Source organism: Pseudomonas sp. JE3303 (assembly GCF_056312565.1).
The window spans coordinates 168969-221170 of sequence record NZ_JBWGIF010000015.1 but is presented as its reverse complement, the minus strand read 5'-3'; the positions used below and the strand labels follow the sequence as shown (position 1 = coordinate 221170).

At 62.5% G+C, this 52202-nt stretch carries 50 protein-coding genes, 1 tRNA gene and 2 rRNA genes; 39 read left to right on the top strand and 14 right to left on the bottom strand.

All coding sequences use genetic code 11. The annotated features are described in order from the left end of the window. Both AC0ZZU_RS21445 and rrf read left to right on the top strand, forming a co-directional pair. Positions 1-96 (top strand): 23S ribosomal RNA (locus AC0ZZU_RS21445); the annotation flags it as partial. Between the two features lie 149 nt (positions 97-245). Further along, positions 246-361, top strand: a 5S ribosomal RNA gene (rrf, locus tag AC0ZZU_RS21440). 440 nt (positions 362-801) lie between these two features. On the opposite strand, the gene AC0ZZU_RS21435 is transcribed toward rrf, so the two are convergent. Further along, positions 802-886: transfer RNA gene (locus tag AC0ZZU_RS21435), tRNA-Leu, on the bottom strand. A 108-nt stretch (positions 887-994) separates the two neighbouring features. Here AC0ZZU_RS21435 and queA point away from each other — a divergent pair. From queA to AC0ZZU_RS21405, 6 genes are all read left to right on the top strand, one after another. Further along, a complete protein-coding gene (queA, locus tag AC0ZZU_RS21430; RefSeq protein WP_476343281.1) occupies positions 995-2044 on the top strand; it encodes a tRNA preQ1(34) S-adenosylmethionine ribosyltransferase-isomerase QueA in 1050 nt (349 codons plus the stop codon). A gap of 14 nt (positions 2045-2058) precedes the next feature. Continuing rightward, positions 2059-3174: a tRNA guanosine(34) transglycosylase Tgt gene (gene tgt, locus AC0ZZU_RS21425; RefSeq protein ID WP_476343290.1), complete on the top strand. Its 1116-nt coding sequence runs from the start codon at positions 2059-2061 to the stop codon at positions 3172-3174. A 55-nt stretch (positions 3175-3229) separates the two neighbouring features. Continuing rightward, positions 3230-3565: a preprotein translocase subunit YajC gene (yajC, locus tag AC0ZZU_RS21420; protein WP_158459626.1), complete on the top strand. Its 336-nt coding sequence runs from the start codon at positions 3230-3232 to the stop codon at positions 3563-3565. A gap of 63 nt (positions 3566-3628) precedes the next feature. Further along, entirely contained in the window at positions 3629-5494 is a 1866-nt protein-coding gene (gene secD, locus AC0ZZU_RS21415) for a protein translocase subunit SecD (RefSeq protein ID WP_476343280.1), read from the top strand. Positions 5495-5503: 9 nt separating this feature from the next. After that, the gene (gene secF / locus AC0ZZU_RS21410; protein ID WP_476343279.1) at positions 5504-6415 is read left to right on the top strand and encodes a protein translocase subunit SecF; all 912 of its coding nucleotides are present in this window, start codon (positions 5504-5506) and stop codon (positions 6413-6415) included. A gap of 122 nt (positions 6416-6537) precedes the next feature. Further along, positions 6538-7077, top strand: a complete 540-nt coding sequence (locus AC0ZZU_RS21405; protein ID WP_158459629.1) for a glycine zipper 2TM domain-containing protein — start codon at positions 6538-6540, stop codon at positions 7075-7077. A gap of 54 nt (positions 7078-7131) precedes the next feature. Here the strand turns inward: AC0ZZU_RS21405 and suhB are convergent, their stop codons facing one another. Further along, positions 7132-7950: a type III secretion system regulator SuhB gene (gene suhB / locus AC0ZZU_RS21400; RefSeq protein WP_476343278.1), complete on the bottom strand. Its 819-nt coding sequence runs from the start codon at positions 7948-7950 to the stop codon at positions 7132-7134. Between the two features lie 146 nt (positions 7951-8096). Here suhB and trmJ point away from each other — a divergent pair, with 146 nt between their 5' ends. The 21 genes from trmJ (at position 8097) to AC0ZZU_RS21295 (ending at position 26703) form a co-directional block, all read left to right on the top strand. Next, a complete protein-coding gene (gene trmJ, locus AC0ZZU_RS21395; protein WP_476343277.1) occupies positions 8097-8870 on the top strand; it encodes a tRNA (cytosine(32)/uridine(32)-2'-O)-methyltransferase TrmJ in 774 nt (257 codons plus the stop codon). Next, complete coding sequence (gene cysE / locus AC0ZZU_RS21390) at positions 8871-9656, top strand: serine O-acetyltransferase (protein WP_476343276.1); 786 nt, start codon at positions 8871-8873, stop codon at positions 9654-9656. A 167-nt stretch (positions 9657-9823) separates the two neighbouring features. Next, positions 9824-10315 (top strand): Fe-S cluster assembly transcriptional regulator IscR, encoded by a 492-nt coding sequence (gene iscR / locus AC0ZZU_RS21385; protein WP_476343275.1) that lies wholly within the window; start codon positions 9824-9826, stop codon positions 10313-10315. Positions 10316-10357: 42 nt separating this feature from the next. Further along, complete coding sequence (locus AC0ZZU_RS21380; RefSeq protein ID WP_476343274.1) at positions 10358-11572, top strand: IscS subfamily cysteine desulfurase; 1215 nt, start codon at positions 10358-10360, stop codon at positions 11570-11572. Between the two features lie 47 nt (positions 11573-11619). After that, complete coding sequence (gene iscU, locus AC0ZZU_RS21375) at positions 11620-12006, top strand: Fe-S cluster assembly scaffold IscU (protein WP_002552476.1); 387 nt, start codon at positions 11620-11622, stop codon at positions 12004-12006. 27 nt (positions 12007-12033) lie between these two features. Then, complete coding sequence (iscA, locus tag AC0ZZU_RS21370) at positions 12034-12357, top strand: iron-sulfur cluster assembly protein IscA (protein ID WP_324121815.1); 324 nt, start codon at positions 12034-12036, stop codon at positions 12355-12357. An 8-nt stretch (positions 12358-12365) separates the two neighbouring features. Continuing rightward, positions 12366-12887, top strand: coding sequence for a co-chaperone HscB (hscB, locus tag AC0ZZU_RS21365; RefSeq protein ID WP_158459636.1), 522 nt, complete (start codon positions 12366-12368; stop codon positions 12885-12887). A gap of 42 nt (positions 12888-12929) precedes the next feature. Continuing rightward, positions 12930-14792, top strand: a complete 1863-nt coding sequence (gene hscA, locus AC0ZZU_RS21360) for a Fe-S protein assembly chaperone HscA (protein WP_476343273.1) — start codon at positions 12930-12932, stop codon at positions 14790-14792. A 3-nt stretch (positions 14793-14795) separates the two neighbouring features. Then, positions 14796-15137, top strand: coding sequence for an ISC system 2Fe-2S type ferredoxin (fdx, locus tag AC0ZZU_RS21355; protein ID WP_476343272.1), 342 nt, complete (start codon positions 14796-14798; stop codon positions 15135-15137). Positions 15138-15151: 14 nt separating this feature from the next. Beyond that, a complete protein-coding gene (gene iscX, locus AC0ZZU_RS21350; protein WP_136916531.1) occupies positions 15152-15352 on the top strand; it encodes a Fe-S cluster assembly protein IscX in 201 nt (66 codons plus the stop codon). An 88-nt stretch (positions 15353-15440) separates the two neighbouring features. Beyond that, complete coding sequence (ndk, locus tag AC0ZZU_RS21345; protein ID WP_158459639.1) at positions 15441-15866, top strand: nucleoside-diphosphate kinase; 426 nt, start codon at positions 15441-15443, stop codon at positions 15864-15866. 28 nt (positions 15867-15894) lie between these two features. Beyond that, positions 15895-17040 carry a dual-specificity RNA methyltransferase RlmN gene (gene rlmN, locus AC0ZZU_RS21340; protein ID WP_476343271.1) on the top strand — a complete coding sequence of 382 codons (1146 nt, stop codon included), beginning with the start codon at positions 15895-15897 and terminating at the stop codon, positions 17038-17040. Between the two features lie 14 nt (positions 17041-17054). Beyond that, on the top strand, positions 17055-17816 hold the full coding sequence (pilW, locus tag AC0ZZU_RS21335; protein ID WP_476343270.1) for a type IV pilus biogenesis/stability protein PilW: 762 nt from the start codon (positions 17055-17057) through the stop codon (positions 17814-17816). Continuing rightward, complete coding sequence (locus tag AC0ZZU_RS21330) at positions 17813-18844, top strand: RodZ domain-containing protein (RefSeq protein ID WP_476343269.1); 1032 nt, start codon at positions 17813-17815, stop codon at positions 18842-18844. The genes pilW and AC0ZZU_RS21330 overlap by 4 nt, the downstream gene beginning before the upstream one ends. 3 nt (positions 18845-18847) lie before the next feature. Beyond that, positions 18848-19957, top strand: coding sequence for a flavodoxin-dependent (E)-4-hydroxy-3-methylbut-2-enyl-diphosphate synthase (gene ispG / locus AC0ZZU_RS21325; protein WP_476343268.1), 1110 nt, complete (start codon positions 18848-18850; stop codon positions 19955-19957). A 24-nt stretch (positions 19958-19981) separates the two neighbouring features. Next, the gene (gene hisS, locus AC0ZZU_RS21320; RefSeq protein WP_158459644.1) at positions 19982-21271 is read left to right on the top strand and encodes a histidine--tRNA ligase; all 1290 of its coding nucleotides are present in this window, start codon (positions 19982-19984) and stop codon (positions 21269-21271) included. Between the two features lie 31 nt (positions 21272-21302). Then, positions 21303-21941, top strand: a complete 639-nt coding sequence (locus AC0ZZU_RS21315) for a tetratricopeptide repeat protein (RefSeq protein ID WP_476343267.1) — start codon at positions 21303-21305, stop codon at positions 21939-21941. Position 21942: 1 nt separating this feature from the next. After that, positions 21943-23085, top strand: coding sequence for an outer membrane protein assembly factor BamB (bamB, locus tag AC0ZZU_RS21310; RefSeq protein WP_476343266.1), 1143 nt, complete (start codon positions 21943-21945; stop codon positions 23083-23085). Between the two features lie 114 nt (positions 23086-23199). Further along, positions 23200-24663 carry a ribosome biogenesis GTPase Der gene (gene der, locus AC0ZZU_RS21305; RefSeq protein WP_476343265.1) on the top strand — a complete coding sequence of 488 codons (1464 nt, stop codon included), beginning with the start codon at positions 23200-23202 and terminating at the stop codon, positions 24661-24663. Positions 24664-24775: 112 nt separating this feature from the next. Beyond that, complete coding sequence (locus tag AC0ZZU_RS21300; protein WP_476343264.1) at positions 24776-25924, top strand: pyridoxal phosphate-dependent aminotransferase; 1149 nt, start codon at positions 24776-24778, stop codon at positions 25922-25924. Next, positions 25912-26703, top strand: a complete 792-nt coding sequence (locus tag AC0ZZU_RS21295; RefSeq protein ID WP_476343263.1) for an amidohydrolase — start codon at positions 25912-25914, stop codon at positions 26701-26703. Before AC0ZZU_RS21300 ends, AC0ZZU_RS21295 begins: the two co-directional genes overlap by 13 nt. A gap of 38 nt (positions 26704-26741) precedes the next feature. On the opposite strand, the gene AC0ZZU_RS21290 is transcribed toward AC0ZZU_RS21295, so the two are convergent. Next, entirely contained in the window at positions 26742-29297 is a 2556-nt protein-coding gene (locus AC0ZZU_RS21290; protein ID WP_476343289.1) for a PepSY domain-containing protein, read from the bottom strand. 105 nt (positions 29298-29402) lie between these two features. Further along, on the bottom strand, positions 29403-31697 hold the full coding sequence (locus tag AC0ZZU_RS21285; protein ID WP_476343288.1) for a TonB-dependent receptor: 2295 nt from the start codon (positions 31695-31697) through the stop codon (positions 29403-29405). Between the two features lie 220 nt (positions 31698-31917). Between AC0ZZU_RS21285 and AC0ZZU_RS21280 the strand changes: the two genes are divergently transcribed. After that, the gene (locus AC0ZZU_RS21280) at positions 31918-32598 is read left to right on the top strand and encodes a Fe2+-dependent dioxygenase (RefSeq protein ID WP_476343262.1); all 681 of its coding nucleotides are present in this window, start codon (positions 31918-31920) and stop codon (positions 32596-32598) included. A gap of 1 nt (position 32599) precedes the next feature. Then, on the top strand, positions 32600-33346 hold the full coding sequence (locus tag AC0ZZU_RS21275; RefSeq protein ID WP_476343261.1) for a tetratricopeptide repeat protein: 747 nt from the start codon (positions 32600-32602) through the stop codon (positions 33344-33346). Positions 33347-33464: 118 nt separating this feature from the next. On the opposite strand, the gene AC0ZZU_RS21270 is transcribed toward AC0ZZU_RS21275, so the two are convergent. The 5 genes from AC0ZZU_RS21270 to AC0ZZU_RS21250 all read right to left on the bottom strand — a co-directional run bounded on the left by AC0ZZU_RS21270 (position 33465) and on the right by AC0ZZU_RS21250 (position 38538). After that, positions 33465-34628, bottom strand: coding sequence for a type III PLP-dependent enzyme (locus tag AC0ZZU_RS21270; protein ID WP_476343260.1), 1164 nt, complete (start codon positions 34626-34628; stop codon positions 33465-33467). Positions 34629-35097: 469 nt separating this feature from the next. Beyond that, positions 35098-36255: an osmoprotectant ABC transporter ATP-binding protein OsmV gene (locus tag AC0ZZU_RS21265; RefSeq protein ID WP_476343259.1), complete on the bottom strand. Its 1158-nt coding sequence runs from the start codon at positions 36253-36255 to the stop codon at positions 35098-35100. Next, entirely contained in the window at positions 36252-36905 is a 654-nt protein-coding gene (locus AC0ZZU_RS21260; protein ID WP_158459654.1) for an ABC transporter permease, read from the bottom strand. Before AC0ZZU_RS21260 ends, AC0ZZU_RS21265 begins: the two co-directional genes overlap by 4 nt. After that, entirely contained in the window at positions 36902-37810 is a 909-nt protein-coding gene (locus tag AC0ZZU_RS21255) for a glycine betaine ABC transporter substrate-binding protein (RefSeq protein WP_476343258.1), read from the bottom strand. Before AC0ZZU_RS21255 ends, AC0ZZU_RS21260 begins: the two co-directional genes overlap by 4 nt. A gap of 14 nt (positions 37811-37824) precedes the next feature. Continuing rightward, entirely contained in the window at positions 37825-38538 is a 714-nt protein-coding gene (locus AC0ZZU_RS21250) for an ABC transporter permease (RefSeq protein ID WP_476343257.1), read from the bottom strand. Positions 38539-39025: 487 nt separating this feature from the next. Here AC0ZZU_RS21250 and AC0ZZU_RS21245 point away from each other — a divergent pair, with 487 nt between their 5' ends. Together AC0ZZU_RS21245 and AC0ZZU_RS21240 are read left to right on the top strand one after the other, a co-directional pair. Further along, positions 39026-40609, top strand: a complete 1584-nt coding sequence (locus AC0ZZU_RS21245; protein WP_158459657.1) for a peptide chain release factor 3 — start codon at positions 39026-39028, stop codon at positions 40607-40609. 97 nt (positions 40610-40706) lie between these two features. Further along, positions 40707-41279 carry an acyl carrier protein phosphodiesterase gene (locus tag AC0ZZU_RS21240; protein ID WP_476343256.1) on the top strand — a complete coding sequence of 191 codons (573 nt, stop codon included), beginning with the start codon at positions 40707-40709 and terminating at the stop codon, positions 41277-41279. Between the two features lie 54 nt (positions 41280-41333). Here AC0ZZU_RS21240 and AC0ZZU_RS21235 read toward each other — a convergent pair whose 3' ends face one another. Both AC0ZZU_RS21235 and olsB read right to left on the bottom strand, forming a co-directional pair. Then, positions 41334-42122, bottom strand: coding sequence for a lysophospholipid acyltransferase family protein (locus AC0ZZU_RS21235; protein ID WP_476343255.1), 789 nt, complete (start codon positions 42120-42122; stop codon positions 41334-41336). Then, positions 42122-42877, bottom strand: coding sequence for an L-ornithine N(alpha)-acyltransferase (olsB, locus tag AC0ZZU_RS21230; RefSeq protein WP_476343254.1), 756 nt, complete (start codon positions 42875-42877; stop codon positions 42122-42124). The genes AC0ZZU_RS21235 and olsB overlap by 1 nt, the downstream gene beginning before the upstream one ends. A gap of 199 nt (positions 42878-43076) precedes the next feature. Here olsB and AC0ZZU_RS21225 point away from each other — a divergent pair, with 199 nt between their 5' ends. Together AC0ZZU_RS21225 and AC0ZZU_RS21220 are read left to right on the top strand one after the other, a co-directional pair. Continuing rightward, positions 43077-43658: a YceI family protein gene (locus AC0ZZU_RS21225; protein WP_476343253.1), complete on the top strand. Its 582-nt coding sequence runs from the start codon at positions 43077-43079 to the stop codon at positions 43656-43658. Position 43659: 1 nt separating this feature from the next. Continuing rightward, positions 43660-44817 (top strand): phospholipase D-like domain-containing protein, encoded by a 1158-nt coding sequence (locus AC0ZZU_RS21220; RefSeq protein ID WP_476343252.1) that lies wholly within the window; start codon positions 43660-43662, stop codon positions 44815-44817. A gap of 65 nt (positions 44818-44882) precedes the next feature. On the opposite strand, the gene AC0ZZU_RS21215 is transcribed toward AC0ZZU_RS21220, so the two are convergent. Further along, on the bottom strand, positions 44883-46406 hold the full coding sequence (locus AC0ZZU_RS21215; protein WP_476343251.1) for a fumarate hydratase: 1524 nt from the start codon (positions 46404-46406) through the stop codon (positions 44883-44885). Positions 46407-46667: 261 nt separating this feature from the next. Here AC0ZZU_RS21215 and AC0ZZU_RS21210 point away from each other — a divergent pair, with 261 nt between their 5' ends. Beyond that, on the top strand, positions 46668-47597 hold the full coding sequence (locus AC0ZZU_RS21210; RefSeq protein ID WP_476343250.1) for an iron-sulfur-binding ferredoxin reductase: 930 nt from the start codon (positions 46668-46670) through the stop codon (positions 47595-47597). Between the two features lie 54 nt (positions 47598-47651). Here the strand turns inward: AC0ZZU_RS21210 and pyk are convergent, their stop codons facing one another. After that, positions 47652-49103, bottom strand: a complete 1452-nt coding sequence (gene pyk, locus AC0ZZU_RS21205; RefSeq protein WP_476343249.1) for a pyruvate kinase — start codon at positions 49101-49103, stop codon at positions 47652-47654. 181 nt (positions 49104-49284) lie between these two features. Between pyk and AC0ZZU_RS21200 the strand changes: the two genes are divergently transcribed. The 3 genes from AC0ZZU_RS21200 to sbcB all read left to right on the top strand — a co-directional run bounded on the left by AC0ZZU_RS21200 (position 49285) and on the right by sbcB (position 51623). Beyond that, positions 49285-49671: a tetratricopeptide repeat protein gene (locus tag AC0ZZU_RS21200; RefSeq protein ID WP_476343248.1), complete on the top strand. Its 387-nt coding sequence runs from the start codon at positions 49285-49287 to the stop codon at positions 49669-49671. Between the two features lie 101 nt (positions 49672-49772). Next, positions 49773-50132: a PilZ domain-containing protein gene (locus tag AC0ZZU_RS21195; RefSeq protein ID WP_476343247.1), complete on the top strand. Its 360-nt coding sequence runs from the start codon at positions 49773-49775 to the stop codon at positions 50130-50132. Between the two features lie 60 nt (positions 50133-50192). Continuing rightward, entirely contained in the window at positions 50193-51623 is a 1431-nt protein-coding gene (sbcB, locus tag AC0ZZU_RS21190) for an exodeoxyribonuclease I (protein ID WP_476343246.1), read from the top strand. A gap of 74 nt (positions 51624-51697) precedes the next feature. Here the strand turns inward: sbcB and mvaT are convergent, their stop codons facing one another. Continuing rightward, positions 51698-52075 (bottom strand): histone-like nucleoid-structuring protein MvaT, encoded by a 378-nt coding sequence (gene mvaT, locus AC0ZZU_RS21185; protein ID WP_476343245.1) that lies wholly within the window; start codon positions 52073-52075, stop codon positions 51698-51700. Positions 52076-52202: the final 127 nt, after the last annotated feature.

Genomic DNA, 52202 nt, shown 5'->3' with positions numbered 1-52202 from the left:
AAGGGCCGTCGAAGACTACGACGTTGATAGGTGGGGTGTGTAAGCGCTGTGAGGCGTTGAGCTAACCCATACTAATTGCCCGTGAGGCTTGACCATATAACACCCAAGCAATTTGTGCCGAGCCGGTTATCCGGGCTGCCAGATTGCGGTGGTGAAGACGATACAACCGAAAGTTCGTACCATCACAAATATCGCATATCCGAATTCGCTGGGCTGTCCATCTGGACATTCTGGCTACAGAATTTCTTGACGACCATAGAGCATTGGAACCACCTGATCCCATCCCGAACTCAGCAGTGAAACGATGCATCGCCGATGGTAGTGTGGGGTTTCCCCATGTGAGAGTAGGTCATCGTCAAGATTCATTTCGCAAAACCCCTATCTGCGCGAGCAGGTAGGGGTTTTGTCTTTTCCGGGAGCTGATGTTTGCCGGCTTCTGGCGTTGAAACTCCAACGCGAAGTAGCGTGGCTAACGCTCAGTCAATGAGAAATGCTTGCTGTAGACCCATTGGAGGTACGGAGGCTGCTGACAGGTTGCGGCTACCGTCGGGAGAGGCCTGTATGGCCTATTTCAGCGCTTCGCGAACAGGGTCATCCATCCGGAGACAGCGTGGGATGTTTGCGCCGCAGTGGCCGCCTTGGGGGCCGTCCTCCATGCCGAACAGTGCCCGGAGGTGCGTATAGCGATCAAGGAAGATGGCCTGCGAGGAAGGGGATGAAACCCCAGAGACCAAAAAGCCCGCAGTTAGCGGGCTCTAGGGGTGTTGCGTAGACGCTGGTAGTCGTCTATGTAACTGCAGATGGTGCCCCGAGGGAGACTCGAACTCCCACTCCTTTCGAAAACGGATTTTGAATCCGCCGCGTCTACCAATTCCGCCATCAGGGCTTATGACGGCGGAGTATAAAGAGCCGCTTGAATGCGGTCAATCGGCTTTCATGGAGAATTTTCGCTCGTTGGGCTAAACTTTGCGGCCCTGTCGAACCGAACACCATCATGCGCGTCGCCGATTTCTCCTTTGAGCTCCCTGATTTCCTGATCGCTCGCCACCCGCTGGCGGAGCGCCATAGCAGCCGCTTGCTGACCCTTGATGGGCCCAGCGGGGCGCTGGCGCACAAGCAATTCACCGATCTGCTGGACTTTCTTCGCCCTGGCGACTTGATGGTGTTCAACAACACCCGGGTTATTCCAGCGCGTCTGTTCGGCCAGAAAGCCTCCGGCGGCAAGCTGGAGATCCTGGTCGAGCGGGTGCTGGACAGCCATAGGGTCTTGGCCCACGTGCGTTCGAGCAAGGCGCCCAAGCCGGGCACGCACTTGCTGATCGATGGCGGTGGCGAAGCCGAGATGGTAGCGCGGCACGACACGCTGTTCGAGCTGCGCTTCGCCGAAGAGGTGCTGGGCCTGCTGGACAGGGTCGGGCACATGCCGTTGCCGCCTTATATCGATCGCCCAGACGAAGGCGCGGATCGCGAGCGCTATCAGACGGTCTACGCCGAGCGTGCCGGCGCGGTGGCCGCGCCGACCGCGGGGCTGCATTTCGACGAGGAGCTGCTGGAGAAGATCGCAGCCAAGGGCGTCGAACGCGCCTTTGTCACGCTGCATGTGGGTGCGGGTACGTTCCAGCCGGTGCGCGTGGAGCGCATCGAAGATCACCACATGCATAAAGAGTGGCTTGAAGTGGGCCAGGATGTGGTCGATGCCGTGGCGGCTTGCCGTGCCAGAGGCGGGCGGGTGGTCGCGGTGGGCACCACCAGCGTGCGGTCGCTGGAGAGCGCGGCGCGTGATGGCGTGCTGAAGGCGTTCAGCGGGGATACCGATATCTTCATCTTCCCGGGCCGGCCGTTCCATGTGGTCGATGCCCTGGTCACCAACTTCCACCTGCCTGAGTCCACGCTGCTGATGCTGGTCTCGGCCTTCGCCGGTTATCCGCAGACCATGGCCGCCTATGCGGCGGCGGTTGAAAACGGGTACCGCTTCTTCAGTTACGGTGATGCCATGTTCATCACCCGCAATCCGGCGCCGCGTGGCCCCGAGGATCAAGCATGAGTCGCACCTGTCGTATGTCCTTCGAACTGCTGGCTACCGATGGCAAGGCCCGTCGTGGACGGTTGACCTTCCCGCGTGGCGTGGTCGAGACGCCGGCGTTCATGCCGGTCGGCACCTATGGCACGGTCAAGGGCATGCTGCCGCGCGACGTCGAGGCCATCGGTGCGCACATGATCCTGGGCAACACCTTCCACCTGTGGCTGCGTCCAGGCACAGAAGTGATCAAGGCCCACGGCGACCTGCACGATTTCATGCAGTGGAAAGGCCCGATCCTGACCGATTCGGGTGGCTTCCAGGTGTTCAGCCTGGGCGCCATGCGCAAGATCAAGGAGGAGGGCGTGACCTTCGCCTCGCCGGTCGATGGCTCCAAGGTATTCATGGGTCCGGAAGAATCGATGCAGGTCCAGCGTGACCTGGGCTCCGACGTGGTGATGATCTTCGACGAGTGCACGCCGTACCCGGCCGACGAAGACGTCGCGCGGATATCGATGGAGCTGTCGCTACGCTGGGCCCAGCGCTCGAAGAACGCCCACGGTGACAACACCGCGGCGCTGTTCGGCATCGTCCAGGGCGGCATGCACCAGGACCTGCGCATGCGCTCGCTCGAAGGCCTGGACAAGATCGGCTTCGATGGCCTGGCCATTGGCGGACTGTCTGTGGGCGAGCCCAAGCACGAAATGATCAAGGTGCTGGATTATCTGCCTGGCCAGATGCCAGCTGACAAACCTCGTTACCTTATGGGGGTAGGCAAACCCGAAGATCTCGTTGAGGGTGTGCGCCGCGGCGTCGACATGTTCGATTGCGTGATGCCTACGCGCAATGCGCGCAATGGTCATCTGTTCATCGATACCGGCGTGATCAAGATCCGCAACGCGTTCCATCGCCATGATGATTCGCCGCTGGATCCTACCTGCGACTGTTACACCTGCCAGAACTTCTCCCGCGCCTATCTCCATCACCTGGACAAGTGCGGCGAAATGTTGGGCGCCATGTTGAATACGATCCATAACTTGCGTCATTACCAGCTCTTGATGGCTGGTTTGCGCGAGGCTATTCAACAGGGTAAATTGGCCGCCTTTGTCGACGCCTTCTACGCCAAGCGCGGGCTGCCTGTGCCGCCCTTGGACTGATGCAATTTCGCCTACTGCAAGTCAAAACATTGCAACTTAGCAACTGGAGTGCCATATGAGCTTTCTGATTCCCGCCGCGTACGCGGACGCTGCTGCCCCTGCCGCCGGCCCTGCCGGTACCGGCTTCGAGTGGATCTTCCTGGTCGGCTTCCTGGTCATCTTCTACCTGATGATCTGGCGTCCACAGGCCAAGCGCGCCAAAGAGCAGAAAAACCTGCTCAGCAACCTGCAAAAAGGCGACGAAGTTGTCACCAATGGCGGCATCGCCGGCAAGATCGTCAAAGTTGCCGATGATTTCGTGGTCCTCGAAGTTTCCGACACCGTCGAACTGAAGTTCCAGAAGGGCGCCATTGCCGCGACCCTGCCCAAAGGTACGCTCAAGGCCATCTGAGTTACTGATTTCTACCCATCGTCGGGGCGCGCAAGGCGCCCCGCGTCTTGAACGGGCGGCGTGATGCTGAACAAATACCCTCTGTGGAAATACCTGCTGATCCTGGCTGTGCTGGCGATCGGTTTCATTTATTCCGCTCCCAACCTCTACCCTGATGATCCGGCGGTCCAGATCAGCGGTGCCAGCACGGCGCTGCAGGTCAACCAGGCCGATCTCGACCGCGTCAGCAAGGCGCTGACCGATGCCGGCATCCCCGTCAAGGCAGCCAGCCTGGGCGAGCAGGGCAAGGGCGCGCTGGTGCGCCTGGCCAAGCAGGAAGACCAACTGCCAGCCAAGGATGTGGCGCGTAAAGCCCTGGGTGATGATTACGTCGTGGCCCTGAACCTGGCGCCGACAACTCCCGAGTGGCTGCGTAACCTGGGCGCGAGCCCGATGAAGCTGGGCCTGGACCTGTCCGGTGGCGTGCACTTCCTCCTGGAAGTCGACATGGACAAGGCCATGAGCGCGCGCATGAAGGTGTACGAAGGGGAGGTCAAAACCCTGTTGCGCAAGGAGCGTGTCCGCTACCGCAGCCTGCCTCAGCAGGATGGCGGCATCATGCTGGGCTTCTCCGATGACGCGGCCCGCGAACAGGCACGTGCCCTGATCCGCAAGAATTTCAATGATTTCGACCTGACCACCAGTGAGCGCAACGAGCTGGCTGTCCTGCGTCTTGCGATCACTCCGGCCAAGGTCGCGGAAATCCGCGAGTACTCCATCAAGCAGAACCTGACCACCGTGCGTAACCGGGTCAACGAGCTGGGTGTGGCCGAGCCGCTGGTACAGCGTCAGGGCGCCAACCGGATCGTGGTCGAGCTGCCAGGCGTGCAGGACACCGCCGAAGCCAAGCGTATCCTCGGCAAGACCGCCAACCTTGAGTTCCGCTTCGGCGCCGAGCCAGGTGCGTCCAAGGCGACCACCGAGGTGTTCGAGTTCCGTGATGGTGGTCGCTCGGCTCCTGTCGAGCGTGGCCTGATCATCACCGGTGACCAGGTGACCGATGCCCAGGCAGGCTTCGACGAGCACGGCCGCCCGCAGGTGAATATCCGTCTCGATGGCCATGGCGGCGAGCTGATGAGCCGCGCCACGCGCAGCAACGTCGGCCGCAGCATGGCGGTGATCTTCATCGAGCAGAAGCCGGTTACTCGCTACGAGAAGAAGACGGTTGACGGTGTCGAGAAAGACGTCGCCATCCAGACCTTCAAGGAAGAGAAGCAGATCATCAGCCTGGCGACTATCCAGTCGCCGCTGGGCAGCCAGTTCCGGATCACCGGCCTCAACGGCCAGGGTGAGTCCTCCGAACTGGCCCTGCTGCTGCGCGCCGGTGGTCTGGCCGCGCCGATGTACTTCGCTGAAGAGCGCACCATTGGTCCTAGCCTGGGTGCCGACAACATCACGAAGGGTATCGATGCGTCGCTGTGGGGCATGCTGTTCGTCTCGCTGTTCATCATCGCCATCTACCGCGCCTTCGGCGTGATCGCCACTGTCGCCCTGGCGGGCAACATGGTGCTGCTGCTGGCGCTGATGTCGCTGCTGGGTGCGACGCTGACCCTGCCAGGCATTGCCGGTATCGTGCTGACCATGGGCATGGCGGTCGATGCCAACGTGCTGATCTTCTCGCGGATACGTGAGGAAATTGCCTCGGGCATGTCGGTGCAACGCGCCATCCACGAAGGCTTCAACCGTGCCTACACGGCGATCATCGATGCCAACCTGACCAGCCTGCTGGTCGGCGGTATTCTGTTCGCCATGGGTACCGGCCCGGTGAAGGGCTTCGCGGTTACCATGTCCCTCGGGATTTTCACCTCGATGTTCACCGCCGTCATGGTGACCCGCGCTATGGTCAACCTGACCTGTGGTGGGCGTGACATCAAGAAGCTGTGGGTTTAAGGGGCTGCCATGTTACGTACCATCAACTTCATGGGCGTGCGCAATATCGCGTTCGCCGTTACCGTGCTTCTTACCGTGCTGGCGCTGTTCAGCTGGTGGCAGAAGGGCCTGAACATGGGCCTGGATTTCACCGGCGGTACGCTGATCGAGCTCACCTACGAGCGTCCTGCAGACCTGCAGGCCGTGCGTACCGAGCTGACCCAGGCCGGCTTCCACGACGCGGTGGTGCAAAGCTTTGGCGCCACCACCGACCTGCTGGTGCGCATGCCGGGCGATGACCCTCTGCTGGGCAACCGTGTTGCCGAAGCCCTGCAGAAGGCCGGTGGTGACAACCAGGCCGTGGTCAAGCGTGTCGAGTTCGTCGGTCCGCAGGTAGGTGAAGAGCTGCGTGACCAGGGCGGCCTTGGCATGCTCCTGGCGCTGGGCGGCATCCTGATCTACCTGGCCTTCCGCTTCCAGTGGAAGTTCGCGGTCGGTGCGATCGTATCGCTGGTACACGACGTGGTGGTGACCATGGGTATCCTGTCGTTCTTCCAGATTACCTTCGACTTGACGGTGCTGGCGGCGGTACTTGCGATCATCGGTTACTCGCTCAACGACACCATCGTCGTGTTCGACCGGGTTCGCGAGAACTTCCGGGTGATGCGCAAGGCCTCCCTGATCGAGAACATCAACGTCTCGACCACTCAGACCCTGCTGCGCACCATCGCTACCTCGGTATCGACCTTGCTGGCCCTGGCTGCGCTGCTGTTCTTTGGCGGCGACAACCTGTTCGGCTTCTCGCTGGCGCTGTTCATCGGTGTCCTGGCGGGTACCTACTCGTCGATCTATATCGCCAACGTGGTACTTATCTGGCTGAACCTGAACAGTGAAGACCTGATCCCGCCGGTCAAGGCCGAGGGTGTGGACGAGCGTCCATAACGGTTTATCCTGCGCCACAGGGCGATAGAGAAGGGCGCGAGTATTGAACTCGCGCCCTTTTTTTTGCTCCAAGGCTGGGAGAAGCGCGGGCGCGGACCCGCAGACAAGATCAGGAGGTTCACGTGAACAAATCATTGCTGGTAGGTGCTGTGCTGGGTGCTGTCGGTGTGACTGCCGGAGGCGCTGTGGCAACCTACAGCTTGGTGAACAAGGGGCCGGACGTTGCCCAGGTCACCGACGTGCAGCCCATCAAACAGCAGGTCAAGACCCCGCGGGAAGTCTGCAAGGACGTCACCGTTACCCGCCAGGCACCGGTCAAGGACCAGCACCAGATCGCGGGTACCGTGGTGGGAGCGCTGGCTGGCGGCCTGCTGGGGAATCAGGTTGGCGGCGGCACCGGCAAGAAGATCGCTACGGTGGCGGGCGCGGTCGGTGGTGGTTATGCCGGCAACAAGGTGCAGGAAGGCATGCAGCAGCGTGATACCTACACCACCACGCAGACCCGCTGCAATACGGTCAATGACCTGAGCGAGAAGGTCGTTGGCTACAACGTTACCTATTCGATCGGTGACAAGGTCGGCAAGGTCAAGATGGACCGTGAGCCGGGCCAGACCATTCCGCTGGATGAAAACGGCAAGCTGGTGCTAAGCCAGGCCCAGTGATTCCCGCCCATGAAAAAAGCACCCTAGGGTGCTTTTTTTTCATGCGCGGCTCAATTAACGCTTGAGGCTTTCCGGCAGGTGCGGCTGGATGGCAGTCAACACGGCCTTGAAGCACTTGATGTTGCCCGCAACGATGTGGCCTTTATCGAGGAAATCGTGACCACCGGTGAAGTCGCTCACCAGGCCGCCCGCTTCCTGGATCAGCAGCACGCCTGCCGCCATGTCCCATTCCGACAGACCCGATTCCCAGAAGGCATCGAAACGGCCAGCGGCAACGTAGGCCAGGTCGAGGCTGGCGGCCCCGGCGCGGCGGATGCCGGCGGTCTGGCCAGTCAGGGCGCGGAACATGCCCAGGTAGTTGTCCAGCTCGGCCATCTGGCTGTCGCGGAACGGGAAGCCGGTACCCAGCAGGGCGCCTTCGAGGCTGGTACGCGAGCTGACGCGCAGGCGGCGGCCATTGAGCTGGGCGCCACGGCCACGGCTGGCGGTGAATTCTTCCTGGCGAACCGGGTCGAGGATCACGGCATGCTCGATGCGGCCGCGGTATTTGCAGGCGATGCTGACCGCGAAGTGCGGGATGCCACGCAGGAAGTTGGTGGTGCCGTCCAGTGGGTCGATGATCCACAGGTAGTCCTTGCCCTCTTCACCGGAGCCTGCATGCATGCCGGTTTCTTCACCCTGGATCGAGTGGTTCGGGTAGGCCTTGCGCAGCGCCTTGACGATGACCTCTTCGGCCGCGCGGTCGACCTCGGAGACGTAGTCCTTGGCCTCTTTTTCGTCCACCTTGATGCTATCCAGGCGTTCGATTGAGCGGAAAATCAGTTCACTGGCGCTGCGGGCGGCGCGCAGCGCGATATTCAGCATGGGCTGCATGGACGTTTCACCTGGGTCGTTAAAGAAAGCCGCACATTCTAGCAGAATTATCCGCGCGCAGAAGTGTGTCATTTGCTTTCGTGGTGTTACGCTGGTCGCTTCTGTAAGATTCAGTCCCCCATTTCTGTCTCTGCGAGCACTTCACCTTGCTGCAAAATATTCGTGTTGTTCTGGTCAATACCAGCCACCCCGGCAATATCGGCGGCGCTGCGCGTGCCATGAAAAACATGGGCTTGACGCGCCTGGTGCTGGTAGAACCGCAGGACTTTCCCTCGCACGAGGCCAGCGCCCGTGCCTCTGGCGCCGACGACATCCTGGCCGCTGCCAAGGTCGTCGGATCGCTCGAAGATGCGCTCGTTGGCTGCAACCTGGTGCTGGGCACCAGCGCCCGTGAGCGCAGCCTGCCCTGGCCGCTGATCGACCCGCGCGAGTGCGGCACCAAGGCCGTCGAGCACGCCACGCAAGGCGAGGAAATTGCCCTGGTTTTCGGCCGCGAACACGCAGGCCTGACCAACGATGAGTTGCAACGATGTCATTTCCACGTGCATATCCCGTCGAATCCTGACTTCAGCTCCCTGAACCTGGGTGCGGCGGTTCAGGTGCTCGCCTATGAAGTGCGCATGGCCTGGCTGGGCGCCGCTGGCGAGCAGGCGGAGGGTGACAAGCCCCAGGCCGCCTCCCCAGGCCTCAGCGAGCTGGTCACCATGGACGAGATGGAGCTGTTCTATGGCCATCTGGAAAAGACCCTCGTGGACATCGGCTTCCTCGATCCGGAGAAACCGCGTCAACTGATGCCGCGCCTGCGCCGGCTGTATGGGCGCAGTGGGGTCGATCGTTCGGAAATGAGCATTTTGCGCGGCATCCTCACCGAGACCCAGAAAGTGGTCCGGGGCGAGCCGCATAAGCGGAAGGACCAATAGATGTTCGAGCGTCTGCGTGAAGATATCCAGAGTGTGTTCCATCGTGATCCAGCGGCGCGCAATGCCTTCGAGGTCCTGACCTGCTATCCGGGCATGCATGCGATCTGGTTGCACCGTGCCGCCCGCGCCCTGTGGCTGCGCGATCTCAAGTGGCTGGCGCGCCTGGTGTCCAATTTCGGACGCTGGATGACCGGTATCGAGATTCATCCGGGAGCCAAGGTGGGTCGACGGTTTTTCATCGACCACGGCATGGGTATCGTGATTGGCGAAACCGCCGAGATCGGTGACGACGTGACCCTCTACCAGGGCGTGACGCTGGGCGGCACCAGCTGGAACAAGGGCAAGCGGCACCCAACGCTGGAGGACGGCGTGGTGGTGGGGGCGGGCGCCAAGGTGCTCGGTCCGTTCACGGTCGGGGCAGGGGCCAAGATCGGCTCCAATGCGGTAGTGACCAAGGCGGTGCCGGCCGGTGCTACCGCGGTCGGTATTCCCGGTCGCATCATCGTCAAGTCCGAGGACAACGAAGTCGAGGCCAAGCGCAAGGCCATGGCCGAGAAGATCGGCTTCGATGCCTATGGCGTCAGCGGTGACATGCCCGACCCGGTCGCCCGTGCCATTGGCCAGTTGCTTGACCATCTGCAGGCAGTGGACGGGCGCCTCGAGGACATGTGCGGCGAGCTGACCAAGCTGGGCAGCAGCTACTGCGCCAAGGACCTGCCGGCATTGCGCGAAGAGGACTTCGCCGAGGTCAAGGCAGCGGCCAAGAGTGACTCCCAGTCGCATTGACAGGCTGATGCCCACGCAGGGCGTGTGCTAACGCGCCCTTTCTTGCTATCATGCCGCCCGCCTCCGCATCGCAATTCCGACTAAAGCAGTAGGTCTTATAGTTGACTTAAATGCTCGGGAATTGCATACTTGCACACATTCTGTAACTCCCGTGGTAACGACTAGCCATGCGACTGACTACTAAAGGCCGATACGCCGTGACCGCAATGCTCGACCTGGCATTGCACGCGCAGCATGGGCCTGTGTCTTTGGCCGATATTTCCGAGCGCCAGGGCATATCCCTCTCATATCTGGAGCAGCTGTTCGCCAAGCTGCGCCGCGGCAGCCTGGTTTCCAGTGTTCGCGGCCCAGGCGGCGGTTATCAGCTGTCCCGTGGCATGGAGACCATCCAGGTTGCCCAGGTTATCGACGCGGTCAATGAATCGGTCGATGCCACCCGTTGCCAGGGCCTGGGAGACTGCCATGCCGGTGACACCTGCCTGACCCACCACCTGTGGTGCGACCTCAGCCAGCAGATCCATGAATTCCTCAGCGGCATCAGCCTGGCCGACCTTGTTACCCGTCGAGAGGTGCAAGAAGTTGCCCAGCGCCAGGACCTGCGACGTGTCGCGGGCCGCCCTGCCCATTTGGACAAGATTGAGACGTCCGCCGTCGAATGACCGTTACGACGAGCGGCGCGACCGCCTGATAGGAGATATTCAATGAAGTTGCCGATCTACCTCGATTACTCCGCGACCACTCCGGTCGACCCACGCGTCGCTCAGAAAATGTGCGAATGCCTAACGGTCGACGGAAACTTCGGTAACCCGGCCTCGCGCTCCCACGTCTTTGGCTGGAAAGCCGAAGAGGCGGTCGAGAACGCCCGTCGCCAGGTGGCCGAACTGATCGGCGCCGACCCGCGCGAGATCGTCTGGACCAGCGGTGCGACCGAGTCCGACAACCTCGCCATCAAGGGCGTCGCGCACTTCTATCACACCAAGGGCAAGCACATCATCACCTCCAAGATCGAGCACAAGGCGGTCCTGGACACCTGCCGCCAGCTCGAACGCGAGGGTTTCGAAATCACCTACCTCGAGCCCGGTGACGACGGTATCGTTACTCCGGCGATGGTCGAGGCGGCCCTGCGCGACGAAACCATTCTGGTATCGCTCATGCACGTCAACAACGAAGTCGGCTCCATCAACGACATCGGCGCGATCGGTGAACTGACCCGTTCGCGTGGCGTGCTGTTCCACGTTGATGCCGCCCAGTCCGCGGGCAAGGTCGAGATCGACCTGTCCAAGCTCAAGGTCGACCTGATGTCGTTCTCGGCGCACAAGGTCTACGGCCCTAAAGGTATCGGCGCGCTGTACGTCAGCCGCAAGCCTCGCGTACGCCTCGAAGCCGCCATGCACGGCGGCGGTCACGAGCGCGGCATGCGGTCGGGTACGTTGCCGACCCATCAGATCGTCGGCATGGGCGAAGCCTTTGCTGTCGCCAAGGAGCAGATGGCCAGCGAGAACGTGCGCATCAAGGCCCTGAGCGACCGTTTCTTCAAGCAGGTTTCCGAGCTCGAAGAGCTGTATGTCAATGGCAGCCAGGTTGCCCGCGTACCGCACAACCTGAACCTGAGCTTCAACTACGTCGAAGGCGAGTCGCTGCTCATGGCGCTCAAGGACATCGCGGTATCGTCCGGTTCGGCCTGCACCTCGGCCTCGCTTGAGCCTTCCTACGTGCTGCGCGCCCTGGGCCGCAACGACGAGTTGGCACACAGTTCGATCCGCTTCACCTTCGGCCGCTTCACCACCGAAGAAGAAGTCGACTATGCCGCGCAGAAAGTCTGCGAGGCCGTTTCCAAGCTGCGCGAGTTGTCGCCGCTGTGGGACATGTACAAAGACGGCGTCGATATCTCCAAGATCGAGTGGGCCGCCCACTAAGCCAGTCGCCGGAAAGAGCGGCTCTCTGATGAGGAAGGAATAGCACCATGGCATACAGTGAAAAGGTCATCGACCACTACGAAAACCCGCGCAACGTCGGCAAGATGAATGCCGAGGACCCGGATGTCGGGACCGGCATGGTCGGCGCGCCAGCCTGCGGCGACGTCATGCGCCTGCAGATCAAGGTCAACGAGCAGGGCGTCATCGAAGACGCCAAGTTCAAGACCTACGGCTGCGGTTCGGCCATTGCCTCCAGCTCCCTCGCCACCGAGTGGATGAAAGGCAAGACCCTGGACGAAGCCGAAACCATCAAGAACACCCAGCTGGCCGAGGAACTCGCCCTGCCTCCGGTGAAAATCCACTGCTCGGTACTCGCCGAGGACGCCATCAAGGCGGCCGTACGCGATTACAAGCAGAAGAAAGGTTTGCTCTAAGTCGCCTGTTGCAGGTAAGGAGTCTCGATGGCTATCAGCATGACAGAAGCCGCCGCCAACCATGTGCGGCGGTCCCTCGAAGGGCGCGGCAAAGGTCTTGGCATCCGCCTTGGCGTGCGTACCACCGGTTGCTCGGGCCTGGCCTATGTGCTGGAGTTCGTCGATGAGCCAGGTGCCGAGGACCAGGTCTTCGAAAGCCATGGCGAGCGGGTGATCATCGATCCCAAGAGCCTGGCCTACCTGGACGGCACCGAGCTCGACTTCGTCAAGGAAGGGTTGAACGAAGGCTTCAAGTTCAACAACCCCAACGTGCGCGGTGAGTGTGGCTGCGGCGAAAGCTTCAACGTCTGAGGCGCCGCGTGGGAACTCCTTGTCATTTCGCCCTGTTCGACCTGCAACCGGGCTTCAGCCTGGACCTCGATAAACTCGCCGTTCGCTATCGCGAGCTGGCCCGTGAGGTTCATCCGGACCGCTTCGCCGACGCCTCCGAGCGCGAGCAGCGCCTGGCGCTGGAACAGTCCGCTGCGCTCAACGAGGCCTACCAGACCCTGCGCAGCGCGCCTCGCCGCGCCCGCTACCTGTTGGCCATCAGTGGCCACGAAGTGCCCCAGGAAATCACGGTTCATGACCCTGACTTCCTGATGCAGCAGATGCAACTGCGCGAAGAGCTCGAAGACCTGCACGACAGTGCCGACCTGGACGGGGTGGGCGTTTTCAAGAAGCATCTCAAAGGTGCCCAGCAAGCGCTCAATGACGACTTCGCCGCCTGTTGGGACGACCCAGCGCAGCGCGAGCAGGCCGAACGCCTGATGCGCCGCATGCAGTTTCTCGACAAGCTTGCCCAGGAAGTGCGTCAGCTCGAAGAGCGCCTCGACGATTAACCCGGCGTTACCCGTGATGACGCCTAAGGTATTCAAATAAGCATGGCCCTACTGCAGATCGCCGAACCCGGTCAAAGTCCTCAGCCGCACCAGCGCCGCCTGGCGGTGGGGATTGACCTCGGTACCACCAATTCGCTGGTCGCTGCCATTCGCAGCGGTGTCAGCGAGCCCCTGCCTGACGCACAAGGCAACGTCATCCTGCCGTCCGCCGTGCGCTACCTCGATGAGCGCATCGAGGTTGGCCAGGCGGCGCGCGATGCCGCCGCGAGCGACCCGTTGAACTCCATTCTCTCGGTCAAGCGCCTGATGGGCCGAGGCCTGGCGGACGTCAAGCAACTGGGTGAGCAATTGCCTTACCGCTTTGTCGGTGGCGAGTCGCACATGCCGTTCATCGATACCGTGCAGGGCGCCAAGAGTCCGGTCGAAGTCTCTGCCGATATCCTCAAGGTGCTGCGCCAGCGTGCCGAGGAAACCCTCGGTGGTGAGCTGGTCGGGGCGGTGATCACCGTGCCGGCCTATTTCGACGACGCCCAGCGTCAGGCCACCAAGGACGCCGCGCGCCTGGCCGGCCTGAACGTGCTGCGCCTGCTCAACGAGCCGACCGCGGCTGCCGTGGCCTATGGCCTGGACCAGAATGCCGAAGGCCTGGTGGCCATCTATGACCTGGGTGGCGGGACCTTCGACATTTCCATCCTGCGGCTGACCGCAGGCGTCTTCGAAGTACTGGCCACCGGTGGCGACAGCGCCTTGGGCGGCGATGATTTCGACCATGCCATCGCTGGCTGGATCATCGAGCAGGCGGGGCTGTCCGCCGATCTCGATCCATCCACCCAGCGGCTGCTGCTCCAGACCTCGTGCGCAGCCAAGGAAGCCCTGACCGACGCCGATGTGGTCAGCGTGGCCCATGGCGCCTGGCAGGGCGAGCTGACCCGCGCCGCCTTCGAAGCGTTGATCGAGCCGCTGCTGTCCCGCAGCCTCAAGGCCTGCCGCCGCGCTGTGCGCGACAGCGGCGTAGAGATCGAAGAAGTTGCCGCCGTGGTCATGGTTGGCGGCTCGACCCGTGTGCCACGGGTGCGCGAAGCGGTTGGCAGCTTGTTCGGCCGCACGCCACTTACCGAAATCGACCCCGACCAGGTCGTCGCCATTGGCGCCGCGGTGCAGGCCGATACCCTGGCCGGCAACCGCCGCGATGGCGGCGAACTGCTGTTGCTCGACGTGATCCCGCTGTCGCTTGGCCTGGAAACCATGGGCGGGCTGATGGAAAAGGTGATTCCGCGCAACACCACCATCCCCGTCGCCCGTGCCCAGGAATTCACCACCTACAAAGATGGCCAGTCGGCCATGATGATCCATGTCCTGCAGGGCGAGCGCGAGCTGGTCAGCGACTGCCGGTCGCTTGCGCGCTTCGAGCTGCGCGGTATTCCGGCCATGGTTGCCGGTTCGGCCAAGATCCGCGTCACCTTCCAGGTCGATGCCGATGGCCTGCTCAGCGTAGCGGCCCGCGAAATCGGTTCGGGCGTGGAGTCGAGCATCCAGGTCAAGCCATCCTATGGCCTGACGGACGGCGAGATCACCCGCATGCTCAAGGATTCGTTCGAGCATGCGAACAACGACAAGCAGGCCCGGCAGCTGCGTGAGCATCAGGTCGATGCCGAGCGCCTGCTCGAAGCGGTGCAGGGTGCCCTCGAAGCGGATGGCGAGCGCTTGCTCGACGCCGACGAGCGCCTGGCCATCGAGCACCAGATGCAAGAACTGCGTGATTTGCTCACCGGCACCGATGGCCACGCCATCGAGCAGCAGACCAAGCGTCTGTCGCAGGTGACCGATGCCTTTGCTGCCCGACGCCTTGATTCGACGGTCAAAGCCGCACTGGCCGGGCGCAACCTGAATGAGATCGAGGAGTAACCGATGCCCCTGGTGATTTTCCTGCCCCACGAGAAATTCTGCCCGGATGGGCTGACCCTGGAGGTAGCGCCCGGTACCAATATCCTGGAGCTGGCCCACGAGCACCACATCGAGATGGAAAGCGCTTGCGGCGGCGTGTGCGCCTGCACCACCTGCCACTGTGTAGTGCGCAAGGGCTTTGACTCGCTCGATGAAGCCGACGAGCTCGAGGAAGACATGCTGGACAAGGCCTGGGGCCTTGAAGCGCAGTCGCGCCTCGCGTGCCAGGTGATCGTCGGTGACGACGACCTGACCATCGAGATTCCGAAGTATTCGCTCAACCACGCTGCCGAAGCGCCGCACTGACTCTGGAGCCTGGCATGAGCCTGAAATGGGTTGATGTACTTGAGATCGCCATCCAGCTTGCGGAAAGCAAGCCGGAAGTCGATCCTCGTTATGTAAATTTCGTCGATCTGCACCGCTGGGTGCTGGCCTTGCCAGAATTCAGCGACGATCCGTCACGCGGCGGTGAGAAGGTGCTAGAGGCCATCCAGGCGGCCTGGATCGAAGAAGCCGACTGAGCGTGTCCTGCAGGTTAGGCAATCCCCTGGAACCCGCGTATAATTCGCGGGTTTAATTTTTCGCAATACTCAATTTCTGGAGTTTTCCATGGCTGTTCAACGTACTTTCTCCATCATCAAGCCAGACGCCGTTGCCAAGAACGTGATCGGCAAGATCACCAGCCGCTTCGAAGAAGCTGGCCTGCGCATCGTTGCCTCGAAAATCAAGCAGCTGTCCAAGGCCGAAGCCGAAGGCTTCTACGCTGAGCACGCAGAGCGTGGTTTCTTCGGTGACCTGGTTGCCTTCATGACTTCCGGTCCGGTCGTTGTCCAGGTTCTGGAAGGCGAAAACGCCATCGCACTGAACCGCGAACTGATGGGCGCCACCAACCCTAAAGAAGCTGCCGCCGGCACCATCCGCGCCGACTTCGCCGAGTCGATCGACGCCAACGCCGTTCACGGTTCGGACTCCGAAGCCGCCGCTGCCCGCGAAATCGCTTACTTCTTCGCTGCTACCGAGGTAACCACTCGCTAAGCGAAAGCTTACGAGTGAAGGTGAATCCATGACGACATCGACTGGTAAAACTAACCTGCTGGGGCTGACCCAGCCGGATATGGAAAAATTCTTCGACTCGATCGGGGAGAAACGCTTCCGTGCCGGTCAAGTGATGAAATGGATTCACCACTTTGGCGTCGATGATTTCGACGCCATGACCAACGTCGGCAAGGCCCTGCGCGAAAAGCTCAAGGCGGTTGCCGAGGTTCGCGGTCCGGAAGTGGTCAGCGAGGACATTTCCAGCGATGGTACCCGTAAATGGGTGGTTCGCGTGGAGTCCGGCAGCTGCGTCGAGACCGTATACATTCCCCAGGGCAAGCGTGGCACCTTGTGTGTCTCGTCACAGGCCGGTTGCGCCCTGGACTGCAGTTTCTGCTCCACCGGCAAGCAAGGATTCAACAGCAACCTCACCGCCGCCGAAGTAATCGGCCAGGTGTGGATTGCCAACAAGTCGTTCGGCTCCGTGCCGGCCACCGCCGACCGCGCCATCACCAACGTGGTGATGATGGGCATGGGCGAGCCGCTGCTGAACTTCGACAATGTCATCGCCGCCATGCGCCTGATGATGGACGACCTCGGCTACGGTATCTCCAAGCGCCGCGTGACGCTGTCCACCTCCGGCGTCGTCCCGATGATCGACGAGCTGGCCAAGCACGTCGACGTCGCCCTGGCGCTGTCGCTGCACGCGCCCAATGACGCGCTGCGCAACCAACTGGTGCCGATCAACAAGAAGTACCCGCTCAAGGTGCTGCTCGAGTCGTGCATGCGCTACATGTCGACCCTGGGCGATAAACGTCACTTGACCATCGAGTACACCCTGCTCAAGGACATCAACGACCAGATGGTCCACGCGGAAGAAATGGCCGTGCTGCTCAAGGACGTGCCCTGCAAGATCAACCTGATCCCGTTCAACCCGTTCCCGCACTCGGGCTATGAGCGGCCGAGCAACAACGCTATCCGGCGCTTCCAGGACTACCTGCATCACGCCGGCTTCAACGTGACGGTGCGCACTACCCGGGGCGAGGACATCGACGCGGCCTGCGGCCAGCTGGTCGGACAGGTCATGGACCGCACTCGCCGCAGCGAGCGCTACATTGCCGTACGCCAGGTCAATGCCGACGGCGACGTGCAAGACAGCTCCGCGGGCAACTGACGGGAGCCCTGCCCATGACCCCGCGCGCCGCGCTGTCGATCCTGTCGCTTTCGCTGCTGGCCGGCTGCGTGTCCAGCGGCGGCTCCGATCCGTTGGCCAGCCGTCAGGGCCGCGAGGCGGCAGGGCAGGCGTACGTGCAGTTGGGCATGGGTTATTTGCAACAAGGTTTGACCGAGCAGGCCAAGGCGCCTCTGTTGCGCGCCCTGGCCCTCGACCCGCGTGACGCCGACGCGCATGGTGCGCTGGCCCTGGTGTTCCAGGTGCAGGATGAGCCACCGCTCGCCGAAGAGCATTACCGCAAGGCGCTTGCCGAGCGGCCCGGTGACACGCGGTTACGCAACAATTACGGCAGTTTCCTATATGCTCAGGGACAATACCGCGAGGCCAAACAGATGTTTCGCCAAGCCGCTGTCGATACCCTGTATCCTGAGCGCTCGCGAGTCTTCGAGAACCTCGGCCTCACCGCCTTGAAACTCGACCGCCGCGACCAGGCGCGAACGCACCTGGAAAAGGCCTTGAACCTCGACCCGCGGCAACCCCGCGCGTTGCTTGAAATGGCTGAGTTATCCTTCGAAGACAGGCATTATGTGCCGGCCCGGGAATTTCATGATCGCTTCAGCCAGCTGAGTGAGCAAAGCGCCCGTACCCTGTTGCTGGGCAGCCGCCTGGCAAGAGTCTTCGACCAAGGCGACACCCTGGCCGGGCTGGGCCTGCAATTACAACGACTTTATCCCGGTACGCCGGAATATCAGCAATACCTGTCGGAGCAACGATGAAAGCCGCGCACCCAGAAGTAGCAGCAGCGACTCGCCAGAATCCCGGTGAGGTCTTGCGCCAGGCCCGCGAAAGCCGGGACTGGTCGCAAGCCGAGGTGGCGCGCAAGCTCAACCTGACCGTGAGTTCCCTGGACAACCTGGAAACCGGTGCCTTCGACAAGCTGCCTGGGCACACCTTCGCCCGTGGCTACATCCGTGCCTACGCCAAGCTGATGGGCATGGACCAGGCGCCGCTGGTCCAGGCATTCGACCAGTACACCGGTACACACGCTCAGGGCAGCGAAGTGCATGCCCTGGGGCGGATCGAGGAGCCCGTGCGCCTGTCGCACAATATCCTGCGCGGGGTCAGCCTGCTGTTGCTGCTGATGGTCATCGGCGGCGGCTTCTTCTGGTGGCAAGACCAGGGCAGCATGCGTGGCAAGGACCTGTCGCGTATTGCCATGGAGCATGTGGAGGTCGAAAGCGCCGACGGCACCACGCAGATCCACCCCCTCGACGAGCCTGAGGACCAGGCCGTGAGCGCTGCACAGCAGCCACCAGGCGCGCCTTTGCCGCTCGATCAGGGCCAGCCTGAGGCGCCGTCGGTATCGGCCAGCGCTCCCGCCGCCGATGCCACGACATCCGCCGTGCCGCCAGTGACCAGCACCGCGCCTGCCCAGGTTCCGGCTCAGGCTGCAGCGCCAACCGCGCCTGCGGCCGCCACGCCGGCACCCGCCGCTCCGGCCGCAGCCGCTACCCAGGCCCCCGTGGCCGCTGCCGTCCAGCCAGGTGCTCCAGCGCAAGCGGGCGACGGCAAAGTGCATATCCAGTTTGTCGCCGATTGCTGGACCTCGGTCACCGATGGCAACGGCAAGGTGCTGTTCAGCGCCATCAAGCGCAAGGGCGACAGCCTGGACGTGACCGGCAAGCCGCCGTTCGCGGTGCGCCTGGGCTTCGCCCGGGGCGCACAGGTCAGCTACAACGGCCAGGCCGTCGACATTTCCCCGTTTACCAGCGGCCAGACCGCTCGCCTGAAGTTGGGACAGTAATTCATGCACGGTGAATCTCCGATCAAACGCCGCGAATCCCGCAAGATCTGGGTCGGCAATGTACCCGTCGGTGGGGATGCCCCCATCGCGGTACAGAGCATGACCAACACCGACACCAACGACGTTGCCGCGACCGTGGCGCAGATCAATCGTCTGGTCGATGCCGGTGTCGACATCGTTCGCGTCTCGGTGCCCGACATGGACGCCGCCGAGGCCTTCGGCCGTATCAAGCAACTGGTCAGCGTGCCGCTGGTTGCCGACATCCACTTCGACTACCGCATCGCCCTGCGCGTGGCCGAGCTTGGTGTCGACTGCCTGCGCATCAACCCTGGCAACATTGGCCGCGAGGACCGGGTCCGCGCGGTGGTCGACGCTGCCCGTGACCGTGGTATTCCGATCCGCATCGGCGTCAACGCCGGTTCCCTGGAAAAAGACCTCCAGAAAAAGTATGGAGAACCGACCCCAGCCGCGCTGGTCGAGTCGGCTCTGCGTCATGTCGAGCACCTTGATCGCCTGGACTTCCAGGATTTCAAGGTCAGTGTCAAGGCTTCCGATGTGTTCATGGCTGTCGAAGCCTACCGTCTGCTCGCCAGGCAGATCGTCCAGCCGCTTCACCTGGGTATCACCGAAGCCGGTGGCCTGCGTTCGGGAACGGTGAAATCCGCGGTCGGCCTCGGTATGCTGCTGGCCGATGGCATCGGCGATACCATCCGTATTTCGCTGGCCGCCGATCCGGTCGAGGAAGTCAAAGTCGGCTACGACATCCTCACGTCCCTGCGTCTGCGTTCGCGTGGCATCAACTTCATCGCCTGCCCGAGCTGCTCGCGGCAGAATTTCGATGTGGTCAAGACCATGAACGAGCTCGAAGGGCGTCTCGAAGACCTGCTGGTACCGATGGACGTGGCCGTGATCGGCTGCGTGGTCAATGGTCCGGGAGAAGCCAAGGAGGCCCATGTGGGCCTTACCGGTGGCACGCCGAACCTGATCTACATCGACGGCAAGCCTGCGCAGAAGCTGACCAATGACAACCTGGTCGAAGAGCTCGAAAGGCTGATTCGCCAGAAAGCGGCCGAGAAGGCCGAAGCCGACGCGGCACTGATCGCCCGTGGCTGACATACAGAATCGTAAGGATCTTCCGTGAGCAAACCGCTGCAAGCCATTCGTGGCATGAACGACATCCTGCCCGAGCAGACCCCGCTGTGGCGCTATTTCGAAAGCACCGTCGCCGGTTTGCTGGATACCTACGGCTATCGTCAGATCCGCATGCCGATCGTCGAGTTCACCGAGCTGTTCAAGCGCTCAATCGGTGAAGTCACCGATATCGTCGAAAAAGAGATGTACACCTTCAACGACCGCAACGGTGACTCGCTGACCCTGCGTCCCGAAGGCACCGCAGCGTGCGTGCGCGCAGTGCTGGAGCACGGCATCAGTGGCGGCGGCCAGGTGCAGAAGCTGTGGTACATCGGCCAGATGTTCCGCCACGAGCGCCCGCAGAAGGGTCGCTACCGCCAGTTCAACCAGATCGGCGTCGAAGTGTTCAACCTCGATGGGCCGGACATCGATGCCGAACTGATCGTGCTGACCTGGCGCCTGTGGGGCCTGCTGGGCCTGCGTGACGCAGTCAAGCTCGAGCTCAACAGCCTGGGCACCAGCGAAGCCCGTGCCCGTTACCGTGACGCGCTGGTCGAGTTTCTCTCGGCGCGCCTCGAGCAACTGGACGAAGACAGCCAGCGCCGTCTCAAGAGCAACCCCCTGCGCATCCTCGACAGCAAGGACGCCAATACCCAGGCCGTGCTGGTCGGCGCACCGAAGCTCGAAGACTACCTCGACGAAGAGTCGCGGCTGCACTTCGAAGGCCTCAAGGCTCGACTGAACGCCGCCGGTATCCCGTTCGTGATCAACACCAAGCTGGTGCGTGGCCTGGACTACTACAGCAAGACCGTATTCGAGTGGGTCACTGACAAGCTTGGCTCCCAGGGCACGGTCTGCGCCGGTGGCCGCTACGATGGCCTGGTCGAGCAGATGGGCGGCAAGCCGACCCCTGGCGTGGGCTTCGCCATGGGCATCGAGCGTCTGATCCTGCTGCTCGAAACCCTCGAGCTGGTGCCTGAGTCCATCAACCGCCAGATCGACGTCTACCTGTGCGCCGTTGGCGAGCAGACCGAGCTTGCCGGCTTGATCCTGGGCGAGCGCCTGCGTGATCGTCTGCCGGGGCTGCGCCTGCAGATCAACGCCGGGGGCGGCAGCTTCAAGAGCCAGTTCAAGAAGGCCGACAAGAGCGGCGCGCTGTTCGCGCTGATTCTCGGGGACGACGAACTGGCGCAACAAGTGGTAGGTTTCAAGCCCCTGCGTGGCCAGGGCGAACAACAGAACATTGCCTGGGATGCTCTTGCCGAGCATCTGCAAACCGCTCTCGCCCAGGCGTGAAGCGGCCGAATTGCTGAAAAGGAGTATTGGGGTGTCGAGTACCGATGAAGAGCTGGTCGCGGTCAAGGACTGGTGGGAACGCAATGGCAAGCCACTGCTGACCGGCGCTCTGCTGGCCGCCGTGGTGGTCCTGGGTTGGCAGGGCTGGCAGAAATACCAGAACAACCAGTCGCAGGGCGCTTCCAGCCTGTATCAGGCCCTGCTTGAAACCAGCCTGACGCCGAGCGGGCAGCCAGACGCAGGCAAGGTCGCCGAACTGTCCGGCAAGCTCAAGAGCGAATACGGTGGTACCGCCTATGCCCAGTACGCCAGCCTGTTCGTGGCCAAGGTCGCGGTCGACAGCGGCAAGCTGGACGACGCTGCCGCCGAGCTCAAGAGCGTGATGGACAAGCCGGCCGATACCACTCTGGACGAGATTTCTCGCCAGCGCCTGGCACGTGTGCTGGCCGCGCAGGACAAGGTCGACGAAGCCCTGAAACTGCTCGCTGGCGATACCGACAAGGCCTTCCTGGCCAGCCGCGAAGAGCTCAAAGGCGACCTGCTGGTGCAGCTGGGCCGTACTGACGAAGCTCTGGGCGCTTACGAAAAAGCCAAGGCCGCGCTGTCTGATGACGCTGCGGTCGGTGGCCTGCAGCTGAAGCTGGATGACCTGGCCAAAGGGGATGCCTGACGTGATCGGTTGGAAACATGCAGCAGTGCTGGCCCTGGCCATTTTGGCCGCGGGTTGCAGCAGCAACAGCAAGAAGGAACTTCCCCCGGCCGAGCTGACCAAGTTCACCGAAGAAGTGGTGCTCAAGAAGCTCTGGAGCCGTTCGATCGGTGATGGTCAGGGCGATACCTTCAACATGCTCGTCCCGGCGATCGAGAACGACCGCATCTACGCTGCCGATGTAACTGGCGTGGTGATGTCGCTGGACCGCAACACCGGTGACGTGGCCTGGAAGAAAGACCTTGAGCTGCCGGTATCCGGCGCCGTGGGCGTTGGTTACGGCATGGTGATGCTCGGTACCATCAAGGGGGATGTAATTGCCCTGGATGCGAGCACCGGTGAGGAGCGCTGGCGCTCGAAGGTGACCAGCGAAGTACTCGCGCCGCCTGCAACCAACGGTGATGTTGTCGTGGTGCAGACCCAGGACGATCGCGTGATCGGCCTGGATGCCGCCACTGGCGACCGCCGCTGGATCTACGAGAGCACCCCGGCCGTGCTGACCCTGCGTGGCACCGGTGCGCCGATTGTCACCAACCGCCTGGCGGTTGCGGGCCTGTCCACCGGCAAGGTGGTTGCCCTGGACACCCAGAACGGCGTGCCGGTCTGGGAGGCGCGTGTCGCCGTTCCGCAGGGCCGCTCGGAGCTCGAGCGTGTGGTCGACATCGATGGCGGCCTGCTGCTGTCCGGTGGCGTGCTGTATGTATCGAGCTATCAGGGCCGCGTCGCCGGCCTGGACCTGGAAAGCGGCCGTGTACTCTGGCAGCGTGACGCGTCCAGCTACACCGGTGTCGCCCAGGGTTTCGGCAACGTCTACGTGAGCCTGGCTTCAGGCACGGTAGAGAGCGTCGACGAGCGTTCGTCCAGCGCGTTGTGGAGCAACGATCAACTGGCCCGTCGCCAGCTGTCGGCGCCGGAAGTGTTCTCCAGCTACGTGGCGGTGGGTGACCTGGAAGGCTACCTGCACCTGCTGAGCCAGGTCGATGGCCGTTTCGTCGGCCGTGAGCGTATCGACAGCGATGGCCTGCGCGCCCGGCCCCTGGTGGTCGGCGACACCATCTATGTCTTTGGCAACAGCGGCAAGCTCGAGGCACTGACCGCCCGCTGAAGCTATGCTTGAGGCCTGCGGGCCTTGAGCAGCGGCACTTCGGTGCCGCCCAAACTCCGGCCGCTGCCCTGCAGCGGCTTTTGTATTTTTCGAATTCAAGCAGTGGAGAGCCGAATGGTTCCCGTAATCGCCCTGGTGGGCCGGCCGAACGTCGGTAAATCCACCATGTTCAACCGCCTGACCAAGACCCGCGATGCCATCGTCGGTGACTTGTCGGGCCTGACCCGTGACCGCCAGTATGGCGAAGCCAAATGGCAGGGCCGCAGCTACATCCTGATCGACACCGGCGGTATTACCGGTGACGAGGCGGGCATGGACGAGAAGATGGCCGAGCAGTCGTTGATGGCCATCGAGGAAGCCGACTACGTGCTGTTCCTGGTCGATGCCCGCGCCGGCATGACCGCCGCCGACCAGATGATCGCCGAGCACCTGCGCAAGCGGAACAAGCAGTCATTCCTGGTCGCCAACAAGATTGACCACATCGACCCCGACACCGCGCGCGCCGAGTTCTCGCCGATGGGCATGGGCAACGCGATTCCGGTCGCAGGCGCCCAGGGCCGTGGCATCAACACCTTGCTCGAGACCGTGCTGGGCGACGTGCCGCGCGACAAGGAAGAGGACGCGCTGGACGAAGACGTCGCCGAAGGCCAGGAAGCGGTGCGCATCCCTGGTCCGAGCGAGAAGGATGGCATCAAGATCGCCATCATCGGTCGTCCGAACGTGGGCAAGTCGACCCTGGTCAACCGCATGCTCGGCGAAGAGCGCGTGGTGGTGTACGACGAGCCGGGCACGACACGCGACAGTATCTATATCCCGTTCCAGCGCGATGACGAGAAGTACACCCTGATCGACACCGCTGGTGTGCGCAAACGCGGCAAGATCCACGAGGAAGTCGAGAAGTTCTCGGTGGTCAAGACGCTGCAGGCCATCAAGGACGCCAACGTGGTGATCTTTGTCATGGACGCCCGCGAAGGCGTGGTCGACCATGACCTGAACCTGCTCGGCTTTGCCCTCGAAGCCGGCCGCGCCATCGTCATCGCCCTGAACAAGTGGGATGGCATGCAGCCCGGCGAGCGCGACTACGTGAAGACCGAGCTGCAACGCCGGCTGTTCTTCGTCGACTTCGCCGACATCCACTTCATTTCCGCGCTGCACGGCACTGGCGTCGGCAACCTGTACAAGTCGGTACAGGCGTCGTTCATGTCAGCGGTCACCCGCTGGCCGACCAACCGTCTGACGCAGATTCTCGAAGATGCGGTCAGCGAACACCAGCCGCCGATGGTCAATGGCCGCCGCATCAAGCTGCGCTATGCACACCTTGGTGGTGCGAACCCGCCGATCATCGTGATCCACGGCAACCAGGTCGAGAAAGTACCGCGCTCTTACTCGCGCTACCTGGAAAACACCTACCGCCGCGTGCTCAAGCTGGTCGGTACGCCGATCCGTATCGAGTACAAAGGCAGCGACAACCCTTACGAGGGTAACAAGAACCAGCTCACCGACCGCCAGGTCAACAAGAAGCGCCGGTTGATGTCGCACCACAAGAAGGCCGAGAAGAAGCGCAAAGACAAGCGCTGATCCCGGAACCCTGCCTGAACAGATCCGGCCCGATCTGTTCAGGCAGGGTGTTTCAACCTGGTCTTTCAATCCGCTATGCTCGGGCATCGTCCCGAGTCGGAAAGAGGGCTCCATGATCACCAGCAAGTTGCCGAACGTCGGCACCACCATCTTCACGACCATGTCCCAGCTTGCCGCGCAAACCGGCGCGCTGAACCTCTCCCAGGGGTTTCCCGACTTCAATGGCCCACAGCCCCTGCTCGAGGCAGTAGCCAGGCATGTGCTCGCTGGGCATAACCAGTATTCGCCTTCGACCGGTCTGCCAGCTTTACGCCAGCAGGTTGCGGCGAAGATCGCCCGCAGTTACGGCGTAGCGGTGGATGCCGATAGCGAAGTCACGATCACTCCAGGCGCCACCGAGGCGATCTTCTGTGCGATCCAGGCAGTGATTCACCCCGGTGACGAGGTCATCGTCTTCGACCCCTGCTACGACAGCTATGAGCCGTCGGTCGAGCTGGCAGGTGGGCGTTGCGTGCATGTGCAACTGAGCGACGGCGATTTCAGCATCGACTGGCAGCGCCTTGCCGATGCCATCAGCCCACGCACGCGGATGATCGTCCTCAATTCACCGCACAACCCCAGCGGCGCCTTGATCACTCGCGACGACCTGGACAAGCTGGCGTTGCTGATCGCCGAGCGGGACATCCATGTTCTCAGCGACGAGGTCTACGAGCACCTGGTGTTCGACGGGGCAGAGCACGCCAGTGTGCTGGCCCATGAGGCGTTGTATTCCAAGGCCTTCGTGGTGAGCTCGTTCGGCAAGACCTATCACGTCACGGGCTGGAAGACGGGATACGTGGTCGCGCCTGCGGCCTTGAGCGCGGAGCTGCGCAAGGTCCACCAGTATGTGAATTTCTGCGGAGTGACCCCGCTGCAGTGCGCCCTGGCCGATTTCATGGCTGGCCACCCTGAGCATGTCGAGCAGCTTCCGGCCTTCTACCAGGCCAAGCGCGACCTGTTCTGCGACCTGCTGCAGGCATCGCGCTTGCGCTTCACCCGCACCGCCGGCACCTATTTCCAGCTGGTCGACTATTCGCAGATACGGCCCGACCTCAACGACGTCGACATGGCCCTGTGGCTGACCCGCGAACACGGCGTGGCGACGATACCTGTGTCGGTGTTCTACCAGCGGCCAATCCCCGAGCAGCGCCTGGTGCGCCTGTGCTTTGCCAAACGTGAGGAGACGCTGCGCCAGGCAGCGGAAAGACTATGCGCGATCTGAGTGCACTGCCCAACCTGAAAATCGCCCTGGTGCAGACCAGTCTGGCCTGGCAGGACCCACTGGCCAACTACGCGCGTTTCGAGGTGCTGCTGGAACAGGTCGGCGATGTCGACCTGGTGATCCTGCCCGAAATGTTCACCACCGGTTTCTCCATGGAATCGGAAAAGCTCGCCGAGCCTGAGAACGGCCCCACCTGCAAGTGGCTCAAGACCCAGGCCAGCAAGCTCGATGCGGTGGTCACCGGCAGCGTGATCATCCAGGCCGCCGATGGCAGCCATCGAAACCGTCTGCTCTGGGCACGGCCCGATGGGGAGATACTGCACTACGACAAGCGCCACCTGTTCCGCATGGCTGGCGAGCACAAGCACTACACCCCCGGCGAGCGCCAGGTGCAATTTGAACTCAAGGGTTGGCGTATCCGCCCGCTGATCTGCTACGACCTGCGTTTTCCGGTGTGGAGCCGTGACCCCCAGGATACCGATCTGCTGCTGTACACCGCCAATTGGCCCGCGGCCCGGCGCCTGCACTGGAACCGCCTGCTGCCCGCGAGAGGCATCGAGAACCTGTGTTATGTGGCGGCGGTGAACCGGGTGGGAACGGACGGCAAGGGCTTTGCCTATTCAGGAGACAGCCAGGTGCTGGATTTCCAGGGTGAGACCGTGCTGAGCGCAGGGGAGGCGGATGGCGTGTTTACCGCAGTGCTGAGCGCGGCAGACCTTGCGGCCTACCGCACACGTTTCCCGGCGAACCTGGATGCCGATACGTTCGATCTGCATTGAGCCCCTGAGGTCGCCGCTGCCAGGGTGCGGCGGCGGCCTCAATACACGTCCCGCCGGTAGCGGCCGTCCTCGATCAGCTGCTGCACTGCCTCGCCACCCAGCACCTCGTTCAGCACCGCATCGACTCCCGATGCCATGCCTTGCTGGCTGCCACAGATATACACGCAGGCGCCGTCGTTTATCCATTGGCGCAGTTGATCCGCCTGCTCGCGCAGCACATCCTGCACATACACCTTCTGCGCCTGATCCCGGGAAAACGCCAGGTCCAGCCGCACGAGATCGCCGCTCTCAAGCCAGGCGGACAATTCCTTGCCACACAGCATGTCGTGCGCCCGGTTACGCTCGCCATACAGCAACCAGTTGCGCTGGTCACCGGCAACGATCCGAGCCTTGAGCAGGCTGCGCAGGCCGGCGAGGCCGGTGCCGTTTCCGATCAGCACCATCGGCACCGATGCCGGCGGCAGGTGGAAGGCGCTGTTGCGGCGCAGGCGCAGATTGACCCCGCCATCGAGTGGCAGGTATTCGGTCAGCCAGCCCGAGCCCAGTCCCAGGCTGCCGTCTGGAAGCCGCTCCTGGCGCACGATCAGCTCCAGCACGCCATCGCTGGCGATGGAGGCAATGGAATATTCACGGGGCCCGATCGGTGCCAACGAATCCACCAGCGCCTGAGCGTGCACGCCGACCAGGTGTTCGCGGCCGGTGGGCAGGTTGCGGCTGGCCAGTGCCTGGGACAGGGTTTCAGTCAGGCCGGCGAGCTGCACGGGACTGGTCGGATCAAGCCCCAGGCCCGCGAGGAAGGCTATGACCCGTTGCTGGCCATTGCGAGGCATGATTTCGACGAGGTCGCCTGCCTCCCAGCTCGCCGGCTGGCCAGGCCGCAGCCCCAGCAGGTACACCGGTGCGCCCTGGCTTCCAGGGTTGAGCAGTGCGCGCTGGTGCAGGCTCCAGTTGCCATAGCTCGGCGGCTGCCAGGCGGCGACAGGCTGGGTACCAGTCAGTTGCGCCAGTTCCTGCTGCCAAAGTTGCAGGGCAGCGGGGTCGGCGCTGTCGACCTCGACCGGGCTGAAGGCGCTGTTTGCGCCGCGCTCCGCCAACCAGGCCTGGAGGCGCCGTGCGAATCCGCAGAAATGCGGATACTGGCGATCTCCCAGGGCGAGCACTGCGTAGTGAAGGTTGTCTAGTACCCAAGGCTGACCTAACACCTTGCGCTCGAAGCCACGGGCACTGTCCGGCGCTTCGCCGTCGCCGAAGGTACTGATGACGAACAGCGCGCGTTGCGCCTGGCGCAGGTCATGTTCACCCAGCTCCGCAAGCGGCCTTACCTGCACCGGCATGCCTGCGGCCTGCAATTGCCCGGCGCTCTGCCAGGCCAGTTGTTCGGCAAATCCGCTCTGGCTGGCATACCCGATCAGCCAGCTGTCGCCTTGGGGGGCAGGGCCGGATACCGTGCCACGGGCAGCCCGTACCTGGCGCTTCTTGCGGCGACGGTCGAGATAGAGCAGCCAGCCGGTGACAAAGAACAGCGGCATGCTCAGGCTTGCCAGGGTCACGATGATGCGCCCGGTCAGGCCGAAGTAGCTGCCGGTGTGCAGGGCATACACGCTGGCCAGCAACTGGGCCTTGAACGACTTGTCGTTGTACTTTTCATGACGCTTCACCGCGCCATTGGCGGGGTCGAGGGTCAGCGTATTGAAGGCGCGTTCGTGGTCGGCATTCTCCATCAGGTAGAAGAGCGTCGCCGGCTGGCCACCCGCGGGCGGAAGGCGCAGGTTGTAGGTCGCAAGGCCGGGACCTGCAGCGTTGCGCAGGCTGGTCCAGATGGCGTCGTAGTCGACCAACAGCGGTGGGGCGTTCTTGTCTGCCTGGGGCGGGCCATGGCGGCCGCGGCCTTCGCCACGCTTTTGCTGCTCACCGGCAGGAGGTACATCGGCCAGCAAGCGATTGAGGCCTTCGCGATACCATTCGTACGACCAGAACAGCCCGGTCAGCGCGAACAGGAGGTAGAACAGCAGGCACCAGGTGCCGAACACCGCGTGGAGATCCCAATTGAATGCCCGGCCTTTCTTGGCCCAATCGAACGTCAGCCACACCCGCCAGTTCAGTGGCTTGCGCGGCCAGCGCAGGTAAAGCCCCGACAGGCAGAAGAAGATCAGCATCAAGGTGCAGGCGCCGGTGATCTGCCGGCCAGTGTCGCCAATGGCCAGAAAACGGTGCAGCTGCAGCATGAAATTGAAGAAGCCCTGGCCTGTGGCATCGGCCTTGAGTTCCCCGGTGTAGGGGTCGGCATAGCGCAACTGGCCACGGCGCTCACCCGGTGGCGGCGTGAAGAAGATGCGTGCGGAATTGCCGTCGCGGGTATCGACCCACAGCATCGAGACCTTGTCGCCCTGCGCGGCCTCGACCCGACGCACCAGCTCGGCGGGCGGCAGGACGCTTTCCTGGCGGACTTCGACCTTGAGCACATCGGCGTTGAACAGGCGCAGCAGTTCTTCCTGGAACGAATAGACCGCGCCGGTAATACCCATCAACGCCAGTACCAGGCCTGCGGTAATGCCAAAGAACCAGTGCAACTGAAACAGCGACTTCTTCACCACATCGATCACCTTGTCTTGCCGCCACGACGGGCGCGGGATGCATTATGCCTTGATACACGAAGGCCCCGCCCACGGGCGTGGGCGGGGCCTGCTGATCAGCGGTCCTTAGAAGTGAACGCTGGTGGTCAGCAACGCAGTGCGCCCGGCGGCCTGGTTGGCGAAGTGGGTCGAGAAGGCCTTGTCGTAGTAGACCTCGTTGGTCAGGTTCTGCACGTTCAGCTGCAGATCGACGTTCTTGGTCAACTTGTAGGCTGCCATGGCGTCGTAGCGCACATAGCTGTCGACCATGGTGGTGTTGGCCACGCTGCCGAACACGTCATCCACATAGAACGCGCCGCCGCCGATGGTCAACCTTGGCGTCAGGCTGTAGGTGGTCCAGAGGCTGGCGCTGTTGTTCGGGGTGTTGGGCAGCTGGTTGCCATCGTTGGCCGCGCCCAGCGGGCCGCCGTCGATCTGACGGGCCTGCATGTAGGTGTAGCCAGCGAATACTTGCCATTGGTCAGTAAGCTTGCCGCTGGCCGACAGCTCGATGCCCTGGACGCGGGTCTTGCCGACGTTCTCGTAGGTAGTGGTATCGACCTGGACGCGGGCGTTTTCCTTCTCGGTGCGGAACAGTGCCGCGGTCAGCGACAGGCGCTGGTCGAGCAGGTCCCACTTGGTGCCGACTTCGTAGTTGGTGGTTTCCTCGGGCTCCATGTCGCTCTGGAGCAGGTTACCGGCACGGTCGGTGCTGCCTGGCAGAGGGTTGGTTTCCGTACCTTCTCCAAGCATCGTCCCTGGCGGGGTCGCGGACGTAGCGTACGACACATACACGCTGCCGTTGTCGGTCGGCTTCCAGACCAGGCCCAGCTGGCCGGTGAAGAAGTCGCTGGTGTCCTCGCCCTTGGCGGTGGTGGTGCCAGCGGCGTTGTAGGTCTTGTAGTCGGTATCGAAGTGATCGTAGCGCAGGCCCATGTTCAGCAGCCACTCTGGCGACAGCTCCAGCGTGTCGAACACGTAGATCGCGCGGGTCTTGCTCTTGGTAGTGGTGCCGGCGTAGTTGCGCGCGATGCTGCCGTTCCACGGATCATCCGGGTTCGGGTTGCTCAGCGAGGTGCAGTTGTAGCCGCTGGATGCGATCATCCCCGGCGTGCAGTTGGTGGTGCTGGCAGCTGTGGCCGGCGTGGTATCGGTGTTTACGGTATACGACGAACGCTCGCTTTCCTCGCGGCTCAGCTCGATGCCGGTGGAGAAGCTGTTCTTGAAGCCCGCCACGTAGAAATCACCGAACAGGTCGGTCTGGTTGGTGGTGGTGGCAGTGTTGCCCACGCGGCTGTTGGCCCGGCGCCAGACGCTGCCGTTGTTGACGTTGGCCTTGCTGTCGTCGGGCTGGGTGAGAATGTAGTCCTGCATGCTGTTGCCGTGGCGCAGGGTGTTCTTGATGGTCAGCGCATCGGTCAGGTCGTGCTCGACGGCAAAGGTCGCGATGTCCACGCGGCTCTTGCGGAAATCGCGGCCGGTGAGGCCATAGAAGTTGTCGCTGTCGCCGCCGTCATAGGGCTTGCTTGGGTGGGCCGAGGTACGGTTGCCGGTGCCACCGGTGGGTACGGTGTAGGGGATGCCCGAATCCGGCAGGTCGTCGCTTTCCAGGTGGTAGTAGTCCAGGTTGACCCGTGTCGGAGTGCCAAGGCCGAAGGCGAGCGACGGGGCAATCCCCCAGCGGTCGTAGTCGACCTTGTCGCGGCCGGCCACGTTGCTTTCATGGCTCATCAGGTTGAGGCGCCCGGCCACGCTGTCGCTGAACTGGTAGTTGCCATCGAGGGTGTAGCGCTGCGTCTGGTCGCTGCCCCAGGTGTAACCCGCGTCGAACGAATTGCCAAGGTGCGCGCGCTTGCTCACCAGGTTGATCGTGCCGCCAGCCGCGCCGCGACCGCCGATGGCCGAGTTCGGGCCCTTGGCCACTTCGACCGATTCGACGGCGAAGATCTCGCGGGTCTGCGCGCCGGTGTCACGCACGCCATCGAGATAGGTGTCGCTTTGCGCGTCGAAACCGCGGATGAACGGACGATCGCCCTGTGGATTGCCGCCTTCACCAGCACCAAAGGTAATGCCTGGAACGGTGCGCAAGGCATCTTGCAGGCTCAGGGCGTTGGTGTCTTTGATCACCTGCTGCGGGATGACAGTTACCGAGCGCGGTGTATCCACCAGTGGCGCTGTGTACTTGGAGGACGATGCCTTCTCGACCTTGTAGTCGGTGCTGGCCTGCTCAGCTGTGCCGGTCACGCTTGTTGCGTCCAGGGCAATGGCGGCAGTGCTGGCAACAGGGTCCGCAGCGTAGACGGAGGTGGCACTGATCGCGACGCCGATGGCGGAAGCAAGCAGACGAGGGGAACTCACAGCAGAAGGCACGTAATGACGCAGCATGGTGAATGGGTCCTACCCGGTATTTTTAGGCTGCGAAATATAATGTAAAGAATTGTTAGTAACAATTGAGAATTGTTTTTATTCACACCGTCTTTACAAAATTTACACATTTTTTGTGAATGGATCTTCCCGCTGACACAACAGCTGTCATTTTTGACTTGTGGTGAACCAATGGGAATCAATACCATTGGCGCCCTTGCCCCTCAGGTACCGTCCCATGCTTCTCCACATTCCCGCGCTCTTCACTGCCGACGAAGTGGCACGCATACGCGTGGCCCTGGAGCAGGCCGACTGGGCGGATGGCAAGGTTACCGCCGGCTACCAGTCGGCCAAGGCCAAGCACAACCTGCAACTGCCTGAAGGGCACCCCCTGGCCAAGGAAATTGGTACCGCGCTGATCGAGCGCCTCTGGAGCAACCCACGGTTCATGTCGGCGGCGTTGCCGCACAAGGTCTTCCCGCCACTGGTCAACTGCTACCGCGAAGGCGGCAACTTCGGTTTTCACATCGACAACGCCTTGCGCCAACCGCGCGGCAGCCATGAGCGGGTTCGCACCGACCTGTCCTCGACCCTGTTCCTGAGCGAACCCGACAGCTATGACGGGGGCGAGCTGGTGATCCAGGACACTTACGGCGAGCAGCAGGTCAAGCTGCCCGCTGGCGACCTGGTGCTGTACCCCGGCATCAGTCTGCACAAGGTCAACCCGGTCACCCGCGGGGCGCGCTATGCGGCGTTTTTCTGGACCCAGAGCCTGGTGCGAGAGGACAGCCAGCGGGCCTTGCTGTTCGAGATGGACAACGCTATTCAGCAACTGACCGCCGATGTACCCGATCATCCGGCGTTGATTCAGCTCACCGGGACGTATCACAATCTCTTGCGCCGCTGGGTCGAGGTCTGACATGAGCTACAACCTGCGACGTGAAGAAAACGTCGACGCCGATCAGCTGCGCAGCATGCTCGAAGACAGCCCGGGGCAAGCTGCCCAAGCCATTCTTGCCGCTGCGCGCGAAGGTATCGTCCAGGCGCAATTGCTGCTTGGCCAGATCCTGCTGGACGGCCACGGCATCGAGCGTGACCCTGTGCTGGCCCGGCAATGGTTCACCATCGCCGCCAAAGGCGGGAGCGCCATGGCGCACAACATGCTCGGACGTTGCCTGGAACATGGCTGGGGCGGCGAGCAGGACCTGGCGCAGGCGGTGACGCATTACCGCACCGCGGCCCAGGCGGGGCTCGACTGGGGACTGTACAACTACGCCAACATGCTTGGCACTGGCAGGGGCGTGGCACAAGACCAGGCGGGTGCTTTCGCGGCCTACCGCCGGGCGGCGCAGGAGGGGCATGCCAAGTCGATGAACCTGCTAGGCCGTTATCTCGAGCTGGGGATCGCCTGTGACGCGGACTTCCCCCGGGCCCGGCGCTGGTACCGGCGTTCGGCGCAGGCGGGAGATTTCCGCGGGCAGTTCAGCCATGCAGCGGTGCTGGCGGAGCAGGGTGAGGTAGGCGAAGCGCTGGGCTGGTTGCAGCGGGCGCTGGAGGCAGGCAATGCGAACTTTCTGCGCAGCAGCATTCCTGAGCTGGAACGGGCGGGAGATGCGAGGGTGCGGGGGATGGCGGAGCGGTATCGGGAGCGGTTGGCGCAGATGTAAAGCCAGGACTGCGCTGCAGTCCATCGCGGGACCAGCCCGCTCCCACAAGGTGGAGTGAGTCCGGATCCTGTGGGAGCGGGCTGGTCCCGCGATGGGCCGCAAGGCGGCCCCGGAATGCTTACAGGTAGTACGCCTTCAACGGCGGGAAGCCATTGAATTCCACCGCGCTGTAGCTGGTGGTGTACGCCCCTGTCGACAACCAGTACATCCGGTCACCGATCGCCAGGTTCAGCGGCAGGCCGTACTTGTACTGCTCATACATGATGTCGGCGCTGTCACAGGTCGGACCTGCGATCACCACTTCTTCCATCTCGCCTTTCTTCTCGGTCCAGATCGGAAACTTGATGGACTCGTCCATGGTTTCGATCAAGCCCGAGAATTTGCCCACGTCAGTGTATACCCAACGCTCGACCGCAGTGCGCGACTTGCGTGCAACCAGCACCACCTCACTGACCAGAATGCCGGCGTTGGCAATCAGCGAGCGACCAGGCTCCAGGATGATTTCCGGCAGATCGTCACCGAAGTCTTCCTTCAGAAAGCGGATGATCTCGTCGGCATAGGTCTCCAGGCTGTTGGTACGGGTAATGTAGTTGGCCGGGAAGCCACCACCCATGTTGATCAGCTTGAGGACGATGCCGTCTTCTTCCTTCAGGCGCTCGAAGATCACCTTGACCTTGGCGATGGCCGCATCCCATACGCTGATGTCGCGCTGCTGGGAACCGACGTGGAAGGAGATGCCGTAAGGCACCAGGCCCAGGTCGCGGGCGAGGATCAGCAGGTCCATGGCCATGTCGGTCTGGCAGCCGAACTTGCGCGACAGCGGCCAGTCGGCGGTGGTGGAGCCTTCGGTGAGGATACGCACGTAGACCTTGGAGCCCGGCGCGGCCTTGGCGATGTTGCGCAGGTCGGCTTCAGAGTCGGTGGCGAACAGGCGCACGCCCTTCTCGAAGAAGTAGCGGATGTCCTTGGACTTCTTGATGGTGTTGCCGTAGCTGATGCGGTCGGCGCTGACACCCTGGTTCATCACCTTGTCCAGCTCGTAGATCGAGGCGATGTCGAAGTTCGAGCCTTTGTCCTTGAGCAGGTCGATGATCTCGACCGCCGGATTGGCCTTGACGGCGTAGTAGACCTTGGCGAACTCGAACCCGGCACGCAGGTCGTCATAGGCCTTGCTGATCATCTGGGTATCGATGACGACGAAAGGGGTTTCCTGCTTGTCGGCGAATGCCTTCATTTTCTGGAAGGTTTCACGCGCGAAATAATCTTCGACCTGGATCGACATGCTCAGGGACTCCATGGGCAAACTGAAAAAATAAGTGGCTGCAGCTGAACGTCCTCCGTATCCCCACTTTGGTTCGCCTACTTCCCCGGATGGATCGTTTCCAGCATGGACGTTCGGCGCGAACTTTAGGACCTGAGGGGATCAAGATCAACAAAAAATATTGCAGCTTTACAGGCATCGGACGCGTGTGGGCAGTGGATGTTCCGCGAGGGCTGCCGGGCGTTAAATATTGTGGAATAGGGCAGGTTTGGCTGGGGATGGCGTGAGGGGGAACGATGGACGAGGTTCGCTGCACGGAAGAGGGAGAACGGGATGTGGACCGTTGGTCATGTAGGAGCCAAAACAGCCTGATAAGGGGCTGCTGTTCATATTTATGGCCACGAAAATATCTCTGGATCCGATGGCCTCTTCGCTGGCTTGCCAGCGAAGAGGCCGGCACCGATAACATACCCTTCGGGTCAGATTCAGATCAGGAGGCCACCGCGTCCGCCGGCGAAACGATGCTCGTCTTGCCTCCTCGCGAACGTCCCGAGCTCAGGTAGGCCGCGATCGATTCCTGCGTTACCTCGCCCAGGAACACCTGCTCGGCATCCAGTACCGGCAGCCACGAGCGGTTGAACTCGTACATCCGCGACAAAAGGATGCGCAAGTGCTCGTCATGCGAGGCGGTGGCGTTGAACTGACGCAGGAAGTCACCACAGGTGCCCTGCTGACGATGCAGGTCACGGCGGCGCACATAGCCCATGGCCTTGTTGCCGGCGTCGGTGACCACCACGTAGCGGCGGTCATGCTCGTCCATCAGCTCGACGGCATCATTGGCCGGGGTCTCCGGGCTCACCGACGGGGCATTGTCCGCGGCATCTTCGGCACGCACCAGCAGCAGGCGCTTGAGGGTGCTGTCCTGGCCGACGAAGTTGCTGACGAATTCGTCCACCGGGTGCGCCAGCAAGGTGTCCGGGTGATCAAGCTGCAGCAGCTTGCCCGCGCGGAAGATGGCGATCTTGTCGCCCAGCTTGATCGCTTCGTCGATGTCATGGCTGACCATGATCACGGTCTTGTTCAACGCGCGCTGCATCTCGAAGAACTCGTTCTGGATCATCTCGCGGTTGATCGGGTCGACCGCGCCGAACGGCTCGTCCATCAGCAGGACGGGCGCATCGGCCGCCAACGCCCGGATCACGCCGATGCGCTGCTGCTGGCCACCGGACAGTTCACGCGGGTAGCGCTGCAGGTATTGCTTGGGTTCGAGCTTGATCACGCTCATCAGCTCGCGAGCACGGTCGTGGCACTTCTGCTTGTCCCAGCCAAGCAGGCGGGGGACCACGGTGATGTTCTCCTCGATGGTCATGTTGGGGAACAGACCGATCTGCTGGATCACGTAGCCGATGCGCCGGCGCAGGGTAACTTCGTCCAGGCCGGTGGTGTCCTCGCCATTGATCAGTACCTTGCCCGAGGTGGGCGTGATCAGGCGGTTGATCATTTTCAGCGTGGTGCTCTTGCCACAGCCCGACGGGCCGAGGAATACGCAGATTTCGCCTTCGTTGACGGTCAGGCTCACCGAGTCGACTGCCTTGACGTCCTTGCCGTTGGCTTTGAAGGTTTTGCTGAGGTTTTGAAGTTCGATCATTTGCGCAGTCCTTCTGGAGTCAGGGTACGTTGCAGCCATTGCAGCAGCAGGTCGGCGATGATCGCCAGCAGGCTGACCAGCACGGCGCCGACCAGCAGCATCGACATGTCGCTACGACTGATGGAGGTAAGGATGAGGACGCCCAGGCCACCGGCGCCGATGGTCGCGGCGATGGTCATGACGCCGATGTTCATGACGACGGCGGTACGCACGCCGGCAAGAATCACCGGCACCGCAATGGGCAGCTCGACCATGCGCAGGCGCTGGCCGAAGGTCATGCCGATGCCGCGTGCCGCTTCACGGATGCCCGGCTCGACATTGGTCAGCGCCAGGTAGGTGTTGCGCAAGATCGGCAGCAGTGAATAAAGAAAGACTGCGGTAATCGCCGGCAGCGGGCCCAGACCCTGGCCGAACTTGGAGTAGAACGGCAGCAGCAGGCCGAACAGGGCGATCGAGGGAATGGTCAGCAGTACCGTGGCACTGGCCTGCAGCGGACCGGCCAGGGACGGGAAGCGGGTCATCAGGATGCCCAGCGGCACACCGAACAGAATCGCCAGGCTTACCGCGATTCCCACCAGAGTAATGTGCTGCCAGGTCAGTTGCAGGACCAGGGCCCAGTCCAGGTGGACAAAGGTGTCGAGCATGCTCATGGCTGTACCTCGCTGATCGGATGCTGGCGCAGGAACTCGGCGGCTACCTTGCTGGGGCTCTGGTGTTCGACGTCGATCCTGGCATTGAGCTGGCGCATGGTTTCATCGTCGAACAGCTCCGCCAGCGGCTTGAGCTGGGCGGCGAGTTGCGGATTGGCGTCCAGCACCTGCTTGCGAACGACCGGCGCGGCGGTGTAGTCGGGGAAGTAGTGTTTGTCGTCCTCGAGCAGCTTGAGGTTGAACGCGTTCAGCCGGCCGTCGGTGGTGTACACCAGGCCGCTGAAGGTCTGGTTGTTGCGCAAGGCCGTGTAGACCAGCCCCGCGTCCATCTGGCGGATGTTCTCGCGGCCCACTTGCAGGCCGTAGGTTTCCTTCAGCCCGACTAGACCATCGGGCCGGTTGGCGAACTCGGTGTCCAGCGCCAGCAGGTGGTTGCGCGCCTTCTCGTCACGTAGCACCTGGTTGAGGTCGGTGATGGTATTGACCTGCGGGTAGGCCTCGGCCACCTTGCGCGGCAAGGCCAGCGCATAGGTGTTGCTGAACCTTGAAGGTGTCAGCCAGATCAGCCCTTTTCGAGCGTCGAGTTCCTTGACCTTGGCGTAGGTCGCAGCGCTGCTGGGCATGCGTTCCTCGATGTGGTTGTAGGCCACCAGCGAAACGCCGGTGTATTCCCACATCAGGTCCAGTTGCCCGGTTTCCTGTGCCTGGCGCGCCAGGCTGCTGCCAAGGCTCCCAGTGACACGGACTTCGTAGCCTTTGGCGTTGAGGTATTGAGCGGTGATTTCGGCAAGCACGGTCTGTTCGGTGAAGCCCCGTGCGCCGATACGGATCAGCGGTTTTTCCGCTGCCTGGGCAAATCCTGCGAACAGCAGGGCCGCGCCCATCAGCAAGGCGATTCTTTTCATGGGTTTTCCCTCTTTTACTGGGCCAGGCCGCGTTCGAGCCAGCGACGGCTGGAGTAATTCACCAAGGCGTCGAGCGACAGGGCCAGCAGTGCCGTGCACGCGGCGCCCAGCATCAGCTGCGGCTGATTGTTCAAGGCGATGCCAGGGAAGATCAGGCTGCCCAGGCTGTTGGCCCCGATCAGGAACGCCAGAGGTGCGGTGCCCACATTCAGCGCCAAGGCCACGCGCACTCCGCCGACGATGATGGGCACGGCATTGGGCAACTCGACCTGCCACAGCGTCTGGCGTGGGGTCATGCCGATGCCGGTAGCGGCTTCCTTGAGCGATGCGGGGACGTTTTTCAGGCCTTCGTAGGTGTTGCGCACGATCGGCAGGAGGGAGGCGAGGAACAGTGCGAAGATCGCGGGGCCTGCGCCGATGCCCAGGAAACTCAGGGCAATGGCCAATACAGCCAGAGGGGGGATGGTATTTCCTACGTTGAAGAACTGCATGAACCGTTCGGCTTTGTCGACCCTGTGCGGTCGACTCAGGGCAATGCCAGCCGGGATGCCCACGGCAAGCGCCGCCGCCATCGAAGCCAGTACCAGTACCAGATGCGCTTGCAGGTAGAACCACAGATCCTCGCGATAGCGCGAGATTGTATCGATGCCGATCCAGTGGACCAGCAGGGCCAGGATGATGAGCACGGCGACCCATCCCAGCAGCCCTTTGCCATAGCGTTCAGCCACGGGCAGACTCCTATTTTCTTGTCGGCGCGCACACTGTCGTGTCGGCTACCTTGGGTGGTGGCCTGCAGTGTGTTCGCGAGTAGCAGCGTGTGGTCCGCACAAGGGATCGCAACACGCCATAAGCCAAGCCTCGTCAGGCTCGTGAAGCTGGTGCAGACAGCCCTGAAACGCGGGACTTGGCCGGCGGTTCAACAGGGGAGTGGACGTCTCCAGGGGCGCAAAGGTTCCCATCTGGGGAGGCGTTTGGCCAGTGTTAATCACCAAGGTGTGCGGAATTACGCACAAAAAATCAGGTGGTTAACAACCCGAGGCCAGTGAATTAGCTGCTTTGCGACCATTTGTCATAAAGTCGAATGTTGTGTGTAATCTTTTTTGATCGCGGACTGTCGGCTGGCGAACCCCGCTCATGGCGAACGCCCTGCTGCGGCGCACCTCAACATCAGGTATGATATCGCCCCTTTTTCAATCCCCAGTCAGGCGATTTCCCATGACCAACCAGGCCGCAGAAGTCGCGAAGCGCCGCACTTTCGCCATCATTTCCCACCCCGACGCCGGTAAGACCACCATCACCGAGAAGCTCCTGCTGATGGGCAAGGCCATTGCCGTCGCCGGTACGGTCAAGTCGCGCAAGTCCGACCGCCACGCCACCTCCGACTGGATGGAAATGGAAAAGCAACGGGGTATCTCCATCACGACATCCGTGATGCAGTTCCCGTACCGCGACCATATGGTCAACCTGCTCGACACGCCGGGCCACGAAGACTTCTCCGAGGATACCTACCGCACCCTGACCGCAGTCGACTCGGCACTGATGGTGCTCGACGGTGGTAAAGGCGTCGAGCCGCGGACCATCGCCCTGATGGACGTGTGCCGCCTGCGCGACACGCCCATCGTCAGCTTCATCAACAAGCTCGACCGCGACATCCGCGACCCGATCGAACTGCTAGACGAGATCGAGGCAGTCCTGAAGATCAAGGCTGCGCCCGTCACCTGGCCGATCGGTTGCTACCGCGACTTCAAGGGTGTCTATCACCTGACCGAAGACTACATCGTGGTCTACACCCCAGGCCACGGCCACGAACGTACCGAGACGCGGATCATCGAGAACCTCGACTCCGATGAGGCGCGCGCGCACCTGGGCGACCAGTACGATTCGTTCGTCGAGCAGCTCGAGCTGGTACAGGGCGCCTGCCACGAGTTCAACCAGGAAGAGTTCATCAACGGCCAGCTGACGCCGGTGTTCTTCGGCACCGCGCTGGGCAACTTCGGTGTCGACCACGTTCTCGACGCCGTGGTGGACTGGGCGCCGCGCCCGCTGGCCCGGGTCGCCAACGAGCGCACCGTCGAGCCGGTGGAAGAGAAGTTCACAGGCTTCGTGTTCAAGATCCAGGCGAACATGGACCCCAAGCACCGTGACCGCATCGCGTTCATGCGCATCTGCTCGGGCAAGTACGAAAAGGGCATGAAGATGCGCCACGTGCGCCTCGGCAAGGACCTGCGCATCGGCGACGCACTCACTTTCTTCTCGTCCGAGCGCGAGCAGCTCGAAGAGGCCTTTGCCGGCGACATCATCGGCCTGCACAACCACGGCACCATCCAGATCGGCGATACCTTCAGTGAAGGCGAGAACCTGGGCTTCACCGGTATTCCCCACTTCGCCCCGGAGCTGTTCCGCCGGGTGCGCCTGAAGGACCCACTGAAGTCCAAGCAGCTGCGCCAAGGTCTGCAGCAACTGGCTGAAGAGGGTGCGACTCAGGTGTTCTTCCCCGAGCGCAGCAACGACATCATCCTCGGCGCAGTGGGCGTGCTGCAGTTCGATGTGGTCGCCAGCCGTCTGAAGGAAGAGTACAAGGTCGAGTGCGGCTACGAGCCGATCACCGTGTGGTCGGCCCGCTGGATTGCCTGCGATGACAAGAAGAAGCTTGAGGAATTCAAGACCAAGGCCATGGAAAACCTGGCCATCGACGGCGGTGGTCACCTGACCTACCTGGCGCCGACCCGGGTGAACCTGGCGCTGATGGAAGAGCGCTGGCCGGATGTGAAATTCCGCGCGACCCGCGAGCATCACTGATTCTCGAGGCTCTCGCCGCTCTTCAGCTGCCGTATCGAGCATGAATCGTCCCGTCGGATTGCGACGATTCATGCCTGCGAAGCGTTAGACTGCCGGCATGAACTACCTCGCACACCTGCATCTCGGCGGCCCTGCGCCGCAACAACTGCTCGGCAGCCTGTATGGCGATTTCGTCAAAGGGCCGCTGGAGGGGCGCTTCGAGCCTGCGCTCGAGGCCGCCATACGCCTGCACCGCTCGATCGACAGCTACACCGATAGCCATCCAAGGGTGCTGGCTGCCCTGGGGCGGTTTCCCCGTGAGCGGCGTCGGTACGCAGGCATTGTCCTCGATGTGTTTTTCGATCATTGCCTGGCGCGGCATTGGGAAGATTATGCGCAGCAGCCGTTGGAGCAATTCACCCGCAGGTTCTATCAGGTGCTGCTGGCAGAGCCCCGGTTGCCCGGACGCCTGGCGGGAATCGCACCGTTCATGGCGGCGGATGACTGGCTCGGGGCGTACGGGAATTTCGATACGCTGGAGCAGGTTTTCAAGGGCATCGCGAGGCGGTTGTCGAAGCCCGAAGGGATGGCCGGTGTGATGGGTGAGCTTGAAAATCTGTATGAGCCGTTGCTGGCTGACTTTCGGGCGTTCTATCCGCAGTTGCAACAGTTTGCCAAGGCTCGCCTCTAGGCGGTTCGGCGTTCCGAGTTGCCGCGACAAAGCCGGCAGGCGCGCCGCGGCTCTTCAAGCTGCCCGTGCCTGACGACGCGGCACTGCCTCCACCTGCGTAACCCCGAACAGCGCGGCCTGTACCCTTTGCTGCGCCTCGAACGCCAGTGCCGTGCGCTCGCGGCCCTTGCTCGGAATAGGTTCCAGCAGATGAATCTCCACCTCGCCGGCTTCTTCGGCATATAGCCGCATCAGGTGCGACACCAGGTCGTCATCGCCAACGAACGGTGCTACCGGGTCAGGCTGCCCATTGCGCAGGTACCTGATCGCCACGGGCTGCAACGGCGCGCCCTGATCGATCGCACCGGCCAGCAACCGGCCGTGAAATGTACGCATGCCGAGCCCATTGGTCGTTGTCCCTTCCGGGAAAATCAGCAGCGGCTTTGCCTGGCGCAGATGCCTGCCAATCTCCTCTCGCAATCGCTGCCCATCGCCGCCCCCGCGACGGATGAACAATGTGCCTGCCTTCAACGCCAGCCACCCGGCCACTGGCCAGTGCCGCACTTCGGCCTTGGACAGAAAGGACAGCGGTGCCAGCATGCCAAGCAGCGGAATATCGGTCCACGACACATGATTGCTTACCCACAGCATCGGCTGCCGGGGCAGCGTGCCGATCACCGTCACGCGAAAGGGCAGGGCAGCGCTCAGACGGTGCATGAACAGTCGGCTCCAGCGCTGGCGCCGCTCATCGGTGGCGCCCAACCCCAGGCGTGCGCCCAGGCTGAAGCAGCACGCCATCCCCAGCCCCAGCAGGATCACCAGGACGATCCGTGACAGACGGGCGATCACTCGCAACCTGCGCATCAGACCGCTGCCTTGAAATGGCGGGCGTAGCGTGGGCAGAGCTCATCGCGCTTGAGCAGGATGAACACGTCGGCGACCTGGAAGTCTTCGTCCCAGCAGGGCTCGCCGCAGATCTTCGCCCCCAGGCGCATGTAGGCCTTGAGCAACGGCGGCATCTCGGCGATGACGTTGCCGGGCAGGGCCAGGGTGGGCAGCGGTTTCCTGGGCTCGGCGCGCAGATGCTCGGTACACAGGTAGCGCTCGCGCAAGCGCTGCATGATGGCATGGGCCTGCACGCCGCCATCCTGCATCGGGATGCTCGCACAGCCCATCAGGTACCGGTAGCCACCCTCGTTGAGGACCTCGGCGAGCTCGCCCCAGAGCACGGCGATGGTGCCCCCGTTGCGGTAGACGGAGTCTACGCATGTACGGCCAAGCTCGAGGATCGGGCCCTGCAGCTGTAGCAGCCCGTGCAGGCTGAATTCTTCTTCGCTGTAAAAGCGTCCGAGGCTGCTCGCAGCCTGGTGATCGAGCAGGCGAGTGGTGGCCACCAATTGGCCGGTGCTCAGGTCGCGAACGCCGATGTGCCGACAATGAATGTCGTAGGCATCCATGTCCAGGCCGTGCTCGGCGCCTTTGAGCCGAGCCTTGAGCTCACTGCCGAACACCTTGAAACGCAGGGCTTGGGCCTCGTGCAGCGCCGCGGCGCCGACCAGGCGTTCGGCTTGCAGACGGCGTGCAGTGCTGTTGTCGCCTGAGCGTGCGATCCGAGTCATTACGTATCTCCCTAAGCCAGCCATCGGGGTACGGCCGGTCGGCCATGTCGCGCAAGGTCAGCCTAGGTAGAGGGGGTGTCACCTCCGTGAATGTTCGGTGATGCTTGCATGACAGGCCCTGGGGTTCACACGAGGGTTGTCGCTTGCTGCCGTGAGGGCGGTTGGGTAATGTTGACAGCCCTGTGTACCGAGATTCCCCATGTTCAAGCTGCCCCGTCTTCTGCTCATCCTGCTGGTCGCCTTCAGCCTGCCAGTCCAGGCCAACTGGCACCTGGATGGCGAGTCGTCACGCCTGTCCTTCGTTACCAGCAAGAACGGCGATACCGCCGAGGTCCATCGGTTTCTCGTGTTGCATGGCAAGGTTGACCGCAAGGGCGCCGCGCAGCTGAGGATCGAGATGGACTCGGTCAACAGCGGCATCCCGCTGCGAGACGAGCACATGCGCAAGGATCTGTTCGAGTTCGCCCGTTTCCCGGAGGCCTCGGTGCAGGCCCAGCTCGACCTGCGGCCGATCACTGACCTGGCCAACGGTGCGCAGCTCGAATTGCGGCTGCCGCTGACCGTTACCTTGCATGGCAAGAAGCACAGCTACAACGCCTTGCTGCTGGCCACGCGCCTGGACGAGCGGCGCTTCCAGGTAGTGACACTCGAACCGCTGATGCTGCGGGCGGAAGATTTCGACCTGATGCCTGGACTTGCGGCTCTGCGCAAGGTGTCCGGCGTCGCTTCCATCAGCCCATCGGTGCCGGTAAGCGCGGTACTGATCTTCAACGCCCGCTGACATGGCCGGTCCGGTATTCCCCTGGCGTGACGGCAACCAGTTCGAACTGCTGATCGACGGCCCCGCGTTTTTCCCGCGGATGCTGCTTGAAATCGTTCGCGCCGAATTCCAGGTCGATCTTGAACTCTATCTGGTCGAGGCGGGGGGCTGTGCCGAGGCCGTGGTCCAGGCCCTGGAGCAGGCCGCTTCGCGTGGTGTGCAAGTACGCTGCCTGTTCGACGACTATGGCGCCGCCGCCTTCACCACTGTCTTGCGTCAACGGCTCACGGCAGCGGGCGTGCAACTGCGTTGGTACAACCGGCTCAACTGGCGCCGCGGCGTGCGCAACCTCTACCGGGATCATCGCAAGTTGTTGCTGGTTGACCAGCGCTGGGGGGTAGTCGGTGGCACGGGAGTCACGGATGAGTTCTGGAAGCCAGGCGATGAGGCAAGCGAGTGGCACGAGGTGATGGTCGAGATGCAGGGGCCGATCGTCATCGACTGGCAACTGTTGTTCGACCGCCAATGGCACGCCAACAACCGGCGCACCGCCTGGCGTCCGCCTCAGGGCTTCGGTTTGCAACGCTTGCCCCGTGCGCCCAGCCAGGGCTCGGGGATGGGCCGGGTGGCCTACGCCGATGCCCGTCAGCACCGGGACATTCTGCGCTCGCTGGTGCGCTCGCTCAACAGCGGCAGCCAGCGCATCTGGCTGGCGACCCCGTACTTTCTGCCGACCTGGAGCGTGCGCCGCTCGCTGCGCCGCGCTGCTGCCCGAGGGGTAGATGTGCGCCTGCTGCTGACCGGCCCCCGCACCGATCACCCCTCGGTGCGCTATGCCGGCCACCGTTACTACCCGCGCCTGCTGCGAGCGGGGGTCAAAATCTTCGAATACCAGCCGTGCTTTCTCCACCTGAAGATGGTGTTGGTCGATGACTGGGTGAGCATCGGCTCCTGCAACTTCGATCACTGGAACCTGCGCTTCAATCTCGAGGCCAACCTCGAAGCGCTCGACCCGCCCCTGACAGCTGCGGTGGCGGCCAGCTTCGAGCGTGATTTCGCCCAGAGCCTGGAAGTCGACCTGGACCACTGGCACGCCCGACCGCTGTGGCGGCGGTTCAAGCAGCGGGTATGGGGTGTGCTGGACAGAATGGTGGTGCTGCTGCTGGATCGGCGCAATTGAAGGCCTGAAGGCAGATGCAAGAACGCCCGGCATGTGCCGGGCGTTCTGTTCACGCTTTGCAGCGCTTACTTGACTTCCACCGCCAGGCTTTCGGCGATCTTGTTCTGCCACAGCGCGGGACCGGTGATGTGCACCGATTCACCCTTGCTGTCGACGGCCACGGTGACAGGCATGTCCTTGACCTCGAACTCGTAGATCGCTTCCATGCCAAGCTCCGCGAAGGCCAGCACCTCGGACTTGCGGATCGCCTGGGCCACCAGGTAGGCGGCGCCGCCGACGGCCATCAGGTACACAGCCTTGTTGTCCTTGATCGCGTCGATGGCGGTAGGGCCACGCTCGGACTTGCCGATCATGCCCAGCAGGCCTGTCTGCTCAAGGATCTGGCGAGTGAACTTGTCCATGCGCGTGGCCGTGGTCGGGCCCGCCGGGCCTACGACTTCGTCACCGACCGGGTCGACCGGGCCGACGTAGTAGATGAAGCGGCCCTTGAGGTCGACCGGCAGCTCTTCACCACGGTTGAGCATCTCGACCATGCGCTTGTGCGCGGCATCGCGGCCGGTGAGCATCTTGCCGTTGAGCAGGACGGTTTCGCCCGGCTTCCAGCTCTGCACCTCTTCAGGCGTCAAGGTGTCGAGGTTTACCCGGCGGGCCGATGGGCCGGCTTCCCAGACGATCTCGGGGTAAGCATCGAGCGACGGCGCTTCGAGCTCGGCAGGGCCACTGCCGTCGAGCACGAAGTGAGCGTGGCGGGTGGCCGCGCAGTTGGGGATCATGCATACCGGCAACGAAGCGGCATGGGTCGGGTAGTCCATGATCTTGACGTCGAGCACCGTGGTCAGGCCGCCCAGGCCCTGGGCGCCGATGCCCAGCTGGTTGACCTTGTCGAACAGCTCCAGGCGCATTTCCTCGATACGGTTCTGCGGGCCACGGGCCTTGAGTTCATGGATGTCGATCGACTCCATGAGGACCTCCTTGGCCATGACCGCGGCCTTCTCGGCGGTGCCGCCGATGCCGATGCCGAGCATGCCAGGCGGGCACCAGCCAGCGCCCATGGTCGGAACAGTCTTGAGCACCCAGTCGACGATCGAGTCGGACGGGTTGAGCATGACCATCTTCGACTTGTTCTCCGAACCGCCGCCTTTCGCCGCAACGTCCACTTCCACGGTGTTGCCCGGGACGATGGAGTAGTGGATGACTGCCGGGGTGTTGTCCTTGGTGTTCTTGCGGGCCCCGGCCGGGTCGGCCAGGATCGAGGCGCGCAGGACGTTCTCGGGCAGATTGTAGGCGCGGCGCACGCCCTCGTTGATCATGTCGTCCAGGCCCATGGTGGCACCGTCCCAACGCACGTCCATGCCCACGCGCACGAACACGGTGACGATGCCGGTGTCCTGACAGATCGGCCGGTGGCCAGTGGCGCACATGCGCGAGTTGATCAGGATCTGGGCGATGGAATCACGCGCAGCAGGCGACTCTTCACGCAGGTAGGCCTCGTGCATCGCCTGGATGAAATCAACGGGGTGGTAGTACGAGATGAATTGCAGGGCGTCGGCGACGCTCTGAATCAGGTCGTCTTGCTTGATCACGGTCATGCAGCGCGCTCCTCTTTAAGACGGGAACATTCGTAAAGGCTTTTCGACGCAGCCGATCAGCGTGTCGAATCGCCTTGCAAGGGACGACGGCAGCCAGGGCCGGCGCAAAAAAGGCGCGGCAGTATAGCGCGCATCCGTGGCGGGTACACCTGCGAGTGGTCTGGACAAAGATCTGAGCAGGCGCTCATTTTTTTGACCAGATGCTGTCCTGGCCTGGGCTTTGGTCCTACAGTGGCGGTCAATCACAGTGGAGCGACACCGATGCCCGAACTTTGCGTGGGCGGGCGCCGCTGGACGGTGCCGGCCGGCAGCAACCTGCTTGATGCCCTGAATGCCGCAGGGTGCGACGTACCTTACAGTTGTCGTGCCGGCAGTTGCCATGCCTGCCTGGTGCACTGCCTGGAAGGACAACCGCAGGACGCGTTTCCCGATGCGCTGGATGCGCAACAACGCGCGCAGGGCTGGCGCCTGGCGTGCCAGTGCAGGGTCGAGGGCGACCTGCGGATAGCCGTGTTCGACCCGAAGACCGACGGTTTGCCCGCCCGGGTCATCGGGCTGGACTGGCTGGACGGGCCGGTGCTGCGCCTGCGCCTGCATCCGCAGCGCCCTATGCGCTATCAGGCTGGGCAGCATCTGGTGCTGTGGAATGCGGCAGGGGTCGCGCGGCCTTACTCGCTGGCCAGCTTGCCCGGGGAGGATGAGTTCCTGGAGTTTCACCTGGATTGCCGGCGAGCGGGTGCGTTCTGCGAAGGCGCGCGGGCGCTGCGTCCGGGCGATGAAATGCGTCTGGGGGAATTGCGGGGCGGATCATTGCACTATGACCCTGACTGGCAGGAGCGGCCGTTATGGCTGCTGGCCGCGGGTACGGGACTGGCGCCGTTATGGGGCATCTTGCGGGAGGCTTTGCGGCAGGGACATGCGGGGGAGATCCGGGTGGTGCATGTAGCGCAGGGGCATTATCTGGAGGAGGCACTGAAGGCGTTGGCCGCGGATCATGCGAACCTGAAGGTGGAGCTGGTGGGCCCAGAGCGGCTGGACGAAGCGCTTGCGGCGTTGCGCGTAGTATCACGCCAGACAGTGGCGCTGCTGTGCGGGGCGCCGGGGAACGTGGAGCGGTTTGCGCGTCGGCTGTTCATTGCAGGGCTGCCGCGGGGGCAGGTGTTCGCGGATGTGTTTACCGAGCATGTGTAGTGATTGACGGGCCTCATCGCGGGCTTGCCCGCGATGAGGCCCGTCTGATTGACATCAGACCAGCGGGTCACCCACGTGCAGGATCTTCATCCCGTTGGTGCCACCGATGGTGTGATAGCTGTCACCCTTGGTCAGGATGACCCAGTCACCTTGCTCGACCAGGCCGCGCTGCAGCAGTTCGTCGACGGCCGCCTGGCTGACCTTGTCAGCCGGCAGGGCGGCCGGATCGAAGGCGATCGGGTACACGCCGCGGAACATCGAGGCACGGGCCTGGGTGGCGCGGTGCGGCGAGAGCGCGTAGATCGGCACGTGCGAACGCAGGCGCGACATGATCAACGGGGTGTAGCCACTCTCGGTAAGGGCAATGATCGCCTTGACGCCGGGGAAGTGGTTGGCCGTGTACATCGCCGCCAGGGCAATGCTCTCGTCGCAGCGCTCGAACGTGGTGTACAGGCGGTGGCTGGACTTCTGGTTGGTAGGGTGCTTTTCGGCACCCTGGCAGATGCGTGCCATGGCCTGGACGGCTTCGATCGGGTAGCTGCCGGCGGCGCTTTCGGCCGAGAGCATGACGGCGTCGGTGTTGTCGAGCACGGCGTTGGCCACGTCGGACACTTCGGCACGGGTCGGCATCGGGTTCTGGATCATCGACTCCATCATCTGGGTCGCCACGATCACTGCCTTGTTGTTGCGGCGTGCGTGCTGGATGATCTTCTTCTGGATACCGATCAGCTCGGCGTCACCGATTTCCACGCCCAGGTCGCCACGGGCAACCATCACCGCATCACTGGCGGCGATCAGGCCGTCGAGGGTTTCGTCGTCGGCCACGGCTTCGGCGCGTTCGATCTTCGCGACCAGCCAGGCGGTACCGCCGGACTCGTCGCGCAGGCGACGGGCGTATTGCATGTCGCTGGCGTCACGCGGGAAGGAGACGGCCAGGTAGTCCAGGTCCATTTCCGCGGCCAGCTTGATGTCGGCCTTGTCTTTCTCGGTCAGGGCCGGGGCAGTCAGGCCGCCGCCCTTGCGGTTGATGCCTTTGTGGTCCGACAGCGGACCGCCGATCAGCACCACGCAGTGCAGGGAGTCGGCAGTGGCGGTTTCGACGCGCATGACCACGCGGCCGTCGTCGAGCAGCAGTTCGTCGCCGACGCCGCAGTCCTTGACCAGGTCGGGGTAGTCGATGCCGACGATTTCCTGGGTGCCTTCAGTCAGCGGATGGGCCGTGGAGAAGGTGAAGTGGTCACCGACCTTGAGTTCGATGCGCTTGTTGCTGAACTTGGCGATGCGGATCTTCGGACCCTGCAGGTCGCCCAGCAGCGCGACGTGCCGGCCGTTCTTGGCGGCGATATCGCGGATCAGGCGGGCGCGAGCCTTGTGCTCGTCCGGCGTGCCGTGGGAAAAGTTCAGGCGGGCGACGTCCAGCCCTGCGAGGATCAGCTGTTCGATCACTTCCGGCGAGTTGCTGGCCGGGCCCAGGGTAGCGACAATTTTTGTACGGCGGATGGTCATGCACAGACTCCTATAGTGAAGCGCAGCGAAAGGCTACTCCTGTATCGCGCTGTAGTCATTGTTCCGTTGCACTACCTCGGGGCAAGGCAACGTGGCGTTTGACCTGCGCCCTCATGCTCGCAAAAGCGTGTGAAGATTTGCCGTGCCAGGCCGATACAGTGTCAAGTAGAGGAGATTGCCCATGCGAGCCCTGATCATCCTGGCCCTGGCGGCCAGCGTCACCGGTTGTACCCGCTGGTCCATGGACCACCATCTGAACAACGCCTACCGCGCCTATGATCGCGGCGATTGCGCGCGCGTGATGCTTGAGTTGTCGCAGGTCGACCGCGCCAGCCGCGCGCGGCCGTTCGTCCATCCGGAAGTTTCGTTGCTGCGTGGCCAGTGCCTGGAGCGGCAGAAGCTGTACGTGGATGCCGTGCAGACCTACCAATACCTGATCGAGCGCTACCCGGGAAACGAGTATGCCTACCGCGCGGGCGCGCGCCTGCAGACACTCGAGCGGCTTGGGCATTATCACGCCGCGCAACCCTCCTTTGCACACCCGGCAATATCCACCCCTTTGCGTTAATACAAATGTGCGCTGCACAGTCCGCGCCCAGTTTGTCGCACTGAACTAGACTGTAAAGATTCTGGATCACCTTGATCACATAAAGGCAGCGACCGAGCATCATGCAAAACGAGCGGCATATAGAACGCCACCAGCTTCCGTTCTACCTCAGGGTGTTCAACCGGGTGACGGACCAGTCGATCGGCTATCTGGGCAATGTGTCAGCCGACGGCTTGATGCTGATCAGCCTGTTGCCCGTGCTGGTCGGCCCCGTCTATGAACTCCAGCTCAAGGTGCCCCTGCCAGTGGGCGGTTTCCAGTTCATCAACCTGACCGCCAGCTGCCTGTGGTGCCGTGAAGACCAGACGCCTGGGCACTACGACTCTGGCTTCACGCTCCTCCAGCCACCGGTCGAGTACGAAGACTTCGTGCGTACCTTGCGTGACTACTTCAGCTTCCGCCCCCTGAACGCTTCCGCCTGAGGCTGGCTCCGAGGGGCAAGCCGCCCTAGACTCTGGTCGACCTTGTTGAAGGAAGACCCCGTGAGCTCCAGCATCTTCTGGCACGACTACGAAACTACCGGCATCAACCCGCGCTGTGACCGGCCCCTGCAGGTTGCAGGAGTGCGAACCGACGCCGATCTCAATGAAATCGAAGCGCCGGTCAGCTTCTACTGCCGACCCAGCGACGATATCCTGCCGCACCCCGCGGCCTGCCTGGTCACGGGCATCACCCCAGAGCAGCTGGAAAGCCAGGGCATGGGTGAAGCCGAGTTCATGACCCGTGTACATGCAGAGCTTTCGCGCCCTGGCACCTGTGGCGCGGGCTACAACACCCTGCGTTTCGACGATGAAGTCACTCGCTACAGCCTGTACCGAAACTTCTTCGACCCCTACGCCCGCGAGTGGCAGGGCGGCAATAGCCGCTGGGACCTGATCGATGTGGTGCGCACCGCCTACGCCCTGCGGCCGGAAGGCATCCAATGGCCACAGCAGGATGGCCGCACCAGCCTGCGCCTGGAATTGCTGAGCAAGGCCAATGGCATCGATCACGGCCATGCTCACGAAGCGCTGTCCGACGTACGGGCCACCATTGCCCTGGCGCGGCTGATCCGCGAGCGGCAACCCCGATTGTATGAGTGGCTGTTCCAGCTCCGCAGCAAGCACAAGGTGATGGAGCAGATCCGTCTGTTGCAGCCCTTGGTGCATATTTCAGGACGCTTCTCGGCCGCTCGCCATTACTTGGGTGTGGTATTGCCGCTGGGTTGGCATCCGCGCAATCGCAATGCTCTGATTGTTTGTGATTTGCATCAGGAAACTCTGCCTTTATTGCAGGAAAGTCCCGACAATTTGCGTCAGCGTTTATACACGCGGCGCGATGAACTGGCGCCAGGGCAGTTTCCGGTGCCCTTGAAGTTGGTGCATATCAATCGTTGCCCGGTACTGGCACCGCTGACGGTATTACGTGAGCAGGATCAACAGCGATTGGGCCTGGATATGCCGCTTTACCAATCACGCGGCGAACAGTTGGCGAGCCTGCATGACATCTGGAAAGACAAGCTCGATCACATCTACAGTGGCGATGAATTCGCGCCCTGCGACGATCCTGAGCAGCAGTTATATGACGGTTTTCTCGGCGAGCGGGACCGACGTCTATGCGAGCAAGTGCGTAAGCTGGATCCTGCGCAATTGGGCCGGGGCCAATGGATGTTCGATGACCAGCGCTTGCCTGAATTATTGTTTCGCTATCGCGCGCGAAACTTCCCCGAGACGCTGGAAGCCCATGAGCAGCAACGCTGGATGGCGTTCTGCATTCAACGCCTGAGCGATCCACAGATGGGCGCGCCGAATACCATTGGCGACTTCGAGAACGCCTGGCAGGTCAGCTGGGGCGGGGCCAGCGAGTCCCAGCGGCAGGTGCTGGAGTCATGGCGGCAGCATGTGCAGCGACTGAAAGCGCAACTGCAGATGTGAACTTGATAACCAAAAAACGCCAGCAAGCTGGCGTTTTTTTCATGTCGACGGAAGGATATCGACAGGCGAGGCAATCAGCCCAGCAGGGTGGCCCAGCTTTCAACTTCTTCACCACCCCATTTCGCTTTCCACTCTTTCAGGGTCTTGTGATTGCCACCTTTGGTTTCGATCACTTCACCGTTGTGCGGGTTCTTGTACTGCTTGACCTTGCGGGCGCGCTTGGTGCCGGTGGTCTTGTAAGCGCCACGCGGTGCCTTGTTCAGGCGGGCATCCGGGTCGAGCAGGGCAATGATGTCGCGCAGGGACTTGGAGTGTTTACCCATCAGGTTGCGCAGTTCGCCTTCGAATTCCAGCTCTTTCTTCAGCTTGTCGTCTTGCGACAGGTTCTGCAGGCGGGCTTGAAGTTCCTTGATGGCTTCTTCGGTGGCGCGATATTCATTGATCAGGGACATAATGCGATCCTTGGTACTTGTAGAGTCAGGGAGACAGTGGGGTAATAATAGTCAGCCAATACTCTCAAGTAAACAATTAAAAAATCAATTAAGCGCATATCTGCGGGATTACGACACATTTTCAGGT

What these genes read in the sequence shown, in the direction of transcription:
- queA (WP_476343281.1), top strand. Translation starts at nt 995, where the DNA reads ATGCGCGTCGCCGATTTCTCCTTTGAGCTCCCTGATTTCCTGATCGCT.
- tgt (WP_476343290.1), top strand. Translation starts at nt 2,059, where the DNA reads ATGTCCTTCGAACTGCTGGCTACCGATGGCAAGGCCCGTCGTGGACGG.
- yajC (WP_158459626.1), top strand. Translation starts at nt 3,230, where the DNA reads ATGAGCTTTCTGATTCCCGCCGCGTACGCGGACGCTGCTGCCCCTGCC.
- secD (WP_476343280.1), top strand. Translation starts at nt 3,629, where the DNA reads ATGCTGAACAAATACCCTCTGTGGAAATACCTGCTGATCCTGGCTGTG.
- secF (WP_476343279.1), top strand. Translation starts at nt 5,504, where the DNA reads ATGTTACGTACCATCAACTTCATGGGCGTGCGCAATATCGCGTTCGCC.
- suhB (WP_476343278.1), bottom strand. Translation starts at nt 7,950, where the DNA reads ATGCAGCCCATGCTGAATATCGCGCTGCGCGCCGCCCGCAGCGCCAGT.
- cysE (WP_476343276.1), top strand. Translation starts at nt 8,871, where the DNA reads ATGTTCGAGCGTCTGCGTGAAGATATCCAGAGTGTGTTCCATCGTGAT.
- iscR (WP_476343275.1), top strand. Translation starts at nt 9,824, where the DNA reads ATGCGACTGACTACTAAAGGCCGATACGCCGTGACCGCAATGCTCGAC.
- AC0ZZU_RS21380 (WP_476343274.1), top strand. Translation starts at nt 10,358, where the DNA reads ATGAAGTTGCCGATCTACCTCGATTACTCCGCGACCACTCCGGTCGAC.
- iscU (WP_002552476.1), top strand. Translation starts at nt 11,620, where the DNA reads ATGGCATACAGTGAAAAGGTCATCGACCACTACGAAAACCCGCGCAAC.
- iscA (WP_324121815.1), top strand. Translation starts at nt 12,034, where the DNA reads ATGGCTATCAGCATGACAGAAGCCGCCGCCAACCATGTGCGGCGGTCC.
- hscA (WP_476343273.1), top strand. Translation starts at nt 12,930, where the DNA reads ATGGCCCTACTGCAGATCGCCGAACCCGGTCAAAGTCCTCAGCCGCAC.
- fdx (WP_476343272.1), top strand. Translation starts at nt 14,796, where the DNA reads ATGCCCCTGGTGATTTTCCTGCCCCACGAGAAATTCTGCCCGGATGGG.
- iscX (WP_136916531.1), top strand. Translation starts at nt 15,152, where the DNA reads ATGAGCCTGAAATGGGTTGATGTACTTGAGATCGCCATCCAGCTTGCG.
- ndk (WP_158459639.1), top strand. Translation starts at nt 15,441, where the DNA reads ATGGCTGTTCAACGTACTTTCTCCATCATCAAGCCAGACGCCGTTGCC.
- rlmN (WP_476343271.1), top strand. Translation starts at nt 15,895, where the DNA reads ATGACGACATCGACTGGTAAAACTAACCTGCTGGGGCTGACCCAGCCG.
- pilW (WP_476343270.1), top strand. Translation starts at nt 17,055, where the DNA reads ATGACCCCGCGCGCCGCGCTGTCGATCCTGTCGCTTTCGCTGCTGGCC.
- AC0ZZU_RS21330 (WP_476343269.1), top strand. Translation starts at nt 17,813, where the DNA reads ATGAAAGCCGCGCACCCAGAAGTAGCAGCAGCGACTCGCCAGAATCCC.
- ispG (WP_476343268.1), top strand. Translation starts at nt 18,848, where the DNA reads ATGCACGGTGAATCTCCGATCAAACGCCGCGAATCCCGCAAGATCTGG.
- der (WP_476343265.1), top strand. Translation starts at nt 23,200, where the DNA reads ATGGTTCCCGTAATCGCCCTGGTGGGCCGGCCGAACGTCGGTAAATCC.
- AC0ZZU_RS21300 (WP_476343264.1), top strand. Translation starts at nt 24,776, where the DNA reads ATGATCACCAGCAAGTTGCCGAACGTCGGCACCACCATCTTCACGACC.
- AC0ZZU_RS21295 (WP_476343263.1), top strand. Translation starts at nt 25,912, where the DNA reads ATGCGCGATCTGAGTGCACTGCCCAACCTGAAAATCGCCCTGGTGCAG.
- AC0ZZU_RS21280 (WP_476343262.1), top strand. Translation starts at nt 31,918, where the DNA reads ATGCTTCTCCACATTCCCGCGCTCTTCACTGCCGACGAAGTGGCACGC.
- AC0ZZU_RS21275 (WP_476343261.1), top strand. Translation starts at nt 32,600, where the DNA reads ATGAGCTACAACCTGCGACGTGAAGAAAACGTCGACGCCGATCAGCTG.
- AC0ZZU_RS21270 (WP_476343260.1), bottom strand. Translation starts at nt 34,628, where the DNA reads ATGTCGATCCAGGTCGAAGATTATTTCGCGCGTGAAACCTTCCAGAAA.
- AC0ZZU_RS21265 (WP_476343259.1), bottom strand. Translation starts at nt 36,255, where the DNA reads ATGATCGAACTTCAAAACCTCAGCAAAACCTTCAAAGCCAACGGCAAG.
- AC0ZZU_RS21260 (WP_158459654.1), bottom strand. Translation starts at nt 36,905, where the DNA reads ATGAGCATGCTCGACACCTTTGTCCACCTGGACTGGGCCCTGGTCCTG.
- AC0ZZU_RS21255 (WP_476343258.1), bottom strand. Translation starts at nt 37,810, where the DNA reads ATGAAAAGAATCGCCTTGCTGATGGGCGCGGCCCTGCTGTTCGCAGGA.
- AC0ZZU_RS21245 (WP_158459657.1), top strand. Translation starts at nt 39,026, where the DNA reads ATGACCAACCAGGCCGCAGAAGTCGCGAAGCGCCGCACTTTCGCCATC.
- AC0ZZU_RS21240 (WP_476343256.1), top strand. Translation starts at nt 40,707, where the DNA reads ATGAACTACCTCGCACACCTGCATCTCGGCGGCCCTGCGCCGCAACAA.
- AC0ZZU_RS21235 (WP_476343255.1), bottom strand. Translation starts at nt 42,122, where the DNA reads ATGCGCAGGTTGCGAGTGATCGCCCGTCTGTCACGGATCGTCCTGGTG.
- olsB (WP_476343254.1), bottom strand. Translation starts at nt 42,877, where the DNA reads ATGACTCGGATCGCACGCTCAGGCGACAACAGCACTGCACGCCGTCTG.
- AC0ZZU_RS21225 (WP_476343253.1), top strand. Translation starts at nt 43,077, where the DNA reads ATGTTCAAGCTGCCCCGTCTTCTGCTCATCCTGCTGGTCGCCTTCAGC.
- AC0ZZU_RS21220 (WP_476343252.1), top strand. Translation starts at nt 43,660, where the DNA reads ATGGCCGGTCCGGTATTCCCCTGGCGTGACGGCAACCAGTTCGAACTG.
- AC0ZZU_RS21215 (WP_476343251.1), bottom strand. Translation starts at nt 46,406, where the DNA reads ATGACCGTGATCAAGCAAGACGACCTGATTCAGAGCGTCGCCGACGCC.
- AC0ZZU_RS21210 (WP_476343250.1), top strand. Translation starts at nt 46,668, where the DNA reads ATGCCCGAACTTTGCGTGGGCGGGCGCCGCTGGACGGTGCCGGCCGGC.
- pyk (WP_476343249.1), bottom strand. Translation starts at nt 49,103, where the DNA reads ATGACCATCCGCCGTACAAAAATTGTCGCTACCCTGGGCCCGGCCAGC.
- AC0ZZU_RS21200 (WP_476343248.1), top strand. Translation starts at nt 49,285, where the DNA reads ATGCGAGCCCTGATCATCCTGGCCCTGGCGGCCAGCGTCACCGGTTGT.
- AC0ZZU_RS21195 (WP_476343247.1), top strand. Translation starts at nt 49,773, where the DNA reads ATGCAAAACGAGCGGCATATAGAACGCCACCAGCTTCCGTTCTACCTC.
- mvaT (WP_476343245.1), bottom strand. Translation starts at nt 52,075, where the DNA reads ATGTCCCTGATCAATGAATATCGCGCCACCGAAGAAGCCATCAAGGAA.